The organism is Acidovorax sp. Root219 (assembly GCF_001428665.1).
GTDB lineage: Bacteria > Pseudomonadota > Gammaproteobacteria > Burkholderiales > Burkholderiaceae_C > Acidovorax.
The window spans coordinates 55,809-112,178 of record NZ_LMIJ01000030.1 but is presented as its reverse complement, the minus strand read 5'-3'; the positions used below and the strand labels follow the sequence as shown (position 1 = coordinate 112,178).

Genomic DNA, 56,370 nt, shown 5'->3' with positions numbered 1-56,370 from the left:
CTTGGCGGGAGCGGCCTTCTTGGCTGGTGCTGCTGCCTTCTTGGCAGGAGCGGCCTTCTTGGCCGCTGGCTTTGCAGCTACAGCCTTCTTCGCGGGAGCTGCCTTCTTTGCAGCGGGTTTTTTCGCAGTTGCCATCATGTTCTCCTTGAGTCAATTTGCAAAGAGCACTTCGTGTCTACAGTGGACATGAAGCGATCCATGGAGATGGGGTTGACCCCATCTCCATGAACACGGGAACGCCCTGCACGGCAACGCGCTTGGGCGTTGTCCGTGCAGGGCGTGGTGTGGGGATCCATGGCGTGCGTGCACCTGCGAGGCTAGTCCCAGGACAATGCGCCACCCGACTGGTACTCGATGACGCGCGTCTCGAAGAAGTTGCGTTCCTTCTTCAGGTCGATCATCTCGCTCATCCAGGGGAAGGGATTTTCTTCGTTGGGGAACAGCGTCTCCAGGCCGATCTGGGTGGCGCGGCGGTTGGCGATGTAGCGCAGGTAGCCCTTGAACATCGAGGCGTTCATGCCCAGCACGCCACGCGGCATGGTGTCTTCGGCGTAGCGGTATTCGAGCTCCACGGCCTGCATGAACAGGGCCTTGATCTCGGCCTTGAACTCTGCGGTCCACAGGTGCGGGTTCTCCAGCTTGAGCTGGTTGATCAGGTCGATGCCGAAGTTGCAATGCATCGACTCATCGCGCAGGATGTACTGGTACTGCTCGGCAGCGCCGGTCATCTTGTTCTGGCGACCCAGCGCCAGGATCTGCGTGAAGCCGACGTAGAAGAACAGGCCTTCCATCAGGCAGGCAAACACGATCAGCGACTTGAGCAGCGTCTGGTCGGTCTCGAAGGTGCCGGTGTGGAAGTTGGGGTCCATAATCGCTTCGATGAAGGGGATCAGGAACTGGTCCTTGTCGCGGATCGAGGGCACTTCCAGGTAGGCGTTGAAGATCTCGCCTTCATCCAGGCCGAGCGACTCCACGATGTACTGGTAGGCGTGCGTGTGGATCGCTTCCTCGAACGCCTGGCGCAGCAGGAACTGGCGGCACTCGGGCGCCGTGATGTGGCGGTAGGTGCCCAGCACGATGTTGTTGGCGGCCAGCGAGTCGGCGGTCACGAAGAAGCCGAGGTTGCGCTTGATGATGCGGCGCTCGTCTTCGGTCAGGCCGTTCGGGTCCTTCCACAACGCGATGTCGCGCGTCATGTTCACCTCTTGCGGCATCCAGTGGTTGGCGCAGGTGGCGAGGTACTTTTCCCAGGCCCACTTGTACTTGAACGGCACCAGCTGGTTGACGTCGGTCTGGCCGTTGATGATGCGCTTGTCGGCAGCGTTCACGCGGCGGTGCGCGGGTGCTGTGGCAGGGGCGGCTTGCGGTGCAGCGGATGCCGTCATCGACGCATGCACTTCCTGAAGCGAGGGGGTCTGGAAAGACACAGGCGGCTGTTCCGCCGGGTGGCTTTTGTGCAGTCCACCGTCCAGTTGATTTTGCGATGAGGGCTTGACTTCTTCGTCCCAGGACAACATAGATTTTCCAGTGTTCGGATTATGAAAGCAGTGCTGCAAAAAGGAAAGCACTGCAGCGTTGCGCAGCAACGTTTTGTTGCTTCACAGCACCGAAGCGGCGTGCATGGGTCTGCATGCGCGCCGCTTCATGAGGCCTTACTGGCAGGCCTCGCAGGTTGGATCATCGATGGCGCAGAACTTGACGTCGGTGGCAGGCAGCGCAGCGGCCTGCGCGGCAGCGGCTGCAGCAGCCACTTCCATCGCGCTGGGCTTGGCGGGTGCGGCCTGTGCAGAGCCTGCATCGCTGCCCGACGACACGGAGTTGAGCTGGCGCGTGTTCACGGTGCTCATCTCCACGTGCGTGGCGCTTTGCGTGCGCAGGTAGTAGGTGGTCTTCAGGCCGCGCAGCCAGGCCAGCTTGTATGTGTCGTCGAGCTTCTTGCCCGATGCACCGGCCATGTAGATGTTCAGGCTCTGGGCCTGGTCGATCCACTTCTGGCGGCGCGATGCGGCCTCCACCAGCCATTGCGAATCGACTTCGAAGGCCGTGGAGTACAGGGCCTTGATGTCTGCCGGCACGCGGTCGATGGGGTGCAGCGAGCCCTTGAAGTGCTTGAGGTCCATGATCATCACGTCGTCCCACAGGCCCAGGCGCTTGAGGTCGCGCACCAGGCCGCCGTTGATCACGGTGAACTCACCCGACAGGTTGGACTTGACCGACAGATTGCCGAACGAAGGCTCGATCGATGCGTCCACGCCGATGATGTTGGAGATGGTGGCCGTGGGGGCGATGGCGACACAGTTGGAGTTGCGCATGCCGTCCTGGACGATCTTCTTGCGCAGGGCATCCCAGTCCAGCGTGGCCGAACGGTCCACTTCAACGTAGCCGCCGCGTGCCGTGGCCAGCATGTCCAGCGTGTCCAGGGGCAGGATGCCCTGGTCCCACAGCGAGCCCTTGTAGCTCTCGTACTGGCCGCGTTCGCGGGCCAGCTCGGTCGAGGCCCAGTAGGCGTAGTAGCAGATTGCTTCCATCGACCGGTCGGCGAATTCCACGGCCGCTTGCGAGGCGTAGGGAATGCGCAGCTCGTACAGGCTGTCCTGGAAGGCCATCAGGCCCAGGCCCACAGGGCGGTGGCGCAGGTTGGAGTCGCGCGCCTTGGTGACCGCGTAGTAATTGATGTCGATCACGTTGTCCAGCATGCGCATGGCCACGGTGATGGTCTTGCGCAGCTTGGCGTGGTCAATCTGGCCGTCCTTCAAGTGCTGCAGCAGGTTCACGGAGCCCAGGTTGCAGACCGCGGTCTCGGTATCGCTGGTATTCAGCGTGATCTCGGTGCACAGGTTGGACGAGTGCACCACGCCAGCGTGCTGCTGGGGCGAGCGCACGTTGCAGGCATCCTTGAAGGTGATCCAGGGATGGCCGGTCTCGAACAGCATGGTCAGCATCTTGCGCCACATGTCGGTGGCCTGCACCGTCTTGGAGGGCTTGATCTCGCCGCGCGCGGCCTTTGCTTCGTAGGCCACATAGGCCTTCTCGAAGGCAGTGCCGAACAGGTCGTGCAGGTCGGGTACGTCGGAGGGCGAGAACAGGGTCCAGGTGCCCTTTTCCATCACGCGGCGCATGAACAGGTCGGGGATCCAGTTGGCCGTGTTCATGTCGTGCGTGCGGCGGCGGTCATCGCCGGTGTTCTTGCGCAGCTCCAGGAACTCCTCGATATCCAGGTGCCAGGTTTCCAGGTAGGTGCAGACGGCGCCCTTGCGCTTGCCGCCCTGGTTCACGGCCACGGCCGTGTCGTTGACCACCTTGAGGAAGGGCACCACGCCCTGTGATTCACCGTTCGTGCCCTTGATGTGCGAGCCCAGGGCGCGCACGCGGGTCCAGTCGTTGCCCAGGCCGCCGGCAAACTTGGACAGCAGGGCATTTTCCTTGATGGAGTCGTAGATGCCTTCCAGGTGGTCGGGCACCGTGGTCAGGTAGCACGAGGACAGCTGCGAGCGCAGCGTGCCGCTGTTGAACAGCGTGGGCGTGCTGGACATGAAGTCGAAGCTCGAGAGGATCTCGTAGAACTCGATGGCGCGGGCTTCGCGGTCGGCTTCATTGAGCGACAGGCCCATGGCCACGCGCATGAAGAAGCACTGGGGCAGCTCGATGCGGGTCTTGCGCACGTGCAGGAAGTAGCGGTCGTACAGGGTCTGCAGGCCCAGGTAATCGAACTGCAGGTCGCGGTCGGCGTTGAGGGCGGCGCCCAGGCGGGCCAGGTCGAACGTCAGCAGGCGCGGGTCCAGCAGCTCGTTGTCCACACCCTTCTGGATGAACTGCGGGAAGTAGTCCACGTAGCTCTGGCCCATGTCGTCCTGCGTGACTTCACGGCCCAGCACTTCGCGCACGATGGTATGCAGCAAGAGGCGTGCGGTGGCGTAGGTGTAGTCGGGGTCCTTCTCGATCAGCGTGCGGGCTGCCAGGATGGACGCTTTGTAGACCTCGTCCATGGGGACGCCGTCGTACAGGTTGCGCATGGTCTCGGCCACGATGGGCTGGGCCGAGATGTCCGCGCCCAGGTTCACGCAGGCCGACTCGATCAGGCCACGCAGGCGCACCAGGTCCAGCACCACGCGCTTGTCGCCGTCCAGCACGTGCAGTGCGGGGGCGGGCGCTGCAGCCGTTTCCTGTTCGACGTGGCGGGCACGCTCCTGGGTGCGGCTTTCGCGGTACAGCACGTAGGCGCGGGCGACCTCGTGGTGGCCGCCTCGCATCAGCACCAGTTCCACCTGGTCCTGCACGTCTTCAATATGGAAGGTGCCGCCGCCAGGACGCGAGCGCGCCAGGGCGCGGGCGACGTTCTGGGTCAGCGAGTCCACCACTTCGCGCACGCTGGCCGAGGCCGCACCCTGGGTGCCGTGCACTGCCAGAAACGCCTTCATCATCGCCACGGCAATCTTCTGCGGCTCGAACGGGACCACGGCGCCATTGCGGCGGATGATCTGGTAATGGGAGTACGTGTTCGCTCCCTCTGGTGCAGCAGAAGATGCCTCGGGCGCATCCTGGGATGCGGGGCGGGTGGTGGATGAAGGTGTGTTCAAAGCAGCGTGCATGGATGTCCTCTTTTTGGGTGCTGTCTGGAATGTGCAGGCGGGTGGCAGTGCCGCCGCGAGGGAGAAGTGGTGCGCCAGTTTCTGGCCTGTCGCACACTATATATGGTGTGTCAGTTGCGTTCAATACGCTACCGGTAGTGTACCGCCGCCAGAGACGCCAAATTCCGAAACAGCATGTTTCCCCCACGCCGCATCGGCCTATGAGGCCTGCCGTGCGCGCGCCTTGTGTCCGATGGATGGCTGTGAAAACCACGCAGTGGCGCGTGATGCGGCCCGGTTTTGCATGGCAGGCCGCGTGCAGATTGAAGCGGCCGTTTTGTGCATGCGCAGCAAAAAATATTTTTGCGGCAGCGGTGATGTGACGTGCTGTTGCGACATCCGCTGCGGGTGCTGCAGCCTGCGCGCACCGGCCCGGTGCGCGGGGTCAGGCGCCGGTAGTGGAGGCCGGCTGCGTGTCGACCGGAAAGCACTCCGGTGGCCAGCCCAGCGACTGCTGCAGTCCCGGCCAGTCGAAGCCTGCGCCCGGATCGTGCTTGCGCCCCGGGGCAATGTGCTCGTGGCCAGCCAGGTGGGCAACGGGATAGCGCCGCGCGATGTCACGGCACAGCCAGGCAAGCGTGGCGTACTGCGGGGTCTCGAAGCGCTCGCCCTCCAGGCCTTCGAGCTCGATGCCGATGGAGTCGTCGTTGCATTGCGCGCGGCCCCGGTAGGCCGAGGGCCCCGCATGCCAGGCGCGCTGGTCGCAGTCCACGAACTGCCAGAGCGCTCCCGTGCGATCGATGAAGAAGTGCGCGGACACCTGAAGACCGCGGATGCCCTGGTAATAAGGGTGCGCGTCCCAGTCGAGTGTGTTGGTGAACAGCTGGCGCACGGCCGGGCCCCCGTACTCGCCCGGTGGCAGGCTGATGGAGTGCACCACGATCAGGTCGATCTGCGCGGCGGGCGGGCGCGGACCGAAGTTGGGCGAGGGGTGGCGCACGGCCGACCGGTGCCAGCCCTGGTCCCAGGGGGAACCATCGGCGTCCGGCCCCTCAGCCGATGTCGTCATGGGCATCCTGGTCATTAGGCACGGCGATGTTCAGGCGGGCAATGCGGTAGCGGATCTGGCGCAGGCTGATGCCCAGGCGTGCCGCCGTGGCCGTGCGGTTGAACCCCGCCTCGCGCAGTGCGCGCACCAGGATGTCGCGCTCCTGCTGGTCCAGCCAGGCCTGCAGGTCGCTGGGCAGGGGCGTGCTGGCGCCTGGCATGGGGGAGCCGGGCGCCCCGCCTAGGGCCGGGCGGGGTGACGATGCGTCATCCGCCTGCAGCGTGTCCGGCAAGGCGGTGGGGTTGAAAGCCGCGGCGTCTGAAGCCTGTGCGGGGGGCGGGCTGGCGCTGCTCGAGGCAGCAGGAAAGCCGCTCGCAGGCGGTGCCACGCCGTCCACGTGCAGCTCGTCCCCCTCGCTCAGGGCCACGGCCCGGTGCAGCAGGTTCTCCAGCTCACGCACGTTGCCGGTGAGCGGGTGGGCGGCAATCGCCTGTATGGCGTGCTCGGTGAGTGCCGGCACGGGCATGCCCGACTCCTGCGCGATGCGCGCGAGCAAGGCCCGGCACAGGGCGGGCAGGTCCTCGCGCCGCTCGCGCAGCGGCGGGATCACGACCTCGATCACGTTGAGGCGGTAATACAGATCCTGGCGGAAGCGGCCGGTCTGCACGTCGGCCGCCAGGTCGCGGTGCGTGGCGCTGACGATGCGCACATCCACCGTCTCTTCCTGCGTGGAGCCCAGGGCGCGCACGCTGCGCTCCTGGATGGCGCGCAGCAGCTTCGACTGCATGGCCAGCGGCAGGTCGCCGATCTCGTCAAGGAACAAGGTGCCCCCACGCGCCGCCTGGAAGTAGCCGTCCCGGTCCTGGCTGGCGCCGGTGTAGGAGCCCTTGCGCGCACCGAAGAATTCGGCCTCGAGCAGGTTTTCGGGGATGGCGCCGCAGTTCACGGCCACCCAGGGGCCGTCTGCGCGCTGGCTGCTGGCGTGCAGCGCCTGGGCGACGAGCTCCTTGCCGGTGCCCGATTCGCCGTGGATCAGCACCGGCGCCATGCCCCGCGCCACCTTGGCCACGCGCTGCTTGACGTTGCGCATGGCGGCCGATTCGCCCACCAGCCGGTCCAGCGCCGACGAAGAGGCCTGCGCATCGACCGTGCCGCTCTGGCGCCCGCCCGGGGTGCGCGCCGCGCGCGGTGCAGGCACACCGCCCGTGCCCTGGATGGCCGAGGCCACGACCGAGCGGAACTGTTTCAGGTCCACCGGCTTGGTCAGGTAGTCGAAGGCGCCGGAGCGCAGGGCCTCCACCGCGTTCTCGGCCGAGCCATAGGCCGTCATCACCACGCAGCGCTCCTTGCGCTGCTGGTCGCGCAGGTCCTGCAGCAGTTCCATGCCAAAGCCGTCGGGCAGGCGCATGTCGGTGATTACCGCGTCGAAGCGGTGGGCCTTGAGCTGCTCGCGCGCCTCCTGCACGCTGGCGGCGGTCTCCACGCGGTAGCCCTCGCGCAGCAGCGTGAGTTCATAGAGCGTGCGCAGGTCGGGCTCGTCGTCCACGACAAGGATGGAGGCAGCAGGGGCGTTCATGGAGCTTTAGACAACAATCGTGTCGAACAGGGAGGCGGGCTCGGCGGGCCGGGTGGTGCGCCGAAAGCCTACCGTAAAAGCATTGCCGCCGGTATCGCCGCGCTGGGTCAGGCGCACCACGCGCTGGTAGCCGATGGAGGCGCCATGGCGCTGGCACAGCTCGCGGCAGATGTACAGGCCCAGGCCGCTGGAGCGGCTCTCGGACGAAAAGAACGGCTCGAACAGGTGGCGCTCCACGGACTTGTCCATGGGGGCGCCATCGCTCCAGACCTGCAGGCTGACCTGGCCCGTGATGGTGGTGCGCGTGGCGATGCACAGCGAATCCGGCTCCGGGCCCATGTAGCGCAGGGCATTGTCCAGCAGGTTCACCAGCACGCGGCGCAGGTGCTCGGTGTCGAATTCCACTTGCGCATCGCCGGCGCTCAGCGCGACCAGGCCGCGCCGTTTGTCCGGCTCCTGCCCCTGCCAGTCGCTCCAGATCTGGGCCACGGCGCTGTCCAGGTGCAGCGTGGAGGCCGGCGACTGGCTGATCTGGTGCTGCACGCGGGCAATGTCCAGCACTTCCTCGGCAATGCGCGCCAGGCGGTCGGCGTTTTGCTGCACCATGTGCGCCAGGCGCTTCTGGCCGGGGTCCGTCAGGTCTTCTTCCAGCAGGGCATTGGCCTGGACGATGGCTGCCAGGGGGTTGCGGATCTCGTGCGCCACGGCGGCCGACATGCGGCCCATCGCGGCCAGCTTCTCGGTGCGCAGGCGCGCCTGCATCTCGCGCAGGTCGTGCAGGAACATCACGCACAGCCGCTCGCTGCCGGCCTCGCGGGCCGGTGTGCGCGAAGAGGTCAGCCAGGTGCGCACATGCAGCCCGGTCGGGCTCTCGCCGGGGTGCAGCAGGTCCGCATCGGCGGTCTGGGGTTGCTCCTGGCGAAAGGTGCGGCGTGCCAGCTTCACCAGCGGATCCCATGCGGCAGCATGCGTCAGCGAAAAGGGCAGCGGCGGCAGGGGCGGCTGCCCCAGCAACTGCAGCGCGGCCGGGTTGGCCGTGCGCACGACGTCGTTCTCGTCCACCACGAGCACGCCGTCGGTGAGGTTCTGGATCACCAGGGCGCTCACCTGCGTCTGCACGCGCGCCGTCATCTGGCTTTGCTGGGCCACTTCCTGCTCGCGCGCCAGGCGCGTGGCAAGCTGGTGCACCAGGTAGGAGACGATGAAGTAGCCCGTGCCGGTGAGGGCGCTCTGCAGGTAGCGCTGCGGGTCGTCGACACCGGAGCGCGAGCCCAGCCACGCCAGGCCCAGCAGCAGCAGGGTGACACCCGCCGTGGTGCCCAGCGCCAGCGTGAGCGTGCCCAGCACCGCCGCCATCAGTATCGGCAGGCCGAAGAGCGGGGTGTAATTCAGGGCGCCCGAGTGCAGCAGTTGCAGGGCGCAGACCACCGCCAGGTCGACGCCGATGGACGGCAGCCATTGCATGCCCGTGCCCGGCGATGGCGGCCGGTGGCGCGCCAGGATGCGCATCAGGAGGGTGGCAACGAGGTAGGCCACCGAGACCGACAGTGCGGCGGGGTCCAGCACCTGGTTGACCGCCTGCCCGAGCGTCTGCAGCAGCACCAGGGCGATGGCGACCATCACCCGGGCGGTCAGGAAGCCCTTCCACAGGCGCAGGAACGGCGCGTCCACCGTCACCAGCAAGTTGTTGCCCGACGCGTTGTCCGCCATGGTCGGCTCAGGGCTTGCCAAGGCGCTGGTGCTCCAGGCTGCAGTAGGCAAGGTTGCCCTGGATATGCGCGTCGGCACGCGGCACATGCACGCCGCAGTGCGCGCAGGCCAGCATGTCCTGGGGCAGCGCCGGGGGGCGGGCCTTGACGGGCTGGGGGGGCTTGGGTGTGGCGCGGTTGCTGCGCCAGATGCCGATGGCCACCACCAGCACCACCAGCAGAACGAGGTACTTCATGCGCTGCGGCCCAGGATGACTTCGAGCACGAAACGCGAGCCCACATAGGCCAGCAGCAGCAGCCCCGCACCGGCATAGAGCACGCCCACGGCAGTGCGGCCGCGCCAGCCAAAGCGTGCACGGCCCAGCAACAGCGTGGCAAACGTGATCCAGGCCATCAGCGAGAAAATCGCCTTGTGGTCCCAGCGCCAGGCGCGGCCATAGAGCGCATCGCCAAAAAGCCAGCCGGCCAGCAGCGTGGCGGTGAGCAGCACGAAGCCGGCGGTCACGAAGCGGAAGGTCAGGCGCTCCAGCGTGAGCAGCGGAATGCCGCTGTGCGGGTCTTCGGCCTGGCGGATATGGCGCTCGGCCCGCGTCATCAGCCAGGCATGCACCACCGCAGCGCCGAAGAGGCCATAGCAGGCGATGCCCAGGGCCAGGTGCAGCGGTAGCCAGGCCGAGGCCGACACATGCAGTGGCTGGCCCGGGAACACCAGGGCCAGCACGATGGCCGCCGCGCCCAGCGCCGCCAGCACCCAGCGCGCCTGCATCTGCGGAAACAGCTGCTTTTCGACCGCGTACACCGTCAGCACCAGCCAGGCCGTCATCGACAGCGCCGGTGCGAAGCCGAAGCGCGGAGCCTCGCTCCACAGCCCCAGCACCAGGGTGGCCCCATGCAGCAACCATGCGACCAGCAGGGCGTTGCGCATGCCCGCCGCCCCCAGGCGCGACGCCGCGGCTGCGGGCATGGCATAGGCTGCCGCTGCGGCAAGCGCGAGCAGCCAACCCATGGGAGAAGCACTGGGTAAAATCATGCCTCAGAGTTTAGTAGCCTTTCGCCCCATCGCCAGTACCCCCTGGCGCGCACGCCGCTTGCCCGCGCGCAAACCCGGAACAATCCCTATGGCCTCCGCCCTCACCGACAAACTCACGCGCCTCGTCAAGGAGATGCGCGGCCAGGCCCGCATCACCGAATCCAATGTGCAGGACATGCTGCGCGAGGTGCGCATGGCCCTGCTCGAGGCCGACGTGGCCCTGCCCGTCGTGCGTGATTTCATTGCCCGCGTCAAGGAAAAGGCCCTGGGCCAGGAAGTGCTGGGCTCGCTCAAGCCGGGCCAGACCCTGGTCTCCATCGTCAACCGCGAACTCGCCGCCACCATGGGCGAGGGCATTTCCGACATCAACTTGGCCGCCCAGCCACCCGCCGTGATCCTGATGGCAGGCCTGCAGGGCGCAGGCAAGACCACCACCACGGCCAAGCTGGCCAAGCACCTGATCGAAAAGCGCAAGAAGAAGGTGCTCACCGTCTCGGGCGACGTCTACCGCCCCGCCGCCATCGAGCAGCTCAAGACGGTGACGAAGCAGGCCGGCGCCGAGTGGTTCCCGAGCACGCCCGACCAGAAGCCGCTGGATATCGGCCTGGCCGCACTCGACTATGCCAAGAAGCACTACTTCGACGTGCTGCTGGTCGACACGGCCGGCCGCCTGGCCATCGACGAAGTGCTGATGAAGGAAATCAAGGACCTGCACGCTGCGCTGAACCCGGTTGAAACACTGTTCGTGGTCGATGCCATGCAGGGCCAGGACGCGATCAACACGGCCAAAGCCTTCAAGGAGGCGCTGCCGCTCACCGGCATCGTGCTGACCAAGCTCGACGGCGACTCGCGCGGCGGTGCCGCGCTGTCGGTGCGCCAGATCACCGGCGCGCCGATCAAGTTCGCCGGTGTCTCCGAAAAGCTCGACGGCCTGGAGGTCTTCGACGCCGAGCGCCATGCCGGCCGCATCCTGGGCATGGGCGACATCGTGGCCCTGGTGGAGCAGGTCACGGCCGGCGTGGACATCGAGGCCGCGCAAAAGCTCGCTGCCAAGGTCAAGAGCGGGGATGGATTCGACCTCAACGACTTTTTGTCGCAGCTTCAGCAGATGAAGCAGATGGGCGGGCTGTCCAGCCTCATGGACAAGCTGCCCGCCCAGTTCACCGCCAAGGCTGGCGCCGTGGACATGGACAAGGCCGAGAAGGACATCAAGCGCAAGGAAGGCATCATCCAGAGCATGACGCCGCTGGAGCGCCGCAAGCCCGAGCTGATCAAGGCCACGCGCAAGAAGCGCATCGCCGGCGGCGCGGGCGTGCATGTCCAGGAGGTGAACCGCCTGCTCAAGGAATTCGAGCAGATGCAGGACATGATGAAGAAGATGAAGGGCGGCGGCCTGATGAAGATGATGAAGAAGATGGGCGGCATGAAGGGCCTGGGCGGCGGTGGCATGCCCAAGATGCCGTTCTGAGCCGGGCCTTCGATCACCCACAGCCCTGAATGAGCGCAGGCCGCGCTCTTCAGGGCTTTTTCAATGACGGTGGCGGCAATGGCCAGGGCAGCCAGTGCCAGGGGTGGTCCCGGTTGGCCACCCATTGCGCCACGTCGTCTTCGGTGAACGCCACTCCGAGGCTGTCGGCGCGCGAATGGGCCACCCATTGGCGGCGGCCGCGCGCGCAGGCGGTGCCGAAATCCTGCCAGCCCTGAAAGCAGTCGGCCGCGCGCTGCGCGTTGTGGTGCAGGATCTGCCACTGCGTGGCCTCGTCCAGCCAGCCCAGCAGCGCGGCCGTGCGCGTGGCAAAGGCCACGCGGGCGCAGGCCAGCGCCATGGCATCGCGCGGGACATCGTCGGGGCGCAGGGCGTCCAGGCCCATGCGGAACCAGCCCTCGCGCAACTGACCGGGCAGGACCTTGCGGACCTGATCGTCCGCCATGTCGCTGCGCATGCCCAGCAGGTGCAGCAGGGCCGGGCGCAGGGATTGCTGCAGCGGCTCGGACAGCAAGGGCATGCGCGCATCGGCAAAGCCGCCCTGGATGCGCGCGAAGGCCATGGGGTCGGCCAGCGCCAGGGTCCAGCTCCAGTGCGCGTCCAGCACGTACTGCCGGCGCAGGCGGGGGCGCCCGTACCAGCGCAGAAACGGCCCCAGCACCCACAGCAGCAACCGCCAGGCCAGCCATGCCAGAAGGCAGAATCCCAGCGCGAAGACCAGCCAGGCGATCATGGCATGCGCTCCGTGCCTTCCGGTGCCGCGGGCAGTGCCGCCGCCACCGACGCGGCCAGGGGCAGGCCACGCAGCAGCGCCGGATCGCGCGCGGCCACCAGCCACTGCACCAGCACCGAGGGCGCGGGCAGCTCGCGCACCAGCGCCGGGCGGCTCTGGATGAGGCGCAGCTGGTCGGCCTCCAGCGCCACGTCGCGCACGGCGCACCAGCCCTGGGAGGTGTGCACGATGCCCATCTGCAGCGCGTCGGGCGGTGCATCCCCGCAGGTGTCGAGCTGGTTGAGCAGCGCCAGCACCTCGCCCTGGTAGCGCTCGATGGGCGGGCGGTTCTGTTTGCCCTTGATCTGGTCGATGGCCAGGCGGCCACCTTCGCGCACGTGCGCGCTGATGGTGATGTGCGGCAGGTTGCCTGCCGTGCGGTAGGAGAACAGGCGCAGCCGGCCCCCTTCGCAAGCGCTGGCGTAGTGCTCGCCATAGCCGCCACCGAGGCTGCGGCGGTTGGCGAACTGGCCCAGGCAGTGGCGCATCATCTGGCTCTCGTAGGCCATCTCTGCACGCAGGTGCGTGCTGTCCGGGCGGAACTCGACAAAATGCCCCTGCTCACCCTGCCACACCGGGGCCACCGCATCGGGCGCGTGCTCGCGCCAGCCGGCTGCGGCCTTGGCCTCGTAGGCTGCATGCTCCTCGTCCCACTGCGCCAGCGCCTGGGGGGCCGTCACACGCTGCAGCTTGCCCTGCAGCGCAGTGCCTTCGCGCGACAGCAGGAATTCCACCAGCCGCGACTCCAGCGCCAGCACGGCCTCGGCCTCGGGATCGACCCACCACAGCGCCGTGGTGGGAGCAGCCGTGTGCCGTGGCGAGGCCTCCACCAGACGGGCCAGTGCCCAAGGCGGTACAGCTGCCGGTTTGAGCAGGGCCTGCGCCTGCTCGCGCTGCGTGACGGCCTGCACCACGGGGGCGCTCGCCTGCAGGTTGCCCACCACATGGCGGTAGAAGTGGTTGGCCAGCCAGGCGCGCACCTCCTCGGGGTCGTTGCGCGCGCGGCTGCGGCGCTCGATGGCGCTGCGGATGGCCGGCGCGTTGACCACGTCGCGCGCACCGTACATGCTGCGTGCCGGCAAAGCACCCATGGCCACTACCAGACCTTCCACCAAGGGTTCTTCGCGCGCATGGTCTTTTTGCAGCGGTCCATGTTCTCGCGCGCGTACCCGGCCTGCTCCTGATCGTCCGGTTCACCGGGGCGCACCCTCTTGAGTGACTCCTGGTACAACGCCATGGCCCGCTCATGCTGGCCGGCGTACTCCAGCACGTTGCCTGCCACGCGCCGCATGCCGGGCAGGGGGCTGGCCAGGGTGCGGGGCATGTCCCGCTCCAGCCGCGCCAGCGCGTCGGCGGGCTGCGACCAGGCCAGGTCGCGCAGCATCACCAGCAGCGTGGAGAGGTAGTCCTCTTCGTTCTCGGCTTGGTCCTCCTGGTCCAGGCCGGCCCACCATTCGTCCAGGCGCTGCAGCCAGATGGCGATCTCGTTGTCGCGGTCCAGCCCGTACAGCGCGTGGCACACGCCCTTGAAGTATTCCGTGGGGTCGTGGCGTCCGTAGCCGTGGTCCAGCGCGTAGTGCCACAACCTGTCGGCGGCGGCAATGAACTCGGTTTTGCGCTCGGCCGCCTCGTAGCAGGACATGAGCCCGTTGTGGTGCTCGGCAAAGGGGCTGGTGGCCAGGCCCTTGTGGTGCAGGTCGATGGCCTTGTCATAGTCCTTGAGTGCCCAGCGGTAGTAGATGCCCAGGTTGTTGCACAGCATGGAATAGACGTGCACATCGGCATCGCGGAACCAGCCTTCGCCCGTGGCGAAGAAGCCATCGAAGTGCACCACGGCCGCCTCGTAGTAGCGCGCCTTGAGGGCGTCCACGTCGCGCTCGGGCCAGTCGCCATCGTCGATGCCGCAGGCCTCCTGGAAGCTGAAATCGAGCCACACGCCGATGTTGTAGCACCAGCCCGCTGCCGGTGAAGCGGGGAAGGGCCGCTGCAGCGCCTTGGCGATGCCATGCACTTTGGCGCGGCAGACCCACAGCGCCTGCAGCACGTCGGGTGCGGCCATGAAGGGCTCGCGCACGGCGGATTCCAGCAGGGGCAGGGCGCCTGCGTGGTCACCGTCTTCAAACCGCTTGAGGCCCTGCTGCGCGGCGATGGCCGGGTGGGCGGGGTCCATCTTGCAGGCCTCCTGCAGGTGGTGCTGCGCAAAGGCCTGCGGTTCCTGCGGGTGGGCGGCCCACTCGGTACCATCGATGGTGGCCGCAGACGCCAGGGCCAGGTGCCAGTAGATGTCCAATGGCCGGCCCGCCGTGCCGTGCTCTGCCAGCTGGGCCAGCGCCACCCTGCAGGCATGCCCGGCGGAGGTGGGGCGCTCGCTGCTGATGCACTCGTACGCCAGCCGGGCTGCAGCATCCAGGCGGCCGGCTTGCACCAGCCAGTCGAGCACCAGGGCGCTGAAGCTGTCGTCCTGGTCATCGGTCAGGCCGAAGCGGCCTTGCAGCCCCTGGGCGATGGCTGCGTCGAGTTGACCCTGCCGGTGCAGCGCCTTGGCATGCAGGCGTGCGCGGCGCACCGAGACGTCGCGCTGCCGGGGGCGCGACAGGTCGGCCGGCATGCGCAGCGGAACCTGCTGCGCGATGGTGTCGATGCTGGACGGGTCCAGCACCACCAGCCGCTCGCCCAGCTTGAGCCAGTCGTTGTGGTCCACGTCCTGTCCGTCCACTGCATGGCGCAGGTGGTCCATGGCCTGCTGTACCAGTTGCTGCGCCTGCGCGGCATCGCCTTCGGCCGCCCAGGCTTCGGCCATGCGCGTGGCCAGCACGGCATCGTCCCAGGCGCGAAAGGCCGCCCGCCCCGGCTGCACCACCTGCAGCGCGTGGCGCGCCTGCACGCTGCGGCGCCACACGCCGTAGTGCTGGCTGCGTTCGGCCTGGCCGGCAAGGTGCTCCCAGGCATCGTCCGACTGGTGCTGCAGGGGCGGCTGTGCCAGCAACTGGGCCATGCCTTCGAGGGCCTGGTGCAGCAGTGGCACCTGGTCCGGCAGGGAGCGCAAGGCCTGGGTACGCGAAAAACCGGTACCGACCTGTGCGTCGTGCCGCTCGGCGGGTGGCAGGTCCTGCAGCAGTGCAGCGGCATGGGTGTCGATGGCCTGTAGCGCCATGGCGGGCTGGCCCGCCTGCATCCAGAGGGAATGGATGCGGTACAGCACCTCCAGCGAGGCCGGCTGCAGCACCTGCTGGCCCAGCATCCGCGCCAGCGCCTCGGTGCGCTGCGCCTGTGCGGCCGCGCCCTCCTGCTGCGGGGTCTCTTCCTCCTCATCCTCCTCGCCTTCGACCAGCGCTTCGGCCTGGTCCAGGTAGGCGTCCAGCAGCGGGCCGGACAGGGGCGTGGCTTGGGGGGCGGCAGTGCGGTCAGTCAGCATGGCGTATCGGGGGTGTCAAAGGCAGAGGGGCGCGCCGGGCAGTGCGCGGCGCAAGGATCGTGGCGGGTCCTCAGGGCGCCAGCAGCCAGTCCTTCAGGGGCTGGCCGGCCCAGGCCTTGGCCTCTTCGCCAACGAAGGCCTGCGGCTTGGAGGCCGGCAGTTTGCGGCGCTTTTCCTGTGCGGCGATGGCTTTTTTCGCTTCGCCCATCCAGTCGGTCACCGACAGGCCCTCGGCGCCAGCCTGGCCGAACAGGGCTTCGGCGAAGGGCGTGTGGTTGCCCTCGTACTGGCACTTGAACGAGGTGCTGCGCACATCGGTCGCGGTCAGCACCACGCGGTTCGGTGCCTTCAGGGGCTCGATGAACGAGCCGCTGTAGCACGCCGACAGCACCACCAGCGTGGGCACCTTGCCCAGGGGCGCCAGGGCGTCGCTCAGGATCCTGGGCGTGATGGGTTGCTGGTTCTTTCCGCCCACGTTGACGCTGAGCAGTCCGGGGTTGGCGTGGGTGGAGATCAGCAGCAGCACGCGGTCACGCGGGCGCGCCACCTCGGCCATCTTGGCCATCACCAGCGCGAAATTCTCGGCCGTGGCCTGGGGCCAGTCGGCGCTCTGGTCCTTGGCCGGGTTGGCCAGCTTGAGCATCAGGGCATTGGGGTCGATCCCGCTGACCAGCTTTTCGGCCAGCAGCACGTCGTTGCGGAAGGCCTTGGACTGCGAGTGCATCGCAAAGCCGGCAAAGATGATGCGGCCTGGCGGTTCGGCAGGCGGCTGGGGTTCGGGGGCTGCCTGGGGTGCAGGCGCCGAGGGCTCTGCCACCTGGACGGGGGGCGCAGCGCAGCCTGCGGCCGCGAGGGCCAATGCCAGGGCGCTGGCGTGGAAGAAGCGCCGCGTGGCGGCGTGGGGGGCAAGAGGCGATGGCATCGATGGTGTTCCACAGAAGGGCAAGAATCGGGGCAACCGGAGCGCGGCGCGCAGGCGGTGGCGAAGCGTGCGTATCGTAAGGGAGTGCCGTGGCGAGTCCAGCGCCTGTTTGGGTGAGTGGCGCAGCCGGGGTTGTGCTGCAACCCATTTCCAGCAGGAATTGGATGCTATTGAATAGGTAGCAAACGACAAAAAGCCGATGCATGCACCGGCTTCGTGTTTGTGTGGCAAATGTCACGCTTTCATCATGCGGCCCGCAGCGCCGGCCGTGCCAGGCGGCTGGCATGCAGCCAGGCGCGGCGCAGCACGGGCGGCGACCACGACTCCTCGGGGATCAGCAGCAGGCGCTGCGCACGCATCGCCTTGCCCAGGGCGATCTGGCTGGTCAGCACTGCCAGTGGAATGGCCAGCGCCAGCGGCAAGCCTACGGGCATCAGCCACAGCAGGGCGCTGCCATCGACGAAGGCCACGCCCAGGGCCAAGAGGGCGATCACGGCGGTCATCGGTGCGAGCTGGCGCGTGGCCTGGCCCCAGGGCACGGCATTGGCTTCGCGGGGTGGCGACTTCCATTGCAGTTCCAGGCCGGTGATGGCCAGCAGCACGAACAGCGAGTGGGCCAGCATGCGCACGGGCGCCTGCAAAATGGCCAGCACGCTCTCGACCACGGCGCTCTTGACGAGGCTCCAGCCACCACCGTACTGCGACTGCTCCTTGCGCATGAACACGGCGGTCACGCCCAGGATGCGCGGCAGGAACAGCATGGACACCGTCCAGCCCCACAGGCCCAGCAACTCGGCCGGCAGGATGTGCCAGTTGGCCACCACGGGCGCACCCGACAGCCACAGGGCCGTGCCCAGCGTCAGGAAGGCCAGCCACAGCGGTGCCGACAGGTAGGCCATGGCGCCGGTCACGAACATCGAGCGGTGCACGGCATGGATGCCGGGCTCGGCCATCAGGCGGGCGTTCTGCAGGTTGCCCTGGCACCAGCGGCGGTCACGCTGCAGCTCGGCCAGCAGGTCCGGCGGTTGCTGCTCGTAGCTGCCGATCAGGTCGGACACCAGCCACACGTGGTAGCCGGCGCGGCGCATCAGCGCGGCTTCGACGAAGTCGTGCGACATGATGCCGCCCGACAGGCCGCCCTTGCCTGCGATGGGGGCCAGCGCGCAGTGCTGCATGAACGGCTCCATGCGGATGATGGCGTTGTGGCCCCAGTAGTGCGACTCGCCCAGTTGCCAGTACTGCATGCCCAGGGTGAACAGGCGGCCGGTGACGCGCGAGGCGAACTGCTGCGCGCGGGCGTGCAGCGTGACGTGGCCGATGGCCTGCGTCGCGGTCTGGATGATGCCGGCGCTGGGGTTGGCTTCCATCAGCTTGGCCATCGAGACGATGCAGTCGCCGCTCATCACGCTGTCGGCATCGAGCACCACCATGTAGCGGTAGTCCTTGCCCCAGCGGCGGCAGAAGTCGGCCACGTTGCCGGCCTTGCGGTGGCTGCGGCGCGTGCGCAGGCGGTAGTACACCTGCACCTGGGGCTGCTGGCCGTGCTCGGCCAGGGCGCTGCGCAGGTCTTCCCAGGCGGCATGCTCGGCCCGGGCGATGTCCTTGTCGTAGCTGTCGGACAGCACGAACACGTCGAAGGTGGCGCCGTGGCCCGTGGCCGCGACCGACTCGCAGGTGGCGCGCAGGCCGGCGAACACCGTGGCCACGTCCTCGTTGCAGATCGGCATGATGATGGCCGTGCGCGCCTCGGGCGAGAGCTGGGCGGATGCCACGCTCTTCGCCGAAAGCGCATGGCGGTCACCGCGCAGCATGACCCAGAAACCCATCATGCCGGTCATGAAGCCGGTGACCACCCAGGCCGAGAGCAGCGCGAACAGCGCCATCTGGCCATAGCCCAGCCAGGCGCTGTCGTAATCGGGCTGCACGCCGGCGAACAGGGTGGTGGCCAGTGTGGTGCTGAGCACCGTGAGCAGCGCAAAGGTCCAGCGGCGGCGCTGGGCGGCGCCCTGCCAGGCCTCGTGCTGCATGCCGGCCGGGGTGGCCGGTGGAGCGCTGCCGGGGCGGCCGGTCAGGCGCAGCAGCAGCGCGGTGCCTATGCTGTTCCAGAAGCCGCGCCAGGGCAGCGGCACCATGGAGCCGCGGTTGAGCGGCGGCGCGGTGACGGAGTTGGGGTGGCGCTCCTCGCGCAGCGTGCTGCGCTGCGTGCGAGGGGCACCACGGTCTTCAGAGGCGAGGGGCTCTGACGGGCTTACTCGGGAAGAATGATGTGCGTCCATGTTTCGCTCACAGCGTGGTTGTCGTGTTGAAGGAAGGCGCGAAGCTCGATCGGGCGATCGGCCTGCTGGCGCTGTACGCGCACGGTCATGCGCCACTGCCCGGTGGCGGGGTTGCGGTAGGCCGCGTTTTCGAGAACCTTGCCGTTGGCGTCGGCGGTGACCACGGCCTTGACGGCCGCATCGGCGGGCAGGGCGGCCAGCGCCGGGCCGGTGAAATCGACCACGTACTGCACCTGCTGGCGCAGCTCCTGCGCGCTTTGCTGGGTAAAGCCCATGCCGCGACGAGACTGCGTGACCCAGCTTCCCGGCGGGCGCTGCTGTTCATCGCCCTGCCAGCCGAGCTCGTACGAGAACTCCAGCGGCGTGCCCGGGGCGGGCAGCTTGGCCGGCACCCAATAGGCGACGATGTTGTCGTGCGTTTCGTCGGGCGTGTTGTTCTGCACCAGCTCCACCCGGCCCGAGCCCCAGTCGTGCAAGGGGCGCACCCAGGCGCTGGGGCGGCGTTCGTAGCGGGCTTCCACGTCCTCGTAGCTGGCCCACTGGCGGTCGCGCTGCATCAGGCCGAAGCCCTTGGGGTTGGTGGTGGTGAACGAGGTCACCAGCGTGCTGCCCGGGTTCTGCAGCGGGCGCCACAGCCATTCGCCTTCGCCCGTGGCGACCATCAGGCCGTCGGAGTCGTGCACCTCGGGGCGAAAGTCCTGCTTGCGCGGCTGGTTTTCGCCGAAGAAGAACATGCTGGTCAGCGGCGCCACGCCCAGCGTGCCGATGGGCTTGGCGGCGTTGCCGCGCACGAAGACCCGGGCGCGCACGGTGGTCAGCGTCTGTGGCCCGGGCGTGATGTCGAAGCGGTAGGCACCCGTGGCGCGGGGCGAGTCGAGCAGCGCGAATACCGTGACTTGCTTGCCTTGGGGCCCGGGCTTGACCAGCCAGAAGTCGGTGAAGCGCGGAAACTCCTCGCCCGTGCCGCCCACGGTGTCGATCGCCAAGCCGCGCGCCGACAGGCCGTACTGCTGGCCCGCACCGAGTGCGCGGAAATAGCTCGCGCCCTGGAACACCGCCAGCTCGTCCTTGTACTCGGGCGAATTGAGGTGGTTGTGCAGGCGAAAGCCCGCAAAACCGAGGTCACCCCAGGCCTGGGGCTGCACGGTGTTCTTGCCGTAGTCGAAGTCGGCGCGGCTGTAGCTGATGTCGCGCGTGCCCGAAGGCATCACCTCATGGATGCGCACCGGCTGGGTCTGGTACAGGCCCAGGTGGAAGAACATGGCCTCGAAGGGCAGCTTCTCGGCGCGCCACAGGGCACGCTCGGGCTTGTAGCGGATGTCGCGCACCTGGTCGTAATTGAGCTGGGCCAGGTCTGCGGGCAGCTTGTCGCTGCCTGCGTTGAAAGGCTTGTCGGCGCGCTCACGCGCGAGCTTCGTCAGGCTCTCGAAATCGAACGCCTGTGCCTGCGCGGCGCTGGCCGCCAGCAGGGCAGACAGCGCCACTGCGGCAGCAGCACTGCGGCGCAGGGGGCGTGAAAAAGAAGGAAATACAGCATCCATGCCGGCATATAGGGCAAACCCTGTGCCAGCTCGAAAAAGCGCTTGTAGATCAACAGCTTAGGCGCTGGTTGGCCTGTAAGCAGATGTGCAATGCCGCAAAACGGCCTCAAAAGGCCGGTTTTTGTCGCCGAATGGCGACAGGGGGCTGGCTGTGCATCGCCAATCCCTTTGAAATCAAGGACTTATTCCTGTCGCTCATCGGCGACGTCATCTCCCAGGCCCTCGTCCGGGCTGGCGTCGCTCTTGAAATGGCCGGGGGTCAGCGCATGCTTTTGCAGCAGCCGGTAGAACTCCGTGCGGTTGCGCTGGGCCAGGCGCGCAGCGTCGGCCACGTTGCCATCGGTCATCTTGAGCAGGCCCACCAGGTACTCGCGCTCGAAGCGCTGGCGAGCGTCGGCAAAGCTCAGCACCGGGGCCGAGGGAATGCGCAGCGCGCGCTGCACCAGGGTCAGCGGCACCAGCGGCGTGGTGGACAGGGCGCACACCTGCTCCACCACGTTGAACAGCTGGCGCACATTGCCGGGCCAGGCCGCCGTGGTCAGGGCCTTGAGGGCCTCGGGTGCGAAGCCCGAAAGGCGCTTGTCGTACTTGCGCGCCAGCCGGTCCAGGAAGTGGTTGGCCAGCAGGGCAATGTCCTCGCGCCGCTCGGCCAGCGTGGGCAGCGCCAGCGTCACCACGTTGAGGCGGTAGTACAGGTCCTCGCGGAACTGGGCCGTGGCCATGGCGGCCTCCAGGTCGCGGTGGGTGGCCGAGATGATGCGCACGTCGATGGGCGTGGACTGGCTCGACCCCACGGGCCGCACAGCGCGCTCCTGCAGCACGCGCAGCAGCTTGACCTGCAGCGCGGGCGGCATGTCGCCGATCTCGTCGAGCAGCAGGGTGCCGCCCTCGGCGGCCTGGAACAGGCCCTTGTGGTTGCTGGTGGCGTCGGTGAAGGCGCCCTTGACGTGGCCGAACAGCTCGGACTCGAGCAGCGCCTCGGGGATGGCGCCGCAGTTGACCGCCACGAAGGGCTTGGCCGCGCGCGGGCTGGCGCGGTGGATGGCCTGGGCCAGCAGTTCCTTGCCGGCGCCGCTGTCGCCCAGCAGCAGCACGCTGGCGTCCGACTGGGCCACCATGTAGGCCTCGGCCAGCAGCTCGGTCATGCGGTTCGAGCGGCTCACGATCTCGGCGCGCCAGGCCTCGTTGGCATGCGCCTGGGCCACGACAGGGGCGCTCAGCGCCAGGGCCTGGCCAATCTTCTCGAGCAGGTCCTTGCCGTCGTAGGGCTTGGTCAGGTAGGTGAAAACGCCGCGCGAGGTGGCCTCCACCGCGTCGGGGATGGTGCCGTGCGCGGTCAGCAGGATCACGGGCAGCGAGGGGTGGCGCTCGCGCACTTCGTCGAACAGGGCCAGGCCATCCTTGCCCGGCAGCCGCACGTCGCTGAGCACCAACTGGGGCCGGGCCATTTCGAGCTGGGCCAGTGCCGCTTCGGCAGAGCCCACGGCAATCACCTCGTAGTCCGCAGCCTTCAGGCGCAGCGAGAGCAGGCGCAGCATGTCGGCATCGTCATCGACGACCAGGATGCGTTGTCGGCCGCTGGCGGGCTTGCTGGTGGGCGGCATGGTTTCAGCGGACCTCGCTGGCTGCGGGGGCGGGTGGCCGGGCGGTCATGCTGCGCTCGATGGCACGCACGGCCTCCAACCGTTCGTTGAGCTGGTCGTTGCGGCGCTGGGCATCGCGCAATTGCTGTGCCTGCCGCTCCAGTTGCTCTTCCAGCCGGCGCTGCTGCAGCAGCCGTGCTTCCAGCAGGCGCGCCAGGGGTTGCAGGGGCTGCGTGGCGGTGTCGTTGTGGCCCAGCAGGCGCTGCACCTGCGCCAGGGCGCGTGCCGTGTCCACGGGCTGGCGGGTCTGGGCCAGGGCCAGCGCCAGGTGCAGGGGGCTGGCGGCCAGCGTGTCTTCGGCCTCACCCAGGCGGGCGATTTCACGGGTCAGCTCGGCAGGCGGCATGCGCTGCACGCGGTCGGCATAGGCCAGCGCCTGGGTGAGCTGGGCAGATTCGGGCGCAGGCGCGCTGGCCTGCGGCGCGGTTTCCCGGGGGGGCTCGGCGGGGGGCGGTGCCACGGGCAGGGGGGCTGGCACCACCACCGCCACGGGGGCAGGCGGCGTGCCTGCAGGCGGGGGGCTGATGCAAGCGGCCAGCAGCGCTGTGGGCGCCAGTACCAGTGCGCCGATGTGGCGGCGCGCAGCACGGGTGGATGACAGGCTAGGAGGCATGGGGCAATTCGATGCGAAAAAAGGAATGGTCGCCATCTTCCACCAGTTCCACCCGGCCGCCATGGGCGCCGATGTATTCCTGAACGATGGACAGGCCTACCCCGGTGCCGCGCACGGCATCTTCGGGCTGGCGGGCGCCGCGGTAGAAGGGTTCGAAGACATGGGGCCGGTCGGAGGGGGCCACGCCAGGGCCCTGGTCGATGACGTCGATGCGCACCCGGCCCGGCTCCCGGGACACTGCCAGGCGCACCGTGCCCTGCTTGGGCGAGAAGCGGATGGCGTTGGACAGCAGGTTGCCGATGGCCGAGGCGATCTTGTCGCCGTCAATGGCCAGCGACACCGGCGAGCCCTGTACCACCACGCGCAGGCTGCGGGCCTGCCACTGCAGGCGCTGGGATTCGACCTGCGCCTCCAGCAGCGCGATCAGGTCGGTCTCGCGCCGGTGCAGTTGCCTGGCCTCGAAGGCGGCGGCGTTGAAGCGCAGCAGCGCCTCGATCTCGTTTTGCAGCACGATCGTGTTGTGGTGCAGGATCTGCGCCACCTCCTGCTGCTCGGGGTTGAGCTCGCCAGTCACGCCGTCCTGCAGCAGGGCCACGCCCTCGCGCATGGAGGCCAGCGGGGTCTTGAGCTCGTGCGATACGTGGCGCAAAAAGCGCGCCTTGTCCGAGTCGAGTTCCAAGAGGCGCAGGCGCAGCCATTCGAGCTGCAGGCCCACGCGGCGCACGTCGGCCGGGCCATTGATCTGGATGGGCTGCTCCAGGTCGTTCTCGCCCAAGAGGCGGATGGCGCCTTCTAGCCGCTTGAACGGCCGCGCCAGCCAGATGCCGAAGGACAGCGCCAGCACCAGCGCCAGCACGATCACACCCACCACCTGGTGCGTGACCTCGCGGCGGCTGGCGTCGACCTTGGCCTGCAAGGCGCTGTTGCGTTCGGCGTTGAGCTCCTGCACCGATTGCACGATGGCGTTGTGCAGCGTGTCGAGCGAGGCGAACTCCTCCGCTGCGGCGCGCTCGTTCTCCAGCGACACGGCGGCCGGTGCCGCCATCAGCGACTGCACCGTGGCCAGGTGGGCGCGCCACTGGGCCACGTGCCTGGCCGGCAGGCCGCCGTCCTGCAACTGCTGCAGGGTCTGCTGGGCGTCGCGTGCGATATCGTCAAAGCCCCGGCGCAACTGCGCGTCGCCCAGCACCAGCGACTGCCGCGCGGCCCGCTCCATGGTCTGGCCGCGCTGGCCCAGGGCCTGCGCAGCGGCACTCAGGCGCGTGGCCTGCACGGCACCCTCGCGGCTTTGCACCATGAGCAGCTCCAGCGAGTACAGCGCACCCAGCGAGCTCGCGCCCAGCAGGCCGGCGATCAGCAAAAAGGCCAGCAGCAGCAGCTGCTGGAACGACAGGCCATGAAGGCGGTTCCTGCCCGGTTCACTCACGCGTGAAGCACTCGATTCGGCCATGGAGAGTGGGATGGGCCGCAGCTCAGGCCGTGGCTGTTTCTTGCACCACCACCTCGCCGCGCAGGGTGTAGGCCTTGGCCTCGGTGATGGTCACGTCCACCATCTGGCCGACCAGGCGCGGCTGGCCCACGAAGTTGACCACGCGGTTGCACTCGGTGCGGCCCATGAGCTCGGTGGCGTCGCGCTTGGAGGCGCCTTCCACCAGAATGCGCTGCACCGAGCCCACGCGGCTTTCGCTGATGGACTTGATGTTGGCGTTGATCACCGACTGCAGGTGCTGCAGGCGGCGCAGCTTCACCTCGTGCGGCGTGTCGTCGTGCAGGCCGGCGGCGGGCGTGCCGGGGCGCGGGCTGAAGATGAAGCTGAAGCTGTTGTCAAAGTGGACGTCGTCGATCAGCTTCATCATCTTGCCGAAGTCTTCCTCGGTCTCGCCGGGGAAGCCGACGATGAAATCGCTGCTCATGGCCAGGTCGGGGCGGATGGCGCGCAGCTTGCGCACCGTGCTCTTGTATTCCATGGCCGTGTAGCCGCGCTTCATCGCCATCAGGATGCGGTCGCTGCCGTGCTGCACCGGCAGGTGCAGGTGGTTGGCCAGCTTGGGGATGCTGGCGTAGGCCGCGATCAGGCGCGGCGTGAACTCGTTGGGGTGGCTGGTGGTGTAGCGGATGCGCTCGATGCCGGGGATCTCGGACACGTACTCCAGCAGCAGCGCGAAGTCGGCGATCTCGGCCGTGCCGCCCATCTTGCCCAGGTAGGCGTTCACGTTCTGGCCCAGCAGGGTGATCTCTTTCACGCCCTGGTCGGCCAGGCCCGCCACTTCCACCAGCACGTCGTCGAACGGGCGGCTGACCTCCTCGCCACGCGTGTAGGGCACCACGCAGTAGCTGCAGTACTTGCTGCAGCCTTCCATGATGGAGACGAAGGCACTCGCGCCCTCGACCCGCGCCGGGGGCAGGTGGTCGAACTTCTCGATCTCGGGGAAGCTGATGTCCACCTGCGGGCGGTCCAGGCGCTCGCGCTGGTTCAGCAGCTCGGGCAGGCGGTGCAGGGTCTGGGGGCCGAACACCACATCGACGTAGGGCGCGCGCTTGATGATCTCGGCGCCCTCCTGGCTGGCCACGCAGCCGCCCACGCCGATCTTCACGCCGCGCGCCTTCAGGTGCTTGATGCGGCCCAGGTCGCTGAACACCTTCTCCTGCGCCTTCTCGCGCACCGAGCAGGTGTTGAACAGGATCAGGTCGGCCTCGTCCACGTTCTGCGTGGGCTCGTAGCCCTGTGCGGCGTGCAGCACGTCGGCCATCTTGTCCGAGTCGTACTCGTTCATCTGGCAGCCGAAGGTTTTGATGAAGACTTTTTTGGCCATGGCAGTCAATTCTCGTGTCCGAATGGGGATGCGGCGGCACGCGTGGGGCGGCCGCTCTGGGTGGGGGGGTGGGCGCGCGCGCGGCCCACCGGGACCGGGCTTACTTCTTGACCGGGTCCGAGTCGGTGCGGAAGTTGAACTGGATCGTGTCCCCAGGACCTTTGCGTGGCTGGGCCGCCTCGCCCTGGGTCAGGATCCAGGCGGACAGCAGCATGCCCGTGCTGTTCTCGATCAGGTAGTTGACCTTGAAGGTCTGGCCCTGCACGGTGTGCAGCATCACCAGCGTGTTCTGCGGGGTGAACAGGCGCATGCCCGGCGCCATGCGGATGGTGTTGCCATTGAGCTTGGCCTCGGATCCGGCCAGCACGGTCAGGTTGCCGCGCAGCGAGGCATCGGGGAAGTTGCGCATCTCGCCCATGCCGCCGGGCACCTGCTGGGCCTTGACCGGGGCGGCGGCGCACAGCAGCGCGGCAAGACCGGCGGCGGCCAGGGCGCGCAGCGGGGATCGGCCTTTGCGGGCTTGGGAAGTCAGGGCAGGGGTGCAGCGGTTCATGGTGTGTATCCAGAGGCTGTGAAGCAAGGTGGGGAAGGCGATTTTACCGGCCGGTGCACTGGCAAAGGCGTTTTGGAACAAGCCCTTACCGTGCACACCATGCGCCGAAACAACGCTGGCCCAAGAAAAAACCCGCAGCGCCAGGGCGCAGCGGGTTTTTGGATGTGGTGGTGGTAGGTGGACTTGAACCACCGACATCAGCATTATGAATGCTGCGCTCTAACCAACTGAGCTATACCACCGCAGACAGAAATTATAGAACAAAAATTATTGGTGTGTAAAGTTCGCGGCGCGTTTGTTCACGAAAGCGTCCATGCCTTCCTTCTGGTCCTGGGTGGAGAACAGGGCGTGGAACAGGCGGCGCTCGAACATCACGCCGTCCGACAGGCTGCCTTCGAAGGCGCGGTTCACCGACTCCTTGGCGGCCATCACGGCGATCTGCGAGAAGCCCGCGATGACGAGGGCAGCGCCCAGGGCTTCGTCGGCCAGCTTGTCGTAGGGTACGACGCGGCTCACCAGCCCGGCGCGCTCGGCTTCGGTGGCGTCCATCATGCGGCCCGTGAGGGCCATGTCCATGGCCTTGGACTTGCCCACCGCGCGCGGCAGGCGCTGCGTGCCACCGGCACCGGGGATCACGCCGAGCTTGATCTCGGGCTGGCCGAACTTGGCGTTGTCGGCGGCGATGATGAAGTCGCACATCATCGCCAGCTCGCAGCCGCCGCCCAGGGCAAAGCCGCTCACCGCGGCGATCACGGGCTTGCGGATGGAGCGGATGGTCTCCCAGTTGCGCGTGATGTAGTCGCCCTTGTAGGTGTCGGCAAAGCTGTACTTGGCCATGGCGCCGATGTCGGCGCCCGCAGCGAACGCGCGCTCGCTGCCGGTGACGATGACGCAGCCGATCTTCTCGTCGGCATCGAAGGCTTTGAGGGCCTGGCCCAGCTCGTCCATCAACTGGTCGTTGAGGGCGTTGAGCTGCTTGGGGCGGTTGAGCGTGACGATGCCGACCTTCTCGGCTTCGGTTCGCACTTCAATGGTTTCGTAGGCCATGGAATCGGATCTCCTTGGGTAGTTATAGGGGGGACTGTCTCGGCCGGACGACTATACCCAAGCGAAGAAGGCTTTGCGTGGATGGGGGCCTGGCATCAACCCAGCCAGCGGCCCACGGCGGCACTGTTGGTCACCCCCAGGCTGATGGTGTCGGGCGGGGCGCCCTTGCGGTCGGCGGCATCGGGCGGCAAGGTCAGCGGCAGCTGCAGCAGCCGGCCATCGCGCGCCACCACGGCCACCAGCTTGTGCTCGCTGCCCGCATAGAAGGCCACATCGTCGAGCTTCTGCACGCGCCAGCCCTGCCCATCCACCAGCACGCCCAGCCACTCGTCGCCGGCGGCAAGCCCGGCCTTCTCGGCGGCACCGCCGCGCAGCACGGTCTTGACCTGCACGCTGTGGTTCTCGGCCACGCGCATGCCCAGGCGCTGCGCCAGTTGCGGCCGCTCGGCCTTGAGCAGCACCCCGTGGGCCGCCAGCAGTTCGGCCAGCGGCAGCTCGGCGGTGCTGTGCACCCATGCGTCGATCTCGCTGTCGAACGAACGGTGCCCCAGTTTCTGCAGCACCGCGCGCAGGTCGGCCTCCGCCATCGGGCCGCCTTTGCAGTGTTTCCACAGCGCGCGCATCACCTCGTCCAGCGTGGTCTTGCCGTCGCGGCGCAGGGCCAGGTCCAGGCACAGGCCCACCAGCGAGCCCTTGGTGTAGTAGCTCACCGTGCCGTTGGCGGTGTTCTCGTCCTGGCGGTAGTACTTGACCCAGGCATCGAAGCTGGCCTGGGCCACCGTCTGCACGTGGCGCCCGGGGGTCTGCAGCACCTGGTTGACGGTCTTGGTGATCAGCTTGAGGTAGGTGGCGTCGTCGATCAGGCCGGCGCGGCGCAGCAGCAGGTCGTCGTAGTAGCTGGTGAAGCCTTCGAAGAACCACAGCAGCTCTGTGTAGTTCTCGCGGCCGTAGTCGTAGCGGGTGAGCTCGGCCGGGCGCAGGCGCTTGACGTTCCAGGTGTGGAAATACTCGTGGCTGATCAGGCCCAGCAGCGTGGTGTAGCCGTCGCCTGCGCGCGCTTCGCCCTGGCGCGGCAGGTCGCGCCGCCCGCAGATCAGTGCGGTGGAGTTGATGTGCTCCAGCCCGCCGTAGCTGTCGCCCACGGCGTTGAGCATGAACAGGTAGCTCTTGAACGGGGCCTTGCCCTTGTCGCCATGCCAGAAGGCCATGGCCGTCTCGCAGATCTTCTGCGTATCGGCCAGCAGGCGCTTGCCATCGAACGAGGGCGCGGCGCCCGCGACGACGAAACGGTGTGCAACGCCCCCGGCCGTGAAACGCCCGCTCCAGAAGGTGCCCATCTCCACCGGGCAGTCCACCAGTTCGTCGTAGTGCGCGGCGGCATAGGTGCCGAAACCCGCCTTGTCGGTGGCGCGCGCCGCCAGCCCCGTGGCGACGGACCAGTGCGCGGTGGCGGCGGTGCTGGCCACCTCCAGCGTGTGCGCGCCGTCCTCCTGGCCGTGCACGCGCAGGCACAGGCTGGTGCCGTTGAAAAAGCCGCGCGCGGCATCCAGCCACGCGGTGCGCACCGAGTTGTCGTAAGCGCAGACCTGGTAGGTCAGCACCAGTGCCTGGCCAGGGCGGCACTCCACCTGCCAGCGGTTCTTTTCCAGTTGGGTCAGCGGCACGCTGCGCCGGCCCTGGCGGGCCCCCAGCTGCTGCAGATTCTTGGAAAATTCGCGCACCAGGTAGCTGCCCGGTATCCAGACCGGCAGCGATAGCTCCTGCTGCTCGGCCGGTGCTGCCACCGTGAGGGTGACCGAGAACAGGTGGGCGTTGAGGTCGGCGGGCTCGACGCGGTAGTGAACGGGGGCGGGGTGGGTGTCGTCGGTGCGCTGGGTGGCCATGGGCGGTGCTTTGCGTGGCGTGGGGCCTGGCACCTCGGGGCACCGGACCCGCGGATGTCTGTCAGTTCGTGGTGGGCGTGTCGGCGGCGGCTTCTGCCAGCCGCTTTTCCACGTCCTGCGCGCCGATGGCGCCCGGCACGCGGATGCCATCGGCAAAGATCAAAGTCGGTGTGCCGGTGATCTTGTGCTTCTTGCCGAACGCCAGGTTGCGCTGCAGCGCGTTCGTGTCGCAGCTGGCGGCCGCGGGGGGCTTGTCGCGCACCATCATGTCCTGCCAGGCGGCGACCTTGTCCTTGGAGCACCAGATGTTGCGCGATTTTTCGGCCGAGTCGGGGCTCAGGATGGGGTACAGGAACAGGTACACCGTCACGTTGTCCACCTTCTGCATGTCGCGCTCGAAGCGTTTGCAGTAGCCGCAGTTGGGGTCCTCGAACACCGCCACCTTGCGCTTGCCGTCGCCGCGCACGATGGTGAAGGCGTCCTTGATCGGCAGGGCCGAAAAGTCCACGGCCGTGATCTTGGCGATGCGGTCTTCCGTCAGGTTGCGGCGCGCCTTGGTGTCGATCAGCTCGCCCTGGATCAGGTAGTTGCCCTTGGCATCGGTGTAGAACACGTCGGTGCCGATGCGCACCTCGTACAGCCCCTGCATGGCCGTGGGGCTGATCTCGTCGATCTGCTTCATCTGCGGAATGCGCTCGGCCAGGGCCTTGCGGATGGCCGCTTCCTGGGCCATGGCCGACAGGCCCAGCAAGGCCAGCGCGGCGCCTGCCAGCACGGTGGAAATCAGTTTCATGGTGTTCTCGCTCGCTTCAATTGGGTCTGGCGGGCTTGCACATGGGCGCAGCCCCTGGTTGCCGGTAAGTGGGTCAGTGGATGCCCATGGCCTGGCGGGCCACGAAATTCTTGATCGGTCCGCTGCGCTCGAAGCCCTTCATGCCCCAGTTGCGCAGCGCCTGCCAGGGTCCATCCTGGCGGGCGAACAGCTGCTGCAGCCCGTCGGTGGCCAGCCCCATGGGCAGCAGCGCGGCCTTGCGTTCCCTTTCATAGCGGCGCAGCAACTTGGTGTCGGCCACGCTGCGCCAGTAGTCCCGTCCGTGCAGCAGCCCGGCCAGTGCCTGGGCATCGGCCAGCCCCAGGTTCAGCCCCTGGCCCGCCAGCGGGTGCACGTTGTGCGCGGCATCGCCGGCCAGCACAAAGCTGCGCTGCTGCTTGCCCTTGGGCGCCAGGGCACCGCACCAGCGGTCGGCCCGGGCCTGCTGCAGCGGCCAGGAGGCGCGCTCGCCCGCCAGTTGCAGGCTGCCCAGTGCCCGCTGGCTCGCCGCTTCCAGCCGCTCTGTGAATTCCTCGGGGGCCAGCGCCAGCAAACCCGGCACCTGTTCCTTCTGAACAGACCACACGACCGCCACGGAGTTCCCTTCGGGCCCGCCCAGGGGCAAAAAGGCCAGGATGCCGTCGGGCAAAAACCACTGGCGCGCCACCTGGCCGTGCGGCAGCTCGCAGGTCAGGCGCGTGGCAATGGCGTGCTGTTCATAGGGGGTGACCTCGAATTCCACCCCAAACTCGGCGCGTGTCTGGCTGGCGCGGCCTTCGCAGACCACGGTCAGCGCGGCCTCCACCGGCTCGCTGAGCGTCTCGACCTGGGGCTGGTAGCGCACGGCCTCGGCCAGACGGGTCTCCAGGGCCGGCACGTCCACGATCCAGGCCAGGGCGTCCACCCCCTGGGCCTGGGCATCGAAGCGCACGGCGCCGCCCTGGTCGCCCGCCACCTGCATGCTCGTGACCGCCGTGGCATGTGTTGCGTCGGGCCAACTGCGCAGGCCCTCCAGCAGGGTGCGCGAAGCACTGTTCAGGGCGTAGGCCCGCACGTCCGAGGTGGCACCTGCTGCGGGGACTGGGCTGGCCACCAGGGCCACCCGCAGCCGCTCGCGCGCCAGCAGCAGGGCCAGGGTGCGGCCCACGATGCCCGCGCCGCGAATACAGATATCAAAGGTTTGCGCCATGCGGCCCATTGTAGGAGCGGCTCCGTTGCCTGCAGGGGCAGTGCAGAATTGGGGCCTTTCCCTGTCCGTTCTTTTCCAGGAGCGCCGCCGCGTGAGCTTCAGCACCGAATCCGACCTGTCGGGCACCATCGCCCGTCTGTTTGTCTACCCCATCAAGTCCTGCGCCGGCATCGAGGTGCGCGAGGCCCTGCTCACCGAGACCGGGCTGGACCTGGACCGCGCCTGGATGGTGGTCGACCCCGAGGGCCAGTTCATCACCCAGCGCGAGCTGCCGCGCATGGCGCTGATCCGCCCCCAGCTCAAGACCGAGGAGATGGTGCTGCGCGCCCCCGGCATGCTGGCCCTGCATGTGGGCATCGACGTGGTGGAGGAGCCCATGACCGTGACGGTATGGCGAGACACCGTGCCCGCCTGGGACATGGGCGCCGTGGCCGCCCAGTGGTTCACCGATTTCCTGGGCACCCCCTGCCGCCTGGTGCGCTTCGACCCCGAAGTGAAACGCCTGTCGAGCATGGACTGGACCGGTGGCGTGGAGGCGCCGAACCAGTTCGCCGACGGCTTCCCGGTGCTGGTGGCCAGCGAGGCGTCGATGGACAGCCTCAACGAGCGCCTGGCCGCCGCCGGCCACGCGCCCGTGGGCATCGAGCGTTTTCGCCCCAACGTGGTGCTCGCCGGGGTGGAGGCGCACGACGAAGACCGCGTGGACCAGATCCGCATCGACGCCGAGGGCGGCGAGCTGCAGCTCGTGCCCGTCAAGCCCTGCGCGCGCTGCCCCATCCCCGACATCGACCCGGCCACGGCCGAGAGCACGCCAGCGGTGGGCGACACCCTGCGCGCCTACCGCCAGGACAAGCGCCTCCATGGCGCCATCACCTTTGGCATGAATGCCATCGTGCGCCAGGGCGCGGGCCAGGTGCTGCGCGTGGGCCAGCGCGTGGCGGCCGATCTGCGCTTCGATTGAGGGCTTGTCCGGGGTGCTGCGGGTAGGGTGCGCGGCAGCCCCGTAAAATCGGGGTTTGTCTCCCGAATTCCAGAAAGCCCTGCCATGAGCCTCCAATGCGGCATCGTGGGCCTGCCCAACGTCGGCAAGTCCACCCTCTTCAACGCGCTGACCAAGGCCGGCATCGCCGCCGAGAACTACCCGTTCTGCACCATCGAACCCAACGTGGGCGTGGTCGAGGTGCCCGATCCGCGCCTGGCCCAGCTGGCCCAGATCATTTCGCCCGAGCGCATCGTGCCGGCCATCGTCGAGTTCGTGGACATCGCTGGCCTGGTGGCGGGTGCCAGCCAGGGCGAAGGCCTCGGTAACCAGTTCCTGGCCCACATCCGCGAGACCGATGCCATCGTCAACGTGGTGCGCTGCTTCGAGGATGACAACGTCATCCACGTGGCCGGCCGCGTCGACCCGATCTCGGACATCGAGGTCATCCAGACCGAGCTGTGCCTGGCCGACATGGGCACCGTGGACAAGGCCCTGAACCGCTACAGCAAGGCCGCCAAGTCGGGCAACGACAAGGACGCCGCCAAGCTGGTGACGCTGCTCACGCGCATCCAGGCCGCGCTCAACGAAGGCAAGCCCGCCCGCTCGGTCGATATCACCAAGGAAGAGCAACCCCTGCTCAAGTCCCTGTGCCTGATCACGGCCAAGCCCGCGATGTTCGTGGGCAACGTGAGCGAGGACGGCTTCGAGAACAACCCCTTCCTCGACCGCCTCAAGGAATACGCCGCCAGCCAGAACGCCCCCGTGGTCGCCATCTGCGCCAAGATGGAAGCCGAGATGGCCGAGATGGGCGACGAGGACCGCGACATGTTCCTGGCCGAGATGGGCCAGACTGAGCCAGGCCTGGCCCGCCTGATCCGCGGCGCCTTCAAGCTGCTGGGCCTGCAGACCTACTTCACCGCCGGCGTGAAGGAAGTGCGCGCCTGGACCATCCACATCGGCGACACGGCGCCCCAGGCGGCCGGCGTGATCCACGGCGACTTTGAGCGCGGCTTCATCCGCGCGCAGACCATCGCCTTCGACGACTACATCGCCCTCAAGGGCGAGCAGGGTGCCAAGGACGCGGGCAAGATGCGCGCCGAAGGCAAGGAATATGTCGTCAAGGACGGCGACGTGCTGAACTTCCTGTTCAACGTCTGACCCCTGGCAGATTCCCCGGCAGGCGCCCTGGCTCCTGCCCCGCATCCCTGCAGTGCCCCGTGCCTTGCAGGGATTTTTTTCATGTGCACCTGGCGATGCGCCGTGTGCCGATGCCTTGATGGACCCATGAACACCGGAATCCTCTACGCCAGCCTGGCTTATGTCGCCTGGGGCCTCTTGCCCCTGTACTTTCGCCAGGTGGCCGATGTGCCGGCGCTCGAAGTGGTGGTGCACCGCACCGCCTGGGCGCTCCTGTTCCTGCTGGTGGTGCTGGGCGTGCGCCGGCAGTGGGCCTGGCTGCCGGCCCTGCTGCGCCAGCCCCGGGTGGTGCTGGCCTTCGGGCTGTCGGCGCTGCTGCTCTCGTCCAACTGGCTGACCTATGTGTGGGCGGTGCAGAACCAGCATGTGGTGGACGCCAGCCTGGGCTACTTCATCCTGCCGCTGGTGAACGTGGCCATGGGTTTCTTCTTTTTGCACGAGCGGCCCCGGCGCGGGCAGTGGCTGGCGCTGGCCGTGGCGGCTGCCGGCGTGCTGTGGCTCACGGTGCAGACCGGCCGGTTGCCGTGGATTGCGCTGGTGTTGGCGCTCACTTTTGGTGTCTATGGCCTGCTGCGCAAGCTGGCCCCGTTGGGCGCGCTCGAAGGCCTGACGCTGGAGACGCTGATGCTCGCGCCCCTGGCTTTTGGCGCGATGGCCTGGTGGGCCTGGCAGGGGCAGGGCGTGCTGGTGCAGGGCGATGCCGCCGCCGTCGGCTGGCTGGCGCTGGCGGGGCCGCTCACGGCCATTCCGCTGCTGCTGTTCGCTGCCGGTGCGCGCCGCCTGCCGCTGGCCACGCTGGGCATCCTGCAGTACATCTCGCCCAGCCTGCAGTTCGCGCTGGGCGTCTGGCTGTTCCATGAACCCCTGCAGCCGTCTCGGCTGGCAGGCTTCGTGCTTATCTGGGCCGCATTGGTCGTCTACAGCCTGGAGGGCTGGTGGCAGCTGCGGGCAGGCTCCGCCGCCGTGGCGGCAGGGCGCTGATGGCGGTGGCTACTGGAAAACACGGGGGCGATAGCGATAGGCTGTACCTAAAATACCGGGTCCCATGATCGGGGTCCTCGACTGGGCGTGTGCGCCATGTTTGTGCGGGCGAGGCCCTGCCGGCTGTCCATTGACTGAAAAAACGAACGTTTCCAACCAAGTGCACAGACCACCATGGGCGCCACCTCCCCTTTCTCGACGCTCTTCGGACGCAAGAAGCCGCTGTTTGCCAACACGGACGCCTTTCCGCTGACGGACGCCATCCTGGAGTTCGATGACTCCAGCGACGAGACGGCGATCCATCACCACCCTTCGCGCAGGGAAATGGATGCGGCCGGCCAGCCGCGCGATCTGGCCACTGCCCGCCGCTGGTGGATCGCCAGTGGCCTGATTGCCTTGTATTTCGTGGCGATGCTGGTGTTCCATGCGATGGACCTGGTGCAGACGCGCACCGTGTTCGTGGCCCTGGCGCTGGTGGCCGTGTTCGTGCCGGTGTTCGCCATGGTTTTTGCACTGGGCCTGCACCATCGCTTCAAGGAAAAGCAGCTCAAGCTGCCCATTGCCGCTGTGGCCTATGGCGGCCTGTTGCTCATCTGCTACCTCGACCCCATCATGCAGATCCTGATGGCGCCGTTCGCCTTTGTCGTCGTGGCCTATTCCATGTACCGCGTCTCGGGCCGTGCGCTCATTGCCCTGGCGGCCCTGCTGCTGATGGGCTATGCGGTGGTGATCGCGGTGCACTACGCAGAGCAGTCCAACGACGCGCTGCTGCGGCTGGAGCTTGCGCACTGGCTGTCGCTGGCGTTCGCGCTGCCGGCCGTCATTCTGCTGATCGGCAAGGTGCAGAAGCTGCACCGTGTGCTGCACCGCGCCAGCCGCAAGATCCGCAACATCCAGCAGGATGCGCAGCGCGACACGCTGGTGGGCTGCTTCAACCGGCGCTACACGGTGGCGGCTCTCGAAGAGCAAAAGCAGCTCGCCGATGAAAGCGGCATCCCGCTGTGCTTGGCGGTCATCGACCTGGACCACTTCAAGCGCATCAACGACGAGCTCGGCCACCTGGGTGGCGACGAGGTGCTGCGCACGTTCTCGCGCGTGGCGCAGGACAACGTGCGTGCGGGCGACATCTTCGGGCGCTACGGCGGCGAGGAGTTTCTGCTGATCTTCCCGGGCACCTCGCTGCTGCCGGCGCTCAATACCTGCGAGCGCATCCGCTCGCACGTCGAATCGCATCCCTGGACCGATGTGCTCAAGAGCCGCGTGTCGGTGTCCATCGGTGTCACGCAGTACATTCTGGGCGAGTCGGTGCTCGAATTCTTCTCGCGCGCCGATACCGCCATGTACATGGCCAAGGAAGGCGGGCGCAACCAGGTGGTGGTGGAGGAGCCCGTCTCCAAGGGTGATTCGTCCATCGCGCCCCTGGGCACCGAGAAGGATTTCCTGGGCACCCCCGCACCCTGATCGCTCGCTCGATCAGGTGCCGAACTGCCCCGGCATGAAGTGCAGCAGCACGCTGGTCATCACCAGGTAGCGCATGAACTTGCCCACCGCCATGTAGGCCAGGCAGGGCCAGAACGGCAGCTTGAGCCAGCCGGCCACGGCGCACAGCGGGTCGCCCACCACGGGCAGCCAGCTAAGCAGGCAGGCGCGGGCGCCAAAGCGTTCCAGCCACGCCAACGCACGCACATTGGTCGTGTGCCCGCGGGCCTTGTCCACGGCCTTGTGGGCCCCGAGGCCCATCCACCAGCTGACCCCGCCGCCCAGGGTGTTGCCCACCGTGGCCACCAGGATGGCGGGCCAGTACATCTCCGGGTTGAGCTTGATGAGGCCAAAAACGGCCGGCTCCGAACCCAGCGGCAGCAGTGTCGCCGAGATGAACGAGACCACGAAGACAGTGCTCAGGCCGAACTGCGGCAGGGCCAGCCACTGCATCAGCTGGTGCATCCATATTTCCATGCACCGGAGTTTAGGGGCACCCCGCGCACGAAAAACCGGGTGAAGGTTCCGTCCTACACCGGTGCGCGCCATCCGCGCATGGCCTGTAGCAAGGTCTGTTTGTATCGTTCATGGACGCTACCGCTCAAGCAGGAGGCCCCCATGCACAGCACCCACCGCACCACCACCGCAACCCACCGCAGCCCCTGGCTATCGCTGGCAGCGGCTGCGCTGCTGGCCGCTTGTGTGCAAAGCCCCCAGGCGGCCGTGCCCCAGCCAGGGGCTGCGTTGCCATCGGGCGCGACCAGCGTGGTGCAGGAGCACGGCTGCGGTGCCAACGGCCAACCGGCGGCCCTGCGCTCTGCGCAGGACGGCCTCAAGGCCCAAGGGATGGCGCTCAAGGCCCGGTGCGATCTCCAGACAGGTGCCTGGGTGGTGCAGGTCATCGTGGTCGACGGCATGCGTGCCAGCAAGGTGGTGCGCGGGCCTCTGGCCGATGGAGGCGAGGTGGACATGGGCACGCCTTCCGGGGTGCTGACCTCTGCCACGCAGAACCTCTCGCCGGACGTGCACTACAACCGCCAATGGCTGCGCGCTTTGATGGCGCACCACCAGTTCGACAACCTGCCCGGCGCCTGGTGGCACTATGCCCAGCGGGGCGCGCCGGCAGGGGCCGACGACACCGACCTCGCGGCGCGCTGACAAGGCCTTCCGGACGGCGCGCGGCGGCATTGTTGCGCCGCAGCACAGGCAGGCTGTAAAAGTCGCGCAGATTTCATTTGCTGAAATTTTGAGCAGGTACAATCCTGCCTCCTTTTTCAGCATTCGCAGCTTCGGCGCACCCCCACCCTTTCCATGCACATCGGCCACATCCCTTTGGCGAACCGCTTGTTCGTCGCCCCCATGGCGGGCGTCACGGACCGGCCGTTTCGCCAACTGTGCAAGGAGCTGGGGGCGGGCTATGCCGTGAGTGAAATGGTGACCTCGCGCAAGGACCTGTGGAACAGCCTCAAGACCTCGCGCCGGGCCAACCATGAAGGGGAGCCGGGGCCGATCGCGGTGCAGATCGCCGGCACCGAGGCGCAGATGATGGCCGAGGCTGCGGTCTACAACGTGGAGCGCGGCGCGCAGATCATCGACATCAACATGGGCTGCCCGGCCAAGAAGGTGTGCAACAAGTGGGCCGGCTCGGCCCTGATGCAGGACGAGGCGCTGGCCGTGTCCATCGCGCAGGCTGTGGTCGAGGCCTGTGCGCCGCACAAGGTGCCCGTCACGCTCAAGATGCGCACCGGCTGGTGCCAGGAGCACAAGAACGCCGTCGCGCTGGCGCGCCAGTTCGAGGCCGTGGGCATCCAGATGCTCACGGTGCATGGGCGTACGCGCGAGCAGGGCTACAAGGGCCATGCCGAGTACGACACCATCGCCGCCGTGAAGGCGGCGGTGCGCGTACCGGTGGTGGCCAATGGCGACATCACTTCGCCCGAGAAAGCGCGCGAGGTGCTGGCCGCCACCGGGGCCGATGCGATCATGATCGGCCGCGCGGCCCAGGGTCGGCCGTGGATCTTCCGCGAGATCGGGCATTTCCTCGAAACAGGCGAACACCTGGCGCCACCGCTGGTGGCTGAGGTACGGCGCCTGCTGCTCGAGCATCTGCACGACCACTACCGCCTGTATGGCGAGCTGACCGGGGTGCGCAGTGCGCGCAAGCACATTGCCTGGTACCTGCGCTCCATGCCGGGCGGCGAAGCCTTTCGACAACACATCAACACCATAGAGGACTGCGCGGCCCAGTGGCAGGCGGTGGCGGAGTATCTGGATGCCCTGGCGCAGCAGATGGACCGCTTTCCCGCCGCCAGCACACTGGCTGCCGACGCAGACCCCAGCGAAGAACAAGAGGGATTGGCTGCATGAGCAAGAAACATATTGAAGAATGCGTGCGCGAGAGCCTGCAGGGCTACTTTCGCGACCTGGGCGGAGAGACGCCCGATGGCATGTACGACATGCTGGTGCGCGTGGTCGAAAGGCCGCTGCTGGAAGTCGTGATGCAGCAGGCCGACAACAACCAGTCGCGCGCTGCCGAATGGCTGGGCCTGAACCGCAACACCCTGCGCAAGAAGCTGGTGGAACACAAGCTGATCTGATGCCCCGTTGCGCCGGGCAGTGCTGGCGCTCCCCACTACCGCGGTGCAGTTGCCGGCAACTGCACCCCACCCGATTCCAAACTCCTTTACCGACCCGCCATGAACGCACTTCTTTCCGTCTCCGACAAAACCGGCATCGTTGAATTTGCCCAGGCGCTGCACGCCCTGGGCATCAAGCTGCTGTCCACCGGGGGCACCGCCAAGCTGCTGGCCGACAAGGGCCTGCCCGTGACCGAAGTGGCCGAGGTCACCCAGTTCCCCGAAATGCTCGACGGCCGCGTGAAGACCCTGCACCCCAAGGTGCACGGCGGCCTGCTGGCGCGCCGCGAGCTGCCCGAGCACATGGCCGCGCTCAAGGCGCATGGCATCGACACCATCGACCTGCTGGTGGTCAACCTCTACCCCTTCGAGTCCACCGTGGCCAAGGCCGGCTGCACGCTGGCCGACGCCATCGAGAACATCGACATCGGCGGCCCCGCCATGGTGCGCAGCGCCGCCAAGAACTGGAAGGACGTGGGCGTGCTGACCGATGCCTCGCAGTACCCCGCCGTGCTCGAAGAACTCAAGGCCTCGGGCAAGCTCTCGGACAAGCTGCGCTTTGCACTGTCGGTGGCGGCATTCAACCGCATTGCCCAGTACGACGGCGCGATCAGCGACTACCTCTCGTCCGTCAGCTTCGAGGAAGACAAGCTGTCCGAAACCTATGTGCCCGCGCGTGCCCAGTTCGCCGGCCAGAGCAATGGCATCTTCACCAAGGTGCAGGACCTGCGCTACGGCGAGAACGCCCACCAGCAGGCCGCGCTGTACCGCGACCTGCACCCCGCGCCCGGCTCGCTGGTCACCGGGGTGCAACTGCAGGGCAAGGAACTGTCGTACAACAACATCGCCGACGCCGATGCCGCCTGGGAATGCGTCAAGAGCTTCGAGGCGCCGGCCTGCGTCATCGTCAAGCACGCCAACCCCTGCGGCGTGGCCGTGGGCCTGGACGCGCTGGACAGCTACGGCAAGGCCTTCCAGACCGACCCCACCAGCGCTTTTGGCGGCATCATCGCCTTCAACCGCCCGGTGGACGGTAAGGCCGCGCAGCAGATCTCCAAGCAGTTCGTCGAAGTGCTCATGGCCCCGGACTTCACGGCCGAGGCGCTCGAAGTCTTCAAGGCCAAGGCCAATGTGCGCCTGCTCAAGATCGCACTGCCCGCCCACGGCGGCACCACCGACTGGCAGCGTGGCCGCAACGCCATGGATGCCAAGCGCATCGGTTCGGGCCTGCTGCTGCAGACCGCCGACAACCAGGAGCTGTCGCTGATCGACCTCAAGGTCGTGACCAAGAAGCAGCCTACGCTCGAAGAGATGGAAGACCTGCTGTTCGCCTGGAAAGTGGCCAAGTACGTCAAGAGCAATGCCATCGTCTTCTGCAAGGGTGGCATGACCATGGGCGTGGGGGCCGGCCAGATGAGCCGCCTCGACTCGGCCCGCATCGCCAGCATCAAGGCCGGCCATGCCAACCTGTCCCTGCAGGGCACCGTGGTGGCCAGCGACGCGTTCTTCCCCTTCCGCGATGGCCTGGATGTCGTGGTCGATGCCGGTGCCACCTGCGTGATCCAGCCCGGCGGCTCGATGCGCGACAACGAAGTCATCGACGCTGCGAACGAGCGCGGCGTGTCCATGGTGTTCAGCGGCGTGCGCCACTTCCGGCATTGATGCGGGCGGGAGGCCGCAGGCTTCCCGGCGGGCACTGCAATACAAAAGGCCAGGGCCTGGAGGTGACTCCAGGCCCTGGCCTTTTTCATGGGCAGCTCTCAGGCGCCGAAGTCCATCGGCAGCCCCACGTAGTTCTCGGCCAGCGCGGTGGATGCGGCGCGCGAGTGGATCAGATAGTCGAGCTCTGCCTCCTGCATCTTCTGGCCGAACTCGCCGGTGTCGGGAAAGCGGTGCATCAGCGAGGTGAACCACCACGAAAAACGCTCGGCGCGCCACACGCGGCGCAGGCAGCGGTCGGAGTAGGTGTCGATGCCGGCGCTCGATTGGTCGCCGTAGTAGTCGGCGAAGGCGTTCCACAGGTAGCCCACGTCGCTGGCCGCCAGGTTCAGGCCCTTGGCACCCGTGGGCGGCACGATGTGGGCCGCGTCGCCGGCCAGGAACAGGCGGCCAAAGCGCATGGGCTCGGCCACGAAGCTGCGCAGCGGCGCGATGCTCATCTCCAGCGCCGGGCCGGTCACCAGGTTTGCGCGCGCCTCGGGGTCCAGCCGGTTGCCCAGTTCGGCCCAGAACTGGTCGATGCTCCAGTTCTCCAGCTTGTCGGTGTCGGGCACCTGCAGGTAGTAGCGGCTGCGCGTGGTGCTGCGCATGCTGCACAGCGCAAAGCCGCGCTCGGTGTTGGCGTAGATCAGCTCGTGCGAGACCGGTGGCACGTCGGCCAGCACGCCCAGCCAGCCAAAGGGGTAGACGCGCTCGTAGGTCTTGAGCGCGCCCTCAGGCACGCTGGCGCGGCACACGCCATGGTAGCCGTCGCAGCCGGCGATGAAGTCGCAGGTGATCTCGTGCGTCTGGCCGTCCTTCTCGTAGGTGACGCGGGGCTTGCCGCCGTCGAAGTCGTGCACGCGGACGTTGCCGGCTTCGTACACGGTGGCCAGGCCTGCGGCGGCGCGTGCATCCATCAGGTCGTGCGTGACCTCGGTCTGGCCGTACACCGTCACGCGGCTGCCGTCGGTCAGTGCATGCAGGTCGATGCGGTGGCGCTGGCCCTTGAACAAGAGCTCGATGCCGTCGTGCGGCAGGCCCTGTGCATGGGCGCGGGCGCTCACGCCGGCTTTCTCCAGCAGGTCCATGGTGACCTGTTCGAGCACGCCGGCGCGGATGCGGCCGAGCACGTAGTCGGCGCTGCGCTGCTCGATGATGACGGCGTCGATGCCGGATGTGTGCAGCAACTGGCCGAGCAGCAGACCGGCCGGGCCGGCGCCGATGATGGCAACCTGGGTACGCATGGGGGAACCTCGCAAAGCTGGGGAAGGAAGGCCCCGAGCACCGGCTCGAAGGCAAGGCCCAAGCGTAGGTTGACGCAGGTCAACGCGGGGTGCCGGCTGGCCGGTTGCGTGCGATGTACAGATGCTTTGTGCGATCATCGCGCAATCCTTGATGTACCGATCTTTTCTGCCGACCATGACCTCCAGCACCACCCCCATCGCCAAGGCCGACTTCATTGAGGGCATGGCCAAGGGCATGGCTGTGCTGGAGAGCTTCGACACCGAGCGCCAGCGCCTCAATGCCTCGCTGGCAGCGCAGCGCACGGGGCTCACCCGGGCGGCGGCGCGTCGGCACCTGCTCACGCTGGCGCACCTGGGCTACCTGGAAAGCGATGGCAGCTACTTCTGGCTGGCGCCCAAGGTGCTGCGCTTTTCGGGCAGCTACCTGGCGTCGGCCCGGCTGCCGCGCGTGCTGCAGCCCACGCTGAACCGGCTGGCCGCGCAGACCCAGCAGTCCTTTTCGGCCGTGGTGCTCGACGGCAGCGAGGTCGTGATCGTGGCGCGCAGCGGGGTGTATGGCGCGCCCTCGCGCGTGCTGGCCTACGGCCTGCACCTGGGGGCGCGGCTGCCGGCCCACCCCACGTCCACCGGGCGGGTGCTGCTGGCGGCGCTGCCGGCGGCGGCACTCACCACCTGGCTCAATGGTGCCACGCTGCAGCGGCTCACGCCCCATACGCTCACGCAGGTGGGGCCGTTGCGCCAGGCCATCGCGCGTGCGCGGCGCGACGACTATTGCCTGGCGGTGGAAGAGCACGAGCTGGGCGTGCATGCCCTGGCCGTGCCGCTGCGCAACCTGCAGGGGCAGACCGTGGCGGCGCTCAACGTGGTGGCCTCGCCCAGGCAACTGGACGAGGGCAGCCTGCAAAGGGAGATGTTGCCCTTGCTGCAGGAAGCCGCGCGCGAACTGCGCGGCCTCTTGTAGCTTCAGCTTGCGAGGCTCTTGAAGACCTCGCGCGCAGCGGCCACCGTGGCAGCGATGTCTTCTTCGCTGTGGGCCGCGCTCACGAAACCGGCTTCGTACAGCGCCGGTGCTATATAGATACTGCGGTCCAGCAGCCCATGGAACAGCTGGTTGAAGCGCGCGCTGTCGGTGGTGAGCACCTCGGGGTAGCTCTGGGGCAGGGTGGGCAAGAGGAAGAAGCCGAACATGCCGCCCTCGCAGTCGGCGCTGAAGGGCACGCCTTCGGCGGCGGCGGCGGCCTTGAGGCCATCCACCAGCGATTGGGTGCGTGCCGACAGGGCCTCGAAGAAGCCGGGCTTCGTGATCTCGCGCAGCGTGGCCAGGCCGCAGGCCGTGGCCACCGGGTTGCCCGACAGCGTGCCGGCCTGGTACACGGCGCCGATGGGCGCCAGATGCTCCATGATGGCGCGCGGCCCGCCAAAGGCGGCCAGCGGCATGCCGCCGCCGATCACCTTGCCCAGCACGGTCAGGTCGGGCTTGAAGCCGGGGATGCTCTTGGCATACACGCCCTGCGCACTGGCCAGGCCCACGCGGAAACCGGTCATCACCTCGTCCAGCACCAGCAGCGCACCATATTCCGTGCACAGTTCGCGGCAGCGCTGCATGAAGGGGACGCTCGCGCGCACGAAGTTCATGTTGCCGGCAATCGGCTCGATCATCAGGCAGGCCAGTTCCTTGCCGTGCAGGGCAAAGGCCTCTTCGAGCTGGGCGATGTCGTTGTATTCCAGCACCAGGGTGTGCTGCACCACTTCAGGGGGCACGCCCGCGCTGGTGGCGTTGCCGAAGGTGGCCAGGCCCGAGCCGGCCTTGACCAGCAGCGCGTCGGCATGGCCGTGGTAGCAGCCGTTGAACTTGATGATCTTGCTGCGGCCCGTGGCGCCACGCGCTAGGCGGATGGCGCTCATGCCCGCCTCGGTGCCCGAGCTGACCAGCCGGATCATCTCCATCGAGGGCACCAGGCCGATGATCTCCTCGGCCAGCTCCACCTCGCGCTCGGTCGGCGCGCCAAAGCTGAAACCGTCGAGCGCCGCCTTCTGCACCGCTTCGAGCACCGCCGGGTGGCCGTGGCCCAGGATCATCGGCCCCCAGGAGCCGATGTAGTCGATGAAGCGTTGGTCGTTGGCGTCCCAAAAGTAGGCGCCCTGGGCACGCTTGACGAAGCGCGGCGTGCCGCCCACGGCCTTGAAGGCCCGTACGGGCGAGTTCACGCCACCGGGGATGAGCGCCTTGGCGCGTTCGAACAGGGGGATGTTGAGATCAGTGCTTGGTGTCATGGGGGGGCATCACAAAGCCTTCGATGGCTGCTGTGTCGTCAATCGGGGCGTCGTCGTCTTCGCCGTCCTCGTCGTCGGGCTGGGCCCAGAACATGCGGTCGGGCACGATGTGCCCCATTCCGGGGCGGAAACCGGCGTCCAGGCAGCGGTCCAGGTAGCCCAGCGCTTCGCTGGTGGCCTCGCCCAGGTCGTTGCCGCTGGCCACCAGGGCCGTGAGTGCGGCCGACAGGGTGTCGCCCGCGCCCGAGAAGGTGGCGTCGAACAGCTCGAACTTGCCGCTGCCCAGCACCGTCTGGGGCGAGGCCAGCACGTTCTCGACGAACTGCTCGGGCAGGGGGATGCCGGTGACCAGGGTGTAGGGCACGCCCATCTCGGAAGCGGCCCGGGCGATGTCGCGCGCGGTCGGGCTGCGGTCGCTCTTCCAGTCCGGCAACAGCCAGCGCCACAGCGTACTGTGGTTTCCTACCAACACTGAGGTTTGCGGCAGCAACAGCTCGCGGAAGGCGTCCAGGTACTCGTCGATCTGCTCTTCCGTCCACCAGGACAGGTTGGGCATGTACGCTATCACCGGGACTTCGTCATAGTCTGTGGTTATTTCGGCGATGGCGCTGATGTTCTCGGGGCTGCCCACGAAACCCACCTTGATGGCCTGCACGGGCATGTCTTCGAGCACCGCCCGGGCCTGCTCGGAGACGGCCTCGTCGTCGAAGCTGAAATGGTCGAATATCTGCGCCGTATCACGCGCGTAGGCCCCCGTGACCACCGCGATGGGGTGGCCGCCGACCGATGCGATGGTGGTGATGTCTGCCGTCAGGCCACCCGCGCCGCTGGGGTCGCTGGCGTTGAAAACGAGCACGCAGGCCGGGCTCGCTTCATCACCGGATTCGTCGTCGGCGTGTTCGGTGTCGGGAGGGGGGAATGCAGATGTGGTCATGGTCCAGTGGCGGCATCGGGGGTGGCACGGAAGCTGCAGCCCGGGGAGATGACTAGATACAATCGTTGCATTCTATGTGAAGGCCCTTTAAGCTGTGATCGACTCTAAAACTTGGATGTGTTTGATCTGCGGGTGGATTTATGACGAGGCAGAGGGTGCGCCCGAGCACGGCATCGCCCCCAACACGCCATGGGACCAGGTGCCCATGAATTGGACCTGTCCTGAGTGTGGCGCCCGCAAGGAAGATTTCGAGATGGTTCAGATTTGATGCGCGGCTCGGGCCGCGCTGTTTGTTTTTCCATCGGGAGCATTAGCAATTGACTACAACAGGCGCATCTTTCAAAGTGCTCGTGGTGGATGACAGCAATACCATCCGCCGAAGCGCCGAGATTTTTCTCAAGCAGGGGGGGCACGAAGTCTTGTTGGCTGACGACGGCTTTGATGCTTTGGCGAAAGTGAACGATTACCAGCCTCAGCTGATTTTCTGTGACATTCTCATGCCCAAGCTCGACGGGTACCAGACCTGCGCGATCATCAAGCGCAACGCCCGTTTCGCAGATACCCCGGTGGTGATGCTGTCCTCCAAGGACGGCGTGTTCGACAAGGCGCGCGGGCGCATGGTCGGCTGCCAGGAATATCTCACCAAACCGTTTACCAAAGACCAGTTGCTGCAGGCCGTGCAGCAATTCGGCAATTCCCAACAAGGAGCGATGTAATGCCCATCCAGAAAGTTCTGGTCGTCGACGATTCGAAGACCGAGTTGATGTTTCTGACCGACCTGCTGCAGAAAAAAGGCATGCAGGTGCGCACAGCCGAGAACGCCGAGGAGGCCTTCCGCCGCCTGGCCGAAGACAAACCCGACCTGATCCTCATGGACGTGGTGATGCCAGGCCAGAACGGCTTTCAGCTCACGCGTGCAATCACCCGTGATCCGCTGTACGCCGATGTGCCCATCATCATGTGCACCAGCAAGAACCAGGAGACCGACCGGGTCTGGGGTATGCGCCAGGGCGCGCGCGGCTATATCACCAAGCCGGTGGATCCCGCCGAGCTGCAGGCCAAGATTGACGCGCTGAACTGAGGCAGCGGCGCGTTCATGGCCAACCGCGAAGCCCTCCGCGAGCTACAAGTCCGACTGGCCAGCCGTCTTCAGGCCGCCAGGACGGAAGGCTTGTCCGTATCGTCCTGGCTGGCTGTCGAGACAGCAGGGCAGTACTACCTTCTACCTCTCGCCCAGTCGGGCGAGATTTTTCCTTGGGTCACCGTCCAGCCCGTGCCGTACACGCAAAGCTGGTTCCTCGGTGTCGCCAACCTGCGCGGCGGGCTGGTCGGTGTGGCCGACCTCGCCGGCATGCTGGGCACCACGGTCACGCGCACCGAGCAGGCGCTGTCCGAGTCCAGCCTGCTGGCCTTCAATGCCGTGCTTGAGGTGAATGCCGCCTTGCTGGTGGACCGGCTGGCCGGCCTGCGGGGTACGGAGTCCTTTGTGTCCTCCGAGCCGCCTGCACCCGAATCTCCCGCATTTTTCGGCACCACCTACATCGATGCAGGTGGCGCGCGCTGGCAGGAGCTCAATCTGCAGATCCTGTCCCAACATCCCGCTTTTCTGAGCATCAGTGCTTGAGTTTTTCTGTAAGGCTGCACCATGTCCGTCGTCAATCAATTTGGAAAACTGTTCAACCGGAAACCCGGAGCGCCGGACGCCGCAGCAGGCCATGCTGCGGCCGATGACGGTCAGGACGTGCTGGGGACCGGTTCGCTCGAAGCAGCGGCGCTGCGCGAGTACCAGAGCGATGCCATGAACAGCGTGCAGGGCGACCCGGGCGGCTATGCACCCGAGCTCACCGAACCCGACAGTGATGAAGATCTGATCTCCCTGCCGGTGCTGGGCACCTCCACGGCGGCCGGCCACCAGCGCCGCCTGCTGGCCTTGCTGGCCGTTGGCGTGGTGGTGCTGGGTGCGATCGCTTTCTGGGTGCTGCAGCAGGCAGACCGCTCCGCACAGCAGCTCGCCGCTACCGGCCAGTCCCTGATGCAGTCGCAGCGCCTGGCCAAGTCGGTGTCGCAGGCGCTGGTGGGTAGCCCCCAGGCCTTCCCCGACGTGGTGGAAAGCTCGGGCGTGCTGGCGCGCAACGTGCGCGCCCTGACCGCTGGCGACAACGAACTCGGCGTGCAATCGCTGGGCGAGCCCTACAAGCCCGATCTGGACGCCGTGACGCCCCTGATGGAGCGCGCCGAGCGCAACGCCGGCGTGGTGATGGGCCAGCAAAAGATCCTGACCCAGGTGGGTGACGCTCTGCGCACCATCAACCGCCAGTCGTCCGACCTGCTCGAAATCGCCGAAACGGTGTCCTCGCTCAAGCTGCAGCAGAACGCCCCCGCCGCCGAAATCTCGGCCGCCGGCCAACTGGTGATGTTGACCCAGCGCATCGGCAAGTCCGCCAACGAATTCCAGACCATGGAAGGCGTGAGCCCCGAGGCCGTGTTCCTGCTGGGCAAGGACTTGAACTCCTTCAAGGAAATCGCACAGGGCCTGCTGGACGGCAGCCCCGAGCTACGCCTGTCCGCCACCAAGGACGGCCAGACGCGCGAGCAACTCGACGGCCTGGTGAAGCTGTACGAGCAGACCCGCACGCAGGCCAGTGCCATTCTGGGCAACCTGCAGGGCCTGGTGTCCGCCCGTGAAGCACAGTCCGCCATCATTGCCGACAGCGAACCGCTGCGCCGCCAACTGGAAAACCTGCAGGGCAAGCTGTCCGCACAGACCGGCCTGGGCGCCGGGCAGATCGGTGCCCTGGCCCTTGCCGGCCTGTTCGTGTTGCTGTGCGGTATCGGCATCTCGCGCGTTCAACTGCTGGACAGCCGGGGCCGCCAGACGGCTGCCGAATCGCAGCAAAAGGACGCCAAGCGCCAGGAGCAGGAAGCCAAGCGCGTCAACGACGCCAACCAGGCCGCCATTTTGCGTTTGATGAACGAACTGCAGTCGGTCGCTGAAGGCGATCTGACCCAGGAAGCCACCGTGACCGAAGACATCACGGGCGCCATCGCCGACTCGGTGAACTACACGGTGGAAGAACTGCGCCAGCTGGTGGGCAGCGTGCAGAACACGGCGACCCGCGTGGCACAGACGACGGCCCAGGTGGACAGCACCTCGACCGAACTGCTCGCCGCCTCGACCGAGCAGCTGCGCGAAATTCGCGAAACCGGCCGCTCCGTTCTGGACATGGCGACCCGAATCAACGAAGTGTCCACACAGGCGCAAGAGTCCGCCACGGTGGCCCGCCAATCGCTGCAAGCCGCCGACTCCGGTCTGCAGGCCGTGCAGAACGCCATCGGCGGTATGAACTCCATCCGCGACCAGATCCAGGACACCTCCAAGCGCATCAAGCGCCTGGGCGAATCGTCGCAGGAGATCGGTGAAATCACCGAGCTGATTTCCGACATTACCGAGCAGACGAACGTGCTGGCACTGAACGCCGCCATCCAGGCCGCATCCGCCGGTGAAGCCGGCCGAGGCTTCTCGGTGGTGGCCGAAGAAGTGCAGCGACTGGCTGAACGCTCCGCCGACGCCACGCGCCAGATTTCGGCCCTGGTGAAGGCCATTCAGACCGACACCCAGGATGCCGTGGCCGCTATGGAGCGCTCCACGCAGGGTGTGGTGGAAGGGGCCCGACTGTCCGACAGCGCCGGTACCGCACTGACGGAAATTGACCGCGTGTCGCGCCGCTTGGCCGACCTGATTGAACAGATCTCGTCCTCGACCTCCCGTGAGGCCGTTCTGGCCAACGAAGTGGCCGACAACATCCAGCACATTTTTGCCGTGACGGAACAGACCGGTGAAGGTACCCGCACGACGGCCCAGCAGGTGCGCGAACTCTCGCACATGGCTGAAGAATTGCGCCAGTCTGTCGCCCGTTTCAAGATCGCCTGAGGCGATCCGTAGTCATCAACCAGCTGGCTCATTGCAGCCGGGGACGAACCCATGCCATCTATTGATGTCAAAAATGCACCGGCCGCAGACTGGACCCAGGGAGAGCAGGACCTGGGTCCTTTGGCTTGGGTGCTCGACGAACTGCGCAAATCCCTGGGGGGCGCCGTCAAATCGATGCGCCGCTTTGTGCGCGATGTGGAAACAGCGACCGAGTCGGACCTTGCGGCGCTCGACGCCGGCGCCTTGCGCATTGCAAGGCAGCAACTGCACCAGGCCAGCGGCGCGCTGGAAATGGTCGGCATGGGGCCTCCGGCGCTCGTGCTGCGGGCCATGGAGTCCGCCGTCCAGCGCTTTGTGCAACGCCCTGAGCTGTGCACCGATGAGGCCACCAGCACCATCGAAAAAGCCAGCTTCGGCCTGATCGAATACCTGGAAAGCGTGCTGTCCGGCAAGTCCGTCTCGCCCGTTGCCCTGTTCCCCCAGTACCGTGAAGCCCAGGCGCTGGCCGGAGCCGAGCGCGTGCACCCCGCAGACCTGTGGCCTGTGGAGCGGCGTTTCCGCGAGCCGGAAGTCACCATTCCTGCGGAACCCCTGCCTTATGGCCCGCAGGCGCGGGCACACCTGGACGCGGCGGTGCTGCGCATCGTCAAGACGGGCGACCTCAAGGCCGCCCGCAGCATGTACGAAACCTGCCTGGGCCTGGTTGCGGCCCAGTCGGACCGCCAGTCGCGCGCGTTCTGGAAGATCTGCGCCGCCTTCTTCGAAGCCTTTGCCGGCGGCCTGCTGCCAGCGGACGTGTATGTGAAGCGTGTGGCTTCCCGCGTGCTCATGCAGTACGCCACCCTGGCCAAGGGCGACAACATCATTGCCGACCGCCTGGTGCAGGACCTGCTGTTCTTCTGCTCGCAGACCACGGTGCCTGCGGGCGCGGAGGCCAGGTTCCCCGCGTTGATGACCGTGCGCCATGCCTTCAGCCTGGACCGCTTCAAGCCGGTGGACTACGACACCGCGCGCTTTGGCCGTTTCGACCCTGCCGTGCTGGCCCAGGCCCGAAAGCGCATTGCCGCCGCCACCGAAACCTGGTCGGCCCTGGCCGGCGGTGACCGCAACAAGATCAAGCCCGCTGCCGACCAGTTCAGCCTGGTCTGCGATTCGCTGCGCAAGCTCAGCCCTGGCAGCGAGAAGCTGGCCACAGCGCTCACGCACGTGATGGATGCCACCACCAAGTCCGGCGAGCCGCCATCGGCTGCGCTGGCCATGGAAGTGGCCACCTCGGTGCTGTACCTGCAGGCTGCGTTCGAAGAGCTGGATGCGGCCGAAGACCAGATGGCCGTGCGCGCCGCCCGCCTGTCCGAGCGGCTCGAAGCCGTGGGCACCGGTGCCGAACCCGAGCCCCTGGAAGGCTGGATGGAAGAGCTGTACCGCCGTGTCAGCGACAACCAGACCATGGGCAGCGTGGTGGACGAACTGCGCGCCACCCTGGCCGAGGCGGAAAAATCGCTGGACCTGTTCTTCCGCGACCCCAAGGACCCCACGGTGCTGGCCCCGGTGCCCGGGCACATGGCGCAGATGCGCGGCGTGCTGTCCGTGCTTGGCCTGGACCAGGCCTCGCTGGCCGTGGTGCGCATGCGCGACACCGTGGACCGCCTGCTGATCAACGACATCCCCGAGGAAGAGCGCCAGCCCGTCTTCGAGAAGCTGGGCAGCAGCATGGGGGCCCTGGGCTTCCTGATCGACATGCTCAGCTACCAGCGCGCCATGGCGCGCAAGCTCTTCGTCTACGACGAGGAACTGGGCGAGTTGCGCATCCTCACGGGCCGCACGCGCGCCCGCGTCAGCGACACCCAGGAAGTCACGCCCGCCAAGCTCGAAGAGCGCGCCGCCATTCCGCTGCCCGATGTGGTGCCGCGCTTCCCGGTCGAGGAGCCCGAAAGTGCCCCCACCGACTTCTCGCCCCTGCCAGGCGAATTTGCCGAGCCCGCGCCCGCCCCGGCGCCGGTCGAGCAACTGGCTCCCGACATCGGCTTCGGCCACCTGGGTGCTGCGCCTGTAGCACCTGTGGCGCCCGTGCCAACCCCGGCGCCAGCCGCCGCCTTGCCGGCCCCCGTGGTGCGCCCCCCGGTGGACGTCGAAGACGAACTGCTCGAAATCTTCCTGGAGGAAGCGCGCGAAGTCGTTGCCACCGGCCTGGCAGCCATCGCCACCCTGCGCAATGAGCCGGGTGAACTGAGCGAGCAGACCACGCTGCGCCGTGCCTTCCATACCTTGAAGGGCAGCTCGCGCATGGTGGGCCTCAACGACTTCGGCGAAGCCGCCTGGTCGATGGAGCAGGTGCTCAATGCCTGGCTGGCCGAACAAAAGCCCATGCACGCGCCCTTGCTGCAGCTTTCCACCGATACGCTGCACGCCTTTGGCGACTGGGCCGACAGCCTGGCCTCGGGCAATCCGACCCATTGGCAACCCGAGGCCTTCCGCAAGGCCGCAGAGGCCATGCGCAACGATGGCACCTTGCTGCCATTGACGGGCGGCCCTGCCGAGGTTGCCTCCCTGATCGAGGTGCCTGCCGACAACACCGTGGCCGACGTACCCGCCGAGCTGCCTGAAATCGTGCCCCAGCCGGTGGAAGACTTCGCGCCCGTGCCGGAACTGGTCGATGTCCCCGTCGCCCTGGAGCCAGCGCCCGAAGCCTTGCCGTACGAAGACGAAGAAATCGTCCACGCCGATTTCGTCTCCACCGAAGTCCCTGAAGACGCCGTCGAGCCCGAGATCATCGCGCTCGAGGCGCCCAAGGACGTGCCCGACACCAGTTCCACGGTCACCGAAGAGATCGACTTCGCGGTGTTCGCCGAAGCCGTCGCGCAGGTGCCCGACAGCATCGACGCACCGGCCGCCATCGAACCTCCCGTTGTGGTCGAGCCAGTCGCCGCCACCGTGGTGGACTTCGACCTGCCGCTGCTCGATGCCTTCGAGGTGGCCGCTGAGCCCGCTCCTGCACCCGTGCCCGAGCCCGTGGTGCAGGCCGTGTTCGACACTCCGTTCGAATTCGCGCTCGACGACCAGTTGCTGGAAGCCGGCGCCCCCGCACAGCCCGAGGCCGTGCCAGAGCCCGAAGCCGTTCTGGAGTTTGTCCCCGAGCCTGAACTGCAGGCCCCGGCCGTGGTGGCCGAGCCCGCCCAACCTGTTGAAGCGGTGCTGGAGCCCGTCCTGGACGCGGAGCCAGAGACCCCCGCTGCCCCCGTGGCACCGGTCGCTGCGCCCGTGGCCGAAGAGGCTTCCTTCGACGAGGCCGTCAAGGTCATCGAGACGCTGCGCATCGGCATCCCGCTGTACAACGTCTACCTGAACGAAGCCGACGAATGGTCGCGCCGCCTGGTTACCTGCCTGCAGGAATGGTCGCTGGAGCTGCACGAAGCCCTGCCGGACACGGCCGTGGCCCTCGCGCATTCGCTGGCGGGCAGCTCCGCCACGGTGGGCTTCAATGCGCTGTCCGAAATGGCACGCGTGCTTGAGCATGCGCTGCAGCACGTACAGCTGCAGACGCGCGGCTCTGAAGAACAGGCCCGAGTCTTCATGGATGCGGCGGAAGACATCCGCCGCCTGCTGCACCAGTTCGCCGCCGGCTTCCTCAAGGAGCCCAGCCAGGAAGTGCTGGAAGCGCTGCGCCAGATCCTGCAGACCGAGGTCGACAACACCCTGACGCCGATCGAGGATGAGATCGACGATGAGCCAGTCCGGGATGCCGAGGCCGAGGCTGAGGATTCCGCTGCGGCAGCGCTGGCAGCGGCTGAGGTGGCGCCCGCTCTCTCCGTGGTCCCTACCGGGCATGTGGCACCCGCGCTGTCGCCGGTGGTGCACGACAGCGACCACGACCAGGATGTGGACGACGCCATCGCGCGTGCGGTGGCGTTGTCGTCCGACCTTGACGATGACATCGACGTCATCGACGTGATCGATCCCGACCTCTTCCCGATCTTCGAGGAAGAAGCCCAGGAACTGCTGCCCCAGTTGGGTGGCGCCCTGCGCCAATGGGCCTCGCGCCCCGACAACCTGGGTGCCCGCAGCGAAGTGCTGCGCGCCCTGCACACGCTCAAGGGCAGCTCGCGCCTGGCCGGTGCCATGCGCCTGGGCGAAATGGCCCACCGCCTGGAGTCCGCCATCGAGCAGCTCGATGTGGACACCGTCACCAGCGCCGAGATCGAGCCGCTGCAAGCCAGCTTCGACGGCCTGCAGGCCAACTTCGCCGCCCTGAGCGCCATTGGCAGCCAGGGCCCGGCCGATGCTGTCGTCACCCTGCCGGTGGCTGCGCAGGCGCCAGTTGCCAAGGCTGCAGAGCCCGCCGCCGCCGCTGCGGGAACTGCAACCGGTACCCCGGAACAACGACCTGCCGCTGCCACCGTGGCGCCGGCCGCTCGCTTGGCGGGTCCGTCGCAACTGGCACCGCTGCGTGTCGCGGCGAACCAGTCGGTGCGGGTGCGTGCCCAGTTGCTGGACCGCCTGGTCAACCAGGCGGGCGAGGTGATGATCAGCCGCTCGCGGCTGGACGTGCGCCTGTCGCAGTTCCGTTCCTCACTGACCGACCTGTCGGGCAACCTGGACCGCCTGCGCCTGCAACTGCGCGACATCGAAGTGCAGGCCGAATCGCAGATGCAGTCGCGCCTGGCGCTGTCCAAGGACTCGGCTGCTGGCTTCGACCCGCTGGAGTTCGACCGCTTCACCCGCGTGCAGGAGCTGACCCGCATGATGGCCGAGTCCGTCAACGACGTGGCCACCGTGCAGCGCAACCTGCAGCGCACCATGGAAGGTGCCGAAGACGACCTGATCGCCCAGGGCCGCCAGGCGCGTGAGTTGCAGCGCGATCTGCTGCGCACCCGCATGGTGGAGTTCGAAGGCATTGCCGAACGCCTGTACGCCGTGGTGCGCCAGGCGTCCAAGGAAACCGGCAAGCAGATCAAGCTCGACATCACCGGCGGCTCCATTGAAATGGACCGCGGCGTGCTGGACCGCATGACCCCCGCCTTCGAGCACTTGCTGCGCAACTGCGTGGCCCACGGCATCGAGAACCCCGAAGCCCGCGTGGCCGCCGGCAAGCCGGCATCTGGCACCATCACCGTCGACCTGCACCACGAAGGCAACGACGTGTCGGTGGAGTTCCGTGACGACGGCGCCGGCCTGAACCTGCCGCGCATCCGCGAGAAGGCCATTGCCCAGGGGCTCATCGAGCCGGGCCTGGACCTGAGCGATGCCGACGCCGCCAACCTGATCTTCACGCCCGGTTTCAGTACCGCGAGCGAAGTCACGGGCCTGGCTGGCCGGGGCATCGGCATGGACGTGGTCCGCTCCGAGATCAACGCCCTGGGCGGCCGCATCGAGACCACGACCGAAACCGGCAAGGGCGCTGCCTTCCGCATGATCCTGCCCTTGACCACAGCGGTCACGCAGGTGGTGATGCTGCGTGCCGGCGATCTGTCCATCGGGGTGCCTGCCAACCTGGTGGAAATCGTGCGCCGTACTTCGGTGGCCGACCTGCAGGAAGCCTACAAGTCCAGCCACTTCAATGACGGCACGGAGCAACTGCCCTTCTTCTGGGCCGGTGCGCTGCTGCAGGCCTCGGCCCGCAGCCATGAATCGGTCGGCAAGACCCGCCCCGTGGTGGTCTTCCGAAGCGCCTCGCAGCGCATCGCCATGCACGTGGACGAAGTGCTGGGCAACCAGGAAGTGGTGGTGAAGAACCTCGGGCCGCAGCTGTCGCGCTTGCCTGGCCTGGCCGGCATGTCCGTGCTGGCTTCGGGTGCCGTGGTGCTGATCTACAACCCGGTGGCGCTGTCCACCGTGTACGGCGACCAGGTGCGTGCTGCCAGCGCCGACCTGCCGATGGTCACCGACCGGGTGGATGCCAAGGGTGCGACCGTTGCGCCGCTGCCATCGGGCATCAGCCAGGTGCCGCTGATCCTGGTGGTGGACGATTCCATCACCGTGCGCCGCGTCACGCAGCGCCTGCTGCAGCGCGAAGGCTACCGCGTGGCCCTGGCCGCAGACGGCCTGCAAGCGCTGGAACGACTGCAGGACGAGCGCCCCACGGTGGTGCTGTCGGACATCGAAATGCCCCGCATGGACGGTTTCGATCTGGCGCGCAACATCCGCGCCGACGGTGCACTGCGTGACCTGCCCATCATCATGATCACCTCGCGGATTGCCGAGAAGCACCGCGAGCACGCGATGGAGCTCGGGGTGAACCACTACCTGGGTAAACCTTACTCGGACGAAGAGCTGCTCAGCCTGATTCAGCACTACGCCCGCATCGCCGCTGCCGCAGAGGCCTGACAAACCACCCGACGCCTGCATCCCTCACCGGTGCAGGCGTTGGTGTTTGTGGGGACCTGCGGCTTTTTTGTGTCTGTCAGCCTGATCAGAGGTACCGATGGAGTCGACTTCACCTGCCGGCGACAGCCGGCTGCTGGCCTGCCTGGGCCTGGTGGCGCGCGAAGGCGCGTCCGACCTGTTTCTGCTCGCGGGCGCCTCGCCTACAGTCAAGCGCCAGGGGCTTTACGTGCCCATCTCGCGCCAGGTGCTGGGCGCCGACGATATCCGCATGATGGCCTACTCGGTGATGCGCAAGGCGCAGCGCGAGGAGTTCGAAGCCACCATGGAGTGCGACCTCTCGTACACCACGCCGGACGGCGAGCGCTTTCGCTTCAACATCCACATGCAGCGCGGCCAGGTCGGCATCGTGGTGCGGCATGTGGTGTCGAACATTCCGCAGCTTGACCAACTGGGCCTGCCACCCGTGCTCAAGCAGCTGGCGTTCCTGAACGGCGGGCTGATCCTGACCGTGGGGGCCGCCGGTTCGGGCAAGACCACCACGCTGGCGGCCATGCTGGACCACCGCAACGAGCACGCCAACGGGCACATCCTCACCATCGAGGACCCCATCGAGTACCTGCACAACCACAAGAAGTCCCTGGTCACCCAGCGCGAAGTGGGGCTCGATACGCTGTCGTACGACGAGGCCCTGCGCCGCGCCATGCGCGAGGCACCCAGCGTGATCCTGATCGGCGAGATCCGCGACCGCGCCACCATGCAGCATGCGCTGCATTACGCCCAGTCGGGCCACCTGTGCGTGTCCACCCTGCATGCGCACAACGCCAGCCAGTCGGTGCAGCGCATCTTGAACTTCTTTCCCGAGACGGCCCACCAGCAGCTGCTGATGGATCTGTCGCTGAGCCTGAAGGCCGTCGTCGCGCAGCGCCTGATCAAGAGCGTCAAGGGCACCCTGGTGCCTGCCACCGAGGTCATGCTGCTCACGCCCTATGTGGCCGACCTGATCCAGAAGGGCCAGGTCGACGAGCTCAAGACCGCCATCATCCGCGGCACCGAGCAGGGCATGGGCAGCTTCGACCAATCGCTGCTGGCCCTGGTGGAGGCCGGCTCCATCACTCCGGCCGAGGCCGTGGCCAATGCCGACAACCGCACCGATGTCACCCTGCGCCTGCGCCTGGCATCTGGCAATTCACTGGCCATCGACGATGGCGGCATGCAGATGGCCGAGAAGCCGCGCGACTCGAGGTTTTGATACCCCCTGAGTCGCCTCGCGCCTCAGTGCGCCCGAAAGAGGCGGACGCTCTTCGTTGCCGTCCAAGCCTGCGCAGGCAGGCTTGGAGCCGCGGCACTCAGCCCCCCAGGGGGACGCCCCCAGTGCGGCGGGGCGGCCCTTGCACGGGGGCACTGGCCTGGGCAGCGCCAGTTTTGGTGGTTTACGCCAGGTGGATAGCCTTCTGGCTCACCCCACTCTTTAAGGTTGGCGATGATTCTCAGTCCGCCGCAGCCTTCACCACGGCATACCGTTGCAGCGTGCGCTTGCGCGCCTCGTCGTGGTCCACGATGGGGTGCGGGTAGGTGCTGCCCAGCACCACCCCGGCTGCCTGCAGCTCCAGCGGCTTGGCTGCCCACGGCGCGTGCAGGGCCGCATCGGGCAGGCCGGCCAGCTGCGGCAGGTACTTGCGGATGAACTGGCCCTTGGCGTCGAACTTCTCGCTCTGGCTCACCGGGTTGAAGATGCGGAAATAGGGCTGTGCATCGCAGCCGCTGGAACTGGCCCACTGCCAGCCGCCGTTGTTGG

The 56,370-nt window shown here is 67.3% G+C and carries 44 protein-coding genes and 1 tRNA gene (1 of these 45 cut by a window edge); 17 read left to right on the top strand and 28 right to left on the bottom strand.

The genetic code is table 11. The features are described from left to right. Nucleotides 1-317 precede the first annotated feature (317 nt). From ASE28_RS25770 to ASE28_RS25740, 7 genes are all read right to left on the bottom strand, one after another. Nucleotides 318-1,517: a ribonucleotide-diphosphate reductase subunit beta gene (locus ASE28_RS25770; RefSeq protein ID WP_057201712.1), complete on the bottom strand. Its 1,200-nt coding sequence runs from the start codon at nucleotides 1,515-1,517 to the stop codon at nucleotides 318-320. Between the two features lie 135 nt (nucleotides 1,518-1,652). Continuing rightward, nucleotides 1,653-4,589: a ribonucleoside-diphosphate reductase subunit alpha gene (locus tag ASE28_RS25765; protein WP_057269039.1), complete on the bottom strand. Its 2,937-nt coding sequence runs from the start codon at nucleotides 4,587-4,589 to the stop codon at nucleotides 1,653-1,655. 424 nt (nucleotides 4,590-5,013) lie between these two features. After that, the gene (gene ampD / locus ASE28_RS25760; RefSeq protein WP_369818291.1) at nucleotides 5,014-5,643 is read right to left on the bottom strand and encodes a 1,6-anhydro-N-acetylmuramyl-L-alanine amidase AmpD; all 630 of its coding nucleotides are present in this window, start codon (nucleotides 5,641-5,643) and stop codon (nucleotides 5,014-5,016) included. After that, nucleotides 5,621-7,192, bottom strand: coding sequence for a sigma-54 dependent transcriptional regulator (locus ASE28_RS25755; protein ID WP_057269038.1), 1,572 nt, complete (start codon nucleotides 7,190-7,192; stop codon nucleotides 5,621-5,623). Before ASE28_RS25755 ends, ampD begins: the two co-directional genes overlap by 23 nt. A gap of 6 nt (nucleotides 7,193-7,198) precedes the next feature. After that, nucleotides 7,199-8,902 (bottom strand): ATP-binding protein, encoded by a 1,704-nt coding sequence (locus ASE28_RS25750; RefSeq protein ID WP_057269037.1) that lies wholly within the window; start codon nucleotides 8,900-8,902, stop codon nucleotides 7,199-7,201. A gap of 7 nt (nucleotides 8,903-8,909) precedes the next feature. Next, entirely contained in the window at nucleotides 8,910-9,137 is a 228-nt protein-coding gene (locus ASE28_RS25745; RefSeq protein WP_057269036.1) for a PP0621 family protein, read from the bottom strand. Next, complete coding sequence (locus tag ASE28_RS25740; protein ID WP_057201718.1) at nucleotides 9,134-9,931, bottom strand: inner membrane protein YpjD; 798 nt, start codon at nucleotides 9,929-9,931, stop codon at nucleotides 9,134-9,136. The genes ASE28_RS25745 and ASE28_RS25740 overlap by 4 nt, the downstream gene beginning before the upstream one ends. Before the next feature lie 88 nt (nucleotides 9,932-10,019). On the opposite strand from ASE28_RS25740, the gene ffh reads away from it, so the two are divergent. Beyond that, nucleotides 10,020-11,399, top strand: coding sequence for a signal recognition particle protein (gene ffh, locus ASE28_RS25735; RefSeq protein ID WP_057201719.1), 1,380 nt, complete (start codon nucleotides 10,020-10,022; stop codon nucleotides 11,397-11,399). Nucleotides 11,400-11,448: 49 nt separating this feature from the next. Here ffh and ASE28_RS25730 read toward each other — a convergent pair whose 3' ends face one another. The 16 genes from ASE28_RS25730 to ASE28_RS25655 form a co-directional block, all read right to left on the bottom strand. Then, entirely contained in the window at nucleotides 11,449-12,150 is a 702-nt protein-coding gene (locus ASE28_RS25730; RefSeq protein WP_057269035.1) for a DUF1266 domain-containing protein, read from the bottom strand. Further along, on the bottom strand, nucleotides 12,147-13,280 hold the full coding sequence (locus ASE28_RS25725) for a hypothetical protein (protein WP_057269181.1): 1,134 nt from the start codon (nucleotides 13,278-13,280) through the stop codon (nucleotides 12,147-12,149). The genes ASE28_RS25730 and ASE28_RS25725 overlap by 4 nt, the downstream gene beginning before the upstream one ends. Nucleotides 13,281-13,285: 5 nt before the next feature. Next, nucleotides 13,286-15,604 carry a hypothetical protein gene (locus ASE28_RS25720; RefSeq protein ID WP_057269034.1) on the bottom strand — a complete coding sequence of 773 codons (2,319 nt, stop codon included), beginning with the start codon at nucleotides 15,602-15,604 and terminating at the stop codon, nucleotides 13,286-13,288. 70 nt (nucleotides 15,605-15,674) lie between these two features. Continuing rightward, nucleotides 15,675-16,526, bottom strand: coding sequence for a C13 family peptidase (locus ASE28_RS25715; RefSeq protein ID WP_057269033.1), 852 nt, complete (start codon nucleotides 16,524-16,526; stop codon nucleotides 15,675-15,677). Between the two features lie 245 nt (nucleotides 16,527-16,771). Beyond that, on the bottom strand, nucleotides 16,772-18,802 hold the full coding sequence (gene mdoH, locus ASE28_RS25710) for a glucans biosynthesis glucosyltransferase MdoH (protein WP_057269032.1): 2,031 nt from the start codon (nucleotides 18,800-18,802) through the stop codon (nucleotides 16,772-16,774). Beyond that, entirely contained in the window at nucleotides 18,775-20,343 is a 1,569-nt protein-coding gene (locus ASE28_RS25705) for a glucan biosynthesis protein G (RefSeq protein ID WP_235516218.1), read from the bottom strand. Before ASE28_RS25705 ends, mdoH begins: the two co-directional genes overlap by 28 nt. A gap of 182 nt (nucleotides 20,344-20,525) precedes the next feature. Beyond that, nucleotides 20,526-21,947, bottom strand: coding sequence for a sigma 54-interacting transcriptional regulator (locus ASE28_RS25700; RefSeq protein WP_057269031.1), 1,422 nt, complete (start codon nucleotides 21,945-21,947; stop codon nucleotides 20,526-20,528). 4 nt (nucleotides 21,948-21,951) lie between these two features. Further along, nucleotides 21,952-22,599 carry a hypothetical protein gene (locus ASE28_RS25695; RefSeq protein ID WP_057201725.1) on the bottom strand — a complete coding sequence of 216 codons (648 nt, stop codon included), beginning with the start codon at nucleotides 22,597-22,599 and terminating at the stop codon, nucleotides 21,952-21,954. Beyond that, nucleotides 22,589-24,049 carry a sensor histidine kinase KdpD gene (locus ASE28_RS25690; protein ID WP_057269030.1) on the bottom strand — a complete coding sequence of 487 codons (1,461 nt, stop codon included), beginning with the start codon at nucleotides 24,047-24,049 and terminating at the stop codon, nucleotides 22,589-22,591. Before ASE28_RS25690 ends, ASE28_RS25695 begins: the two co-directional genes overlap by 11 nt. 22 nt (nucleotides 24,050-24,071) lie before the next feature. Further along, on the bottom strand, nucleotides 24,072-25,412 hold the full coding sequence (gene miaB, locus ASE28_RS25685; protein WP_057269029.1) for a tRNA (N6-isopentenyl adenosine(37)-C2)-methylthiotransferase MiaB: 1,341 nt from the start codon (nucleotides 25,410-25,412) through the stop codon (nucleotides 24,072-24,074). Between the two features lie 100 nt (nucleotides 25,413-25,512). Continuing rightward, nucleotides 25,513-25,965 (bottom strand): hypothetical protein, encoded by a 453-nt coding sequence (locus tag ASE28_RS25680; RefSeq protein ID WP_057269028.1) that lies wholly within the window; start codon nucleotides 25,963-25,965, stop codon nucleotides 25,513-25,515. Nucleotides 25,966-26,130: 165 nt separating this feature from the next. Continuing rightward, nucleotides 26,131-26,207: transfer RNA gene (locus ASE28_RS25675), tRNA-Met, on the bottom strand. 25 nt (nucleotides 26,208-26,232) lie between these two features. After that, entirely contained in the window at nucleotides 26,233-27,012 is a 780-nt protein-coding gene (locus ASE28_RS25670; RefSeq protein ID WP_057269027.1) for an enoyl-CoA hydratase, read from the bottom strand. A gap of 95 nt (nucleotides 27,013-27,107) precedes the next feature. Then, a complete protein-coding gene (locus tag ASE28_RS25665; RefSeq protein ID WP_057269026.1) occupies nucleotides 27,108-28,895 on the bottom strand; it encodes a M61 family metallopeptidase in 1,788 nt (595 codons plus the stop codon). Nucleotides 28,896-28,956: 61 nt separating this feature from the next. Next, nucleotides 28,957-29,688 (bottom strand): DsbC family protein, encoded by a 732-nt coding sequence (locus ASE28_RS25660; protein ID WP_057269025.1) that lies wholly within the window; start codon nucleotides 29,686-29,688, stop codon nucleotides 28,957-28,959. Nucleotides 29,689-29,761: 73 nt separating this feature from the next. Then, nucleotides 29,762-30,895, bottom strand: coding sequence for an FAD-dependent monooxygenase (locus ASE28_RS25655; protein ID WP_057269179.1), 1,134 nt, complete (start codon nucleotides 30,893-30,895; stop codon nucleotides 29,762-29,764). A gap of 91 nt (nucleotides 30,896-30,986) precedes the next feature. On the opposite strand from ASE28_RS25655, the gene ASE28_RS25650 reads away from it, so the two are divergent. The 4 genes from ASE28_RS25650 to ASE28_RS25635 all read left to right on the top strand — a co-directional run bounded on the left by ASE28_RS25650 (nucleotide 30,987) and on the right by ASE28_RS25635 (nucleotide 35,516). Continuing rightward, nucleotides 30,987-31,856 (top strand): MOSC domain-containing protein, encoded by an 870-nt coding sequence (locus ASE28_RS25650; RefSeq protein ID WP_057269024.1) that lies wholly within the window; start codon nucleotides 30,987-30,989, stop codon nucleotides 31,854-31,856. An 84-nt stretch (nucleotides 31,857-31,940) separates the two neighbouring features. Next, nucleotides 31,941-33,035: a redox-regulated ATPase YchF gene (gene ychF, locus ASE28_RS25645; protein ID WP_057201733.1), complete on the top strand. Its 1,095-nt coding sequence runs from the start codon at nucleotides 31,941-31,943 to the stop codon at nucleotides 33,033-33,035. A gap of 126 nt (nucleotides 33,036-33,161) precedes the next feature. Continuing rightward, nucleotides 33,162-34,055 carry an EamA family transporter RarD gene (gene rarD, locus ASE28_RS25640; RefSeq protein WP_057269023.1) on the top strand — a complete coding sequence of 298 codons (894 nt, stop codon included), beginning with the start codon at nucleotides 33,162-33,164 and terminating at the stop codon, nucleotides 34,053-34,055. Between the two features lie 174 nt (nucleotides 34,056-34,229). After that, nucleotides 34,230-35,516, top strand: coding sequence for a GGDEF domain-containing protein (locus tag ASE28_RS25635; RefSeq protein WP_057269022.1), 1,287 nt, complete (start codon nucleotides 34,230-34,232; stop codon nucleotides 35,514-35,516). Nucleotides 35,517-35,528: 12 nt separating this feature from the next. Here ASE28_RS25635 and ASE28_RS25630 read toward each other — a convergent pair whose 3' ends face one another. After that, nucleotides 35,529-35,999 (bottom strand): YqaA family protein, encoded by a 471-nt coding sequence (locus ASE28_RS25630; RefSeq protein ID WP_200964000.1) that lies wholly within the window; start codon nucleotides 35,997-35,999, stop codon nucleotides 35,529-35,531. Between the two features lie 153 nt (nucleotides 36,000-36,152). Between ASE28_RS25630 and ASE28_RS25625 the strand changes: the two genes are divergently transcribed. The 4 genes from ASE28_RS25625 (at nucleotide 36,153) to purH (ending at nucleotide 39,832) form a co-directional block, all read left to right on the top strand. Next, nucleotides 36,153-36,692 carry a M15 family metallopeptidase gene (locus ASE28_RS25625; RefSeq protein WP_057269020.1) on the top strand — a complete coding sequence of 180 codons (540 nt, stop codon included), beginning with the start codon at nucleotides 36,153-36,155 and terminating at the stop codon, nucleotides 36,690-36,692. 153 nt (nucleotides 36,693-36,845) lie between these two features. Next, on the top strand, nucleotides 36,846-37,901 hold the full coding sequence (dusB, locus tag ASE28_RS25620; RefSeq protein ID WP_057269019.1) for a tRNA dihydrouridine synthase DusB: 1,056 nt from the start codon (nucleotides 36,846-36,848) through the stop codon (nucleotides 37,899-37,901). Further along, a complete protein-coding gene (locus tag ASE28_RS25615; protein ID WP_057201739.1) occupies nucleotides 37,898-38,131 on the top strand; it encodes a Fis family transcriptional regulator in 234 nt (77 codons plus the stop codon). The genes dusB and ASE28_RS25615 overlap by 4 nt, the downstream gene beginning before the upstream one ends. 99 nt (nucleotides 38,132-38,230) lie before the next feature. Further along, nucleotides 38,231-39,832 (top strand): bifunctional phosphoribosylaminoimidazolecarboxamide formyltransferase/IMP cyclohydrolase, encoded by a 1,602-nt coding sequence (gene purH, locus ASE28_RS25610; protein WP_057269018.1) that lies wholly within the window; start codon nucleotides 38,231-38,233, stop codon nucleotides 39,830-39,832. A gap of 98 nt (nucleotides 39,833-39,930) precedes the next feature. Here the strand turns inward: purH and pobA are convergent, their stop codons facing one another. Beyond that, nucleotides 39,931-41,115 carry a 4-hydroxybenzoate 3-monooxygenase gene (pobA, locus tag ASE28_RS25605; protein ID WP_057269017.1) on the bottom strand — a complete coding sequence of 395 codons (1,185 nt, stop codon included), beginning with the start codon at nucleotides 41,113-41,115 and terminating at the stop codon, nucleotides 39,931-39,933. A gap of 175 nt (nucleotides 41,116-41,290) precedes the next feature. On the opposite strand from pobA, the gene ASE28_RS25600 reads away from it, so the two are divergent. Further along, nucleotides 41,291-42,076 (top strand): IclR family transcriptional regulator C-terminal domain-containing protein, encoded by a 786-nt coding sequence (locus ASE28_RS25600; protein WP_057269016.1) that lies wholly within the window; start codon nucleotides 41,291-41,293, stop codon nucleotides 42,074-42,076. Between the two features lie 2 nt (nucleotides 42,077-42,078). On the opposite strand, the gene hemL is transcribed toward ASE28_RS25600, so the two are convergent. Both hemL and ASE28_RS25590 read right to left on the bottom strand, forming a co-directional pair. Next, nucleotides 42,079-43,389: a glutamate-1-semialdehyde 2,1-aminomutase gene (gene hemL / locus ASE28_RS25595; protein WP_057269015.1), complete on the bottom strand. Its 1,311-nt coding sequence runs from the start codon at nucleotides 43,387-43,389 to the stop codon at nucleotides 42,079-42,081. Continuing rightward, nucleotides 43,373-44,323 carry a bifunctional hydroxymethylpyrimidine kinase/phosphomethylpyrimidine kinase gene (locus ASE28_RS25590; RefSeq protein WP_057201745.1) on the bottom strand — a complete coding sequence of 317 codons (951 nt, stop codon included), beginning with the start codon at nucleotides 44,321-44,323 and terminating at the stop codon, nucleotides 43,373-43,375. The genes hemL and ASE28_RS25590 overlap by 17 nt, the downstream gene beginning before the upstream one ends. Nucleotides 44,324-44,417: 94 nt before the next feature. On the opposite strand from ASE28_RS25590, the gene ASE28_RS31635 reads away from it, so the two are divergent. The 7 genes from ASE28_RS31635 to ASE28_RS25560 all read left to right on the top strand — a co-directional run bounded on the left by ASE28_RS31635 (nucleotide 44,418) and on the right by ASE28_RS25560 (nucleotide 55,824). Continuing rightward, nucleotides 44,418-44,591: a rubredoxin gene (locus ASE28_RS31635; RefSeq protein ID WP_082604130.1), complete on the top strand. Its 174-nt coding sequence runs from the start codon at nucleotides 44,418-44,420 to the stop codon at nucleotides 44,589-44,591. A gap of 49 nt (nucleotides 44,592-44,640) precedes the next feature. After that, nucleotides 44,641-45,039: a PleD family two-component system response regulator gene (locus tag ASE28_RS25585; protein WP_005796099.1), complete on the top strand. Its 399-nt coding sequence runs from the start codon at nucleotides 44,641-44,643 to the stop codon at nucleotides 45,037-45,039. Beyond that, nucleotides 45,039-45,404, top strand: a complete 366-nt coding sequence (locus tag ASE28_RS25580) for a PleD family two-component system response regulator (protein ID WP_007853160.1) — start codon at nucleotides 45,039-45,041, stop codon at nucleotides 45,402-45,404. The genes ASE28_RS25585 and ASE28_RS25580 overlap by 1 nt, the downstream gene beginning before the upstream one ends. A gap of 15 nt (nucleotides 45,405-45,419) precedes the next feature. Further along, nucleotides 45,420-45,947, top strand: coding sequence for a chemotaxis protein CheW (locus ASE28_RS25575; RefSeq protein ID WP_057201746.1), 528 nt, complete (start codon nucleotides 45,420-45,422; stop codon nucleotides 45,945-45,947). Nucleotides 45,948-45,968: 21 nt separating this feature from the next. Beyond that, on the top strand, nucleotides 45,969-48,254 hold the full coding sequence (locus ASE28_RS25570) for a methyl-accepting chemotaxis protein (RefSeq protein ID WP_057201747.1): 2,286 nt from the start codon (nucleotides 45,969-45,971) through the stop codon (nucleotides 48,252-48,254). A gap of 51 nt (nucleotides 48,255-48,305) precedes the next feature. Then, complete coding sequence (locus ASE28_RS25565; protein ID WP_057269014.1) at nucleotides 48,306-54,575, top strand: Hpt domain-containing protein; 6,270 nt, start codon at nucleotides 48,306-48,308, stop codon at nucleotides 54,573-54,575. Between the two features lie 97 nt (nucleotides 54,576-54,672). Further along, the gene (locus ASE28_RS25560) at nucleotides 54,673-55,824 is read left to right on the top strand and encodes a PilT/PilU family type 4a pilus ATPase (protein ID WP_057201749.1); all 1,152 of its coding nucleotides are present in this window, start codon (nucleotides 54,673-54,675) and stop codon (nucleotides 55,822-55,824) included. 238 nt (nucleotides 55,825-56,062) lie between these two features. Here ASE28_RS25560 and ASE28_RS25555 read toward each other — a convergent pair whose 3' ends face one another. Beyond that, on the bottom strand, nucleotides 56,063-56,370 hold the end of the coding sequence (locus ASE28_RS25555) for a deoxyribodipyrimidine photo-lyase (protein WP_057269013.1). The gene runs 1,165 nt beyond the window's last position; 308 of the gene's 1,473 nt are visible here — the last part of the coding sequence; its start codon lies beyond the right edge, outside the window; its stop codon occupies nucleotides 56,063-56,065.

Coding starts and splice junctions, on each gene's coding strand:
- ASE28_RS25680 (WP_057269028.1), bottom strand. CDS start 25,965: ATGAACCGCTGCACCCCTGCCCTGACTTCCCAAGCCCGCAAAGGCCGA.
- hemL (WP_057269015.1), bottom strand. CDS start 43,389: ATGACACCAAGCACTGATCTCAACATCCCCCTGTTCGAACGCGCCAAG.
- ASE28_RS25745 (WP_057269036.1), bottom strand. CDS start 9,137: ATGAAGTACCTCGTTCTGCTGGTGGTGCTGGTGGTGGCCATCGGCATC.
- ASE28_RS25575 (WP_057201746.1), top strand. CDS start 45,420: ATGGCCAACCGCGAAGCCCTCCGCGAGCTACAAGTCCGACTGGCCAGC.
- ASE28_RS25565 (WP_057269014.1), top strand. CDS start 48,306: ATGCCATCTATTGATGTCAAAAATGCACCGGCCGCAGACTGGACCCAG.
- ASE28_RS25750 (WP_057269037.1), bottom strand. CDS start 8,902: ATGGCGGACAACGCGTCGGGCAACAACTTGCTGGTGACGGTGGACGCG.
- miaB (WP_057269029.1), bottom strand. CDS start 25,412: ATGGCCAAAAAAGTCTTCATCAAAACCTTCGGCTGCCAGATGAACGAG.
- ASE28_RS25725 (WP_057269181.1), bottom strand. CDS start 13,280: ATGGGTGCTTTGCCGGCACGCAGCATGTACGGTGCGCGCGACGTGGTC.
- ychF (WP_057201733.1), top strand. CDS start 31,941: ATGAGCCTCCAATGCGGCATCGTGGGCCTGCCCAACGTCGGCAAGTCC.
- ASE28_RS25670 (WP_057269027.1), bottom strand. CDS start 27,012: ATGGCCTACGAAACCATTGAAGTGCGAACCGAAGCCGAGAAGGTCGGC.
- ASE28_RS25635 (WP_057269022.1), top strand. CDS start 34,230: ATGGGCGCCACCTCCCCTTTCTCGACGCTCTTCGGACGCAAGAAGCCG.
- ampD (WP_369818291.1), bottom strand. CDS start 5,643: ATGCCCATGACGACATCGGCTGAGGGGCCGGACGCCGATGGTTCCCCC.
- ASE28_RS25570 (WP_057201747.1), top strand. CDS start 45,969: ATGTCCGTCGTCAATCAATTTGGAAAACTGTTCAACCGGAAACCCGGA.
- rarD (WP_057269023.1), top strand. CDS start 33,162: ATGAACACCGGAATCCTCTACGCCAGCCTGGCTTATGTCGCCTGGGGC.
- ASE28_RS25715 (WP_057269033.1), bottom strand. CDS start 16,526: ATGCCATCGCCTCTTGCCCCCCACGCCGCCACGCGGCGCTTCTTCCAC.
- ASE28_RS25740 (WP_057201718.1), bottom strand. CDS start 9,931: ATGATTTTACCCAGTGCTTCTCCCATGGGTTGGCTGCTCGCGCTTGCC.
- ffh (WP_057201719.1), top strand. CDS start 10,020: ATGGCCTCCGCCCTCACCGACAAACTCACGCGCCTCGTCAAGGAGATG.
- ASE28_RS25625 (WP_057269020.1), top strand. CDS start 36,153: ATGCACAGCACCCACCGCACCACCACCGCAACCCACCGCAGCCCCTGG.
- pobA (WP_057269017.1), bottom strand. CDS start 41,115: ATGCGTACCCAGGTTGCCATCATCGGCGCCGGCCCGGCCGGTCTGCTG.
- ASE28_RS25630 (WP_200964000.1), bottom strand. CDS start 35,999: ATGCACCAGCTGATGCAGTGGCTGGCCCTGCCGCAGTTCGGCCTGAGC.
- ASE28_RS25755 (WP_057269038.1), bottom strand. CDS start 7,192: ATGAACGCCCCTGCTGCCTCCATCCTTGTCGTGGACGACGAGCCCGAC.
- ASE28_RS25690 (WP_057269030.1), bottom strand. CDS start 24,049: ATGGCCGAATCGAGTGCTTCACGCGTGAGTGAACCGGGCAGGAACCGC.
- ASE28_RS25730 (WP_057269035.1), bottom strand. CDS start 12,150: ATGATCGCCTGGCTGGTCTTCGCGCTGGGATTCTGCCTTCTGGCATGG.
- ASE28_RS25720 (WP_057269034.1), bottom strand. CDS start 15,604: ATGCTGACTGACCGCACTGCCGCCCCCCAAGCCACGCCCCTGTCCGGC.
- mdoH (WP_057269032.1), bottom strand. CDS start 18,802: ATGGACGCACATCATTCTTCCCGAGTAAGCCCGTCAGAGCCCCTCGCC.
- ASE28_RS25660 (WP_057269025.1), bottom strand. CDS start 29,688: ATGAAACTGATTTCCACCGTGCTGGCAGGCGCCGCGCTGGCCTTGCTG.
- ASE28_RS25560 (WP_057201749.1), top strand. CDS start 54,673: ATGGAGTCGACTTCACCTGCCGGCGACAGCCGGCTGCTGGCCTGCCTG.
- ASE28_RS25665 (WP_057269026.1), bottom strand. CDS start 28,895: ATGGCCACCCAGCGCACCGACGACACCCACCCCGCCCCCGTTCACTAC.
- ASE28_RS25655 (WP_057269179.1), bottom strand. CDS start 30,895: ATGGCGCAAACCTTTGATATCTGTATTCGCGGCGCGGGCATCGTGGGC.
- ASE28_RS25705 (WP_235516218.1), bottom strand. CDS start 20,343: ATGGATGCTGTATTTCCTTCTTTTTCACGCCCCCTGCGCCGCAGTGCT.
- ASE28_RS25590 (WP_057201745.1), bottom strand. CDS start 44,323: ATGACCACATCTGCATTCCCCCCTCCCGACACCGAACACGCCGACGAC.
- ASE28_RS25615 (WP_057201739.1), top strand. CDS start 37,898: ATGAGCAAGAAACATATTGAAGAATGCGTGCGCGAGAGCCTGCAGGGC.
- ASE28_RS25580 (WP_007853160.1), top strand. CDS start 45,039: ATGCCCATCCAGAAAGTTCTGGTCGTCGACGATTCGAAGACCGAGTTG.
- ASE28_RS25765 (WP_057269039.1), bottom strand. CDS start 4,589: ATGCACGCTGCTTTGAACACACCTTCATCCACCACCCGCCCCGCATCC.
- purH (WP_057269018.1), top strand. CDS start 38,231: ATGAACGCACTTCTTTCCGTCTCCGACAAAACCGGCATCGTTGAATTT.
- dusB (WP_057269019.1), top strand. CDS start 36,846: ATGCACATCGGCCACATCCCTTTGGCGAACCGCTTGTTCGTCGCCCCC.
- ASE28_RS25600 (WP_057269016.1), top strand. CDS start 41,291: ATGACCTCCAGCACCACCCCCATCGCCAAGGCCGACTTCATTGAGGGC.
- ASE28_RS25695 (WP_057201725.1), bottom strand. CDS start 22,599: ATGCCTCCTAGCCTGTCATCCACCCGTGCTGCGCGCCGCCACATCGGC.
- ASE28_RS25770 (WP_057201712.1), bottom strand. CDS start 1,517: ATGTTGTCCTGGGACGAAGAAGTCAAGCCCTCATCGCAAAATCAACTG.
- ASE28_RS25700 (WP_057269031.1), bottom strand. CDS start 21,947: ATGCCGCCCACCAGCAAGCCCGCCAGCGGCCGACAACGCATCCTGGTC.